The organism is Sphingomonas oligophenolica (assembly GCF_006438955.1).
GTDB lineage: Bacteria > Pseudomonadota > Alphaproteobacteria > Sphingomonadales > Sphingomonadaceae > Sphingomonas > Sphingomonas oligophenolica_A.
Window position 1 is genome coordinate 1 of record NZ_RCZK01000010.1, and the last position, 57,158, is coordinate 57,158.

Here is a 57,158-nt window from a genome sequence, read left to right on the forward strand (position 1 = left end):
CGCCATCAGTATGGACGGCAAGGGCTGCTGGCGCGACAACGTGTTCGTTGAGCGCCTTTGGCGCTCGGTGAAATACGAGGAGGTATATCTGCACGCCTACGCATCGGTCCCCGAGGCCCGCGCCGGCATCGGCCGATACTTCGCATTTTATAATGGCATCCGGCCGCACTCAGCTCTTGGCGGCCGCACGCCCGACCAGATATACTTCGACCAGCCGCTTCTCGCAGCGGCATGATCAACCAGCGGCGATCCACTTATCCAAGCCGCGAGCCTGTGCAGACGACCGGAGCCACCTCTTGGTCAGCCATGTGACCAAGACATACGGCGCCCGAGTAGCACTGGACGACGTCAGCTTTTCGGTAGCGCGCGGTGACATCGTCGGCATCCTCGGGCGCAACGGTGCGGGCAAGTCGACACTGCTGCGTCTGCTGCTGCGGCTCAGCACCCCGACGGCGGGGGTGTTGCAGGTGGCGGGGCAGGGGGACCGCGCACGGACCTCCGATGTCGCGCAACGCACCGGTTACGTGGCGCAAGACAGCATGTTCGATTACCGTGCGACCCCGCGCAGCGAGTTGCAGTTCCAGGCCCGGCTGTTCGGCATGTCGCGGCGGGTCGCGTCGACGCGGGCGGGCGAACTCCTGGCGCTCGTGGGCCTTGCCGATTCCGCCGACGTGCGGATCGTGACGCTGTCCGGCGGCAACCGCCGCCGCCTGGATATCGCGATGGCGCAGCTCCACTATCCCGATCTCATCATCCTCGACGAGCCCACCCAAGGCCTCGACGTGCAGAGTCGCGCCGATGTCTGGGTCGCGCTCGAGCGGTTGAACCGCGACGGAGTGACAATCGTTTTCACGACGCACGACATGGCGGAGGCCGAACAACACGCGCGGCGGTTGCTGATGATGCAGGGCGGCCGCATATTGGCGGACGATACGACCGCGGCGATCTGCGCGGCGCACCGCGCCGACGTGCTCATCCTCGCGCTGGAAGGCGTGCTGGACGAGGGGGCGCTGCTCGACACCGCCCGGCGCTTCACCACCGCGGAGCCGTGGATCGCCGACCGGCGGCTGTTCCTGCCGATGGGCGATGCGCAGAAGAACGGGCTGGTGGTGGCCGAGGCGCTGCGCAGTGGCGGCGCGACCATCACCGAATTCCAGATCAAGCGTCGATCGCTCGAAGCGGCCTATCTCGCAATCGCGCGGGGTCCGCTCGAGATCAAGCCGGTACCGCTCCGCCGGGCGGCCTGACCCAAGAGAAATTCGTGGAGACACATTATGCGATCCGCAGCATTGATCACCGCCCGCGCACTACATTTTTCGATCAAATCGCCCTTTTATCTGATCTTCGCGCTCACCCAGCCGCTCATCTGGCTGCTGTTGTTCGGCAGCCTGTTCGCGCCGGTCATGAGCCGCTTGGCGGGCACGGGCGGCTATGGTTATATCGCGTATATCGCCCCTGGTATCGCGATCATGTCGGCGGCGATGAGCGCCAGCTATGCGGGCATTCAGGTGTTGTCCGACCTGCAACGCGGCGCGATGAACCGGCTGTTCTTTTCGCCCGCGTCGGACGTCGCGATCGCGTGTTCGCCGCTGATCCATGCCGGGATCATCTCTTCGGTCCAAGCGGCGGTGCTGCTCGTCGTCGGGCGGATCGCGGGGGCGGGCGACATGTCGGTGCTGGCGGTGATCGTCACCGCGGTGGTGGGCTTTCTGGTCGGGGTCGGGTTTTCCGGTCTGTCGGTCGCGGTCGCGCTGCACTTTCGCCAGATCCAAGTGATTATCGGTACGATGAACTTCCTGACGCTGCCGCTGACCTTCCTGTCGAGCGTCCTCGTCGCCCATCGCACCATGCCGTGGTGGATGACGATCATCGCCTATGCGAACCCGATCGATTGGGGGGCGTCGCTCGCGCGATATTCGATGGGGGCCGCGATGACCGAGGCGTCGGTCGTGCGCAACGTCGCGCTGGTGGTCGGCTTCGCCGCGGCGTCCTGCGCGCTGAGCGTGCTGACGCTGCGCCGCTATCGGCAATCCTTCTGATCCACGTCGGAGGTCAGAAGTTCAGCGAAATCCCGGCGGTCAGGACGCGCCCGGGATAGCTGCGCAAGCGGAGCGACGACGGGTCCGTGGAGAGAATCTGCGACGAGGCGTTGCGCCGATCGAGTAGGTTGTTGATCGACAGGAAAGCCAGCGGCCTGACGCTGGCCGACAGCGCCAGTGGCCGCGCGATGCTGGTATCCACGCTGAAATAGGGCGGCAGGCGCTCGCCGTTGATCGGGCCGGTGACGGGGACGGGTCCGTCGCGCGGGTCGTCGGCGATCGACGTCACCCGCGTGAAGGCCGCGCCGTCGCGCGCGGTCGCGGCCAAGTTCAGGCCCCACCCCGCGATCTGATACCGTACCGCCCCGCGCGCGATATACGCAAAGTCGTTGCTGCCGTCGAAGGTCTGACCGCCGATGGCGGTGTGCTGGCCAATCCTGCTGAGCGACAGCTTGGCTTCCATCCCCGAGACTGGCGACACGTCGGCATAGAGTTCGACGCCGGTTGTGACGGTGCGTCGCCCCACGCCCGTTAGCGTGTCGTCGAAGACGTAGAAGCGCCCTTCCGCCAACGCGGAGCGAGTCCGATCGGCGGTCTCCTCGCTGTGGTAGACCGACAGGCCCAACCGCAATCGGGGTGCGGTGAATGAATAATCCGCCTCGATCTGACGGCTGACCGATCGCGCGAGCCCGCCATCATAGGCGTATTGCGGCAGCTCGACGCCGAAATATCGACCCAACGAAACGATCAGCTTGTGTTTTTTGTCGGCGCTGGACGCGGTGGCGCTCATCTGCAGGCCATAGTCGGCGCCGAGGCTGCTCGCCACGGTGCGCCGACCACCCACGCTGATTAGCGTATTCGCACCGACTCGGTAGGAGGCGAATCCATAGGCGGCCATGTCGTCGTTGCGGTTCGCGACTCTGGTCGGCGCGGTCGCGCCGATCGGCGCCAGCGACGCGTCGAAGGCTTGCCTGCTCGATTGCGACACGGCGTCGCTGTCGATGCCCAGGCGATAGGTGAGGCGGGACTCCAGCGCGTCGCCGCCGAGATCGATTGACCAGAACAGATAGCGATTGTCGCTCGCGGACGACCAGCCAGCATAGGCCTGATTGCTATGCGCATGCGTGTAGGATCCGTTGGCCGTCAGTGCCATCGCGCCGAGCGTCGTCGCGTAGGAGGAGAGCAGGCGTTCGCGATCGGTGTCCTGCCGAAATTCACCACGCGCGCCCAGTATCTCGACCGGGTAGCGGCCAGCCTCAGTCTCGGCCTGCGCGAACACGCTCAGCGCAGACTGTCGGTCCAGCGCCGCCCGACCGATCAAGCCCACACTGCGCAGGCGCAATCGCGAGATCAATTCGGTCAACCGGTCATTGAGCGCGAGCTGCGGCTGGAGGTCGGAATACAGGCCGGTCAGCGTCGCGAACGATCCGCCGTCGCCGGGCGCTACCGTGCCGGCGAGCCCAATCGCGGCGGTGTTGAGCGCCAGATTGCCGCCCGGGTTGGCGGTGGTGGGCGGCAATGCCCTGAGCGCGCCACCCGACGAACCCGCCAGGTACAACGGCGGGTTGCTCGGGTACGCTTCGACATCCTTGGTGTTGCCGAGGTTCAGGATCGATCCGGCTTGGGTCGCATTGTCCAGGCTGCCGCCGCGACCGAATTCGAACACCGGGACGTCGTCGAGATAGAGCCGACTGATCGTGGGGCGCGTCGCGCGCAGGCTCAGGGTGGCGTTCCCCGCGACGTTGGTGCTCGACGGCAGGTCGTTCGCCGCCAGTACCGGGTCGGCATTCGCGCGTGCGTCGGTCACGATGTCGAGCAATCCCAGCGTGCTGGGGCTGAAGGGGCGGGACATGCGCTTGGCGACGATGACGATGCTGTTGTCACCGTCCGCCGCTTCGAGCCGGACCGCGAGGTCGTGTTCCATGCCTGGCGCCACGTGAACGCGCGCATCGCGATATCCCATCGCGCTCACCGTCACGGCCGCGCCCCGATCGGGATCGATCATCGGCGCATCGAGCAGCACGTCACCGTCAGTATTCGATAGCAACGCGTCCGGCGCGTCGGTTCCGTCGGCGGGGTCCGTGACCTGCACCTCGGCAGCCTCAATCGGTCGCCCATCGGCGTCGGTGACGTGGATGCGGAACCCTGCCTGCGTCTGCGCCGCCGCTAGTGCCGGGCACAGCAGGGCGAGCGCGCCGATGCCGCACAGCGCGGTGCGGATCACGGCTGTTTCGGCGCCGCCGCCGCCACGTGGAGCGAGGCGCTATCGGGATATTCGCCGGCGAAGCGCGTCAGGATCGATTGCGCTTCGTCGTCGCGGCCACCCGCGCGCAGGATCTTCACGAGCAACGCGGCGCTGTCGTCGCGCCCCCAGCCGGGCTTGAGCGCGCGCGTCGATTCGCGCGGCTGCGCGATCGCGCCGCGCGCGTATTTTTCGGCGACGCGCCCAACGCCATATTGTTTCGGTGTCGTGTAATCCGCCAGCGCGCGGGCGTAGAGGACGCGGACGTTGGTGGCATCGAGCGCAACGGCTTTCTCCAACGCGTCGCGGGCCTGGCCGATCGCCTCGCCGATCTGTTCGGGGGTCGTCACCGCGATCCGCAGGCCTGCGACCAAGCTCAATAGCGCATCGGTCTCGACATCGCTGGTGGGGGCCGCCGTCAAGACGGCGACGGCTTCGCTCAGCGCCTGCATTGCCTCTCCCTTGCGAGCCGCTTTCAAGAGGGTTCCGGCCGCCAGATAATCGGTGTAGGCGAGCCAATAAGGGACGTAATAGGCCATCGGCCCCGAACGCGCGGTGTTCGCCGCGCGCAGGCTGGCCGCGATGTCTGCCAGCCCCGATACGTCGCCCGAAGTCGCGGCGACCAATCGCGCTCGATCGATTCGCTGCTGGATATCGGCCAGCACCTGGGTCGGCGCGGGGCGCCCTTGAGTCGGTGGAGACTGGGTAACGGCTGCAACAGGGGTTGCGATCCCACCCAGTACCATGAGCGCCATCGCGCATCGTCGAACCATCTACGCCTCCTCTTCCACACGGCCGCGCGTCACAGCCACCCGCTGCCGCGCGCGATCCGACACGCTTCTATTCGGTTGCCGGCCCCCAGCTTCGATCCGGCGTCGGACAGGTAATTGCGAACGGTGCCCGCCGCGAGGCCGAGCGTGTCGCCGATATCGCGGTTCGACAGCCCGCTCTCCGCCAGCCGGAGGACGTCGCGTTCGCGGGGGTTGAGCGGGTCCGGGGGTGCCTGTTCGCTGGCCGCGATCAACGCAGGCGAGATCGCCCTGCCGCCCGATGCGACGGTGCGGATGGCGGCCAGCAGCTCGTCGATCGGGGCGTCCTTCAGAAGGTAGCCGCGCACCCCGGCGCGGCGGGCTCGCGCGAAATACCCCATGCGTCCGAAGGTGGTGAGCATGATTGTTCGCGTCGGCAGCGCTTCGTCGGCAATTGCGTCCGCCACGTCGATTCCCGATCGGCCGGGCATTTCGATGTCGGTTACCAGGATATCCGGGACCAGGCGACGGACGGTCACCAACGCAGCATCGCCGTCGCGAGCCTGGCCGACGATGTCGATGTCGTCCTCCAGCGCGAGCAGCGCCGCGATCGCGCCAAGGACGAGTTGCTGATCCTCCGCCACCAGCACGCGGATCGGGCGCATCGTCATGCCGGCACCAACGCTTCGAGACGCAGGCCAGGGTTGTTGGGCGTGAGCGCGAGCGAACCGCCCGCCGCAGCGAGTCGCTGGCGCATCCCGCGCAGCCCGCTGCCGTCGGTGACCGACCCGTCGTCGCCGATCCCGTCGTCGGCCACCGCGAGGCGGGCGTAGAGGTCGTCGAACGAAATCGCGATCTCGCAGGATCGCGCCTGGGCGTGGCGGATCGTGTTCGTCACCGCTTCGCGAAGCGCCATCGCAAGGATCGCGCCGGTATCGCCGGGAATCGCGCACGCGCCGCCCGACACCTGGACGTCGATGCCCGCGGCGCTCAACGCCTCGACCGAGGCTTGCAGTTCGTGCGTCAGGCTGCCGCCCAGCTGCCCCGCCAGCGCGGCCCTGATGTCGGCGAGGCCGTCGCGCGCGGTGCGGCCGATCGCCAGCGTCTCGTGCACCGCTGCGGTGGGGTCGCGCGGCACGAGCTTGCCCGCGAGATCTGACTTGATCGCGATGAGGGTCAGCGTGCGGCCGATGACATCGTGGAGATCGCGCGCCATGCGTTCGCGCTCCGCGGTTCCCGCCAGTCGGCGCACCTCCTCCTGGGTCAACAGCAGCGCCACGGTGCGGTCGAAGAACGCCTCCCGCGATACCGACCCCATCCCGGTCATGACGACCAGCAGTGCCGCGATCGCCAGCGTCAGCGCCGAATCGTGGAACAGCAGCCCCCATCCGGTTGTCGCCACCGCGACCAGCACGACGCCGACCGTCGCGGACGTCGCGGGGCGGAGGCGACCGAGCAGCAGCGCCGCATAGATCGACAGCGTCGTCCAGCCGCCCCCGAGCGGGGACAACAGGAAACCCAGGCCCGCGATCAGGATCGAGAGCATGATCAACCGATGATCTTGGGATCGGAACGCGCGCAGATAGAGCGGTATGAAAACGGCGAGACCGATGATCGACCACATGACGACCCCGAAGGTGGGCGCGCGCCAGATCCACGGGAACGGATAGAAGAAGAGATAGGCGAGCCACGGCCACGGGCCATCCCACCAGCCCCGCCGCTCTAGCGACATGATCCACCGATCGACGCTATAGTTACCGATCGATGATCGGTACTTGTGCCGATAACAATATCAAGTGCGAGTCGACTCGTCATGGGCCGACTATGCTCTCATCGTACAGCGCTACGGAAGTGACGAATGTCATGATCCGATCCAAGGCCGTTCGGATCTGGAGCTAACGGGTCTTGCTATCCTGCCAGGGGATCGATCGCGTCGATTTACGGGCGATGCTTCGCCCAATATTCGTCGCGCAGCAGGCGTTTGTAGAGCTTGCCGGTCTCGGTCCGTGGCAGTTCGTCGCGGAAGTCGATCCGGCGCGGGGCCTTGACGTGGCTGAGGTTGGCCCGCGCGAAGGCGTGGAGTTCGGCGGCGAGCGCCGCGCGGTCGGCATTCGGATCGGCTGGCTGGATCACGGCGACGACCTGCTCCCCCATCTCCTCGTGCGGCGCGCCGATCACCGCGACGTCGGCGACCTTGGGGTGGGTGACGAGCAAATTCTCGATCTCGGCGGGGTAGATGTTGACGCCGCCCGAGATGATCATGAAGCTCTTGCGGTCGGTGAGGTAGACATAGCCGTCCTCGTCGATCCAGCCGACGTCGCCCAGCGTCGTCCAGCCTTGCGGATGCGTTGCCTCGGCGGTCTTGGCGGGGTCGTTATGATAGGCGAATTCGGTGCCGCCCGCGAAGAAGATCGTCCCCTCCGTTCGCGCGGGCAGCTCGGTGCCGTCCTCGCCGCAGATCTTGGTAACCGAGGTGAGGTTGCGCCCCACCGAGCCGCGATGCTCCAGCCATTCGGCGCTCGATATCGCGCAAAAGCCGTTACCCTCGGTCCCGGCATAATATTCGTGGACGATCGGCCCCCACCAATCGATCATCGCCTGTTTGGTCGGGATCGGACAGGGGGCGGCGGCATGCCACGTCGCCTGCAGGCTCGCCATGTCGTAGCGCGCGCGGATCGCGTCGGGCAGCTTGAGCATCCGGATGAAATGCGTCGGCACGAACTGCGCATGGGTGACGTGATAGCGTTCGATGTCGGCAAGCGCCTGTTCGGCGTCGAACCGTTCCATCACCACGACCGTCCCCCCCAGCTGCTGCACCGCCATCGACCAGCGCAGCGGCGCGGCGTGATAGAGCGGTGCGGGGCTGAGATAGACCATGTCGGGGGTGAAGCCGTAGAGCGCCTGGCCGAGCATCACGAGCGCGGAGACGTTGGTCCCGAACGGTTCCTCGCTCAGCGCGTGGCGAACGCCCTTGGGCTGGCCGGTGGTCCCCGACGAATAGAGCATGATGCCGCCGCTGACCGGATCGTCGATCGGCGCGGATGACTGCGCGTCGCGCGCGGCTTCATACGCGTCGTAGCCGACGATCGTGCCGTCGACCATGTAACGCCGGACATTTCCGGTCAGCGGCACCAGCTGTTCGGCGACCGCACCGATCCCCTTGCTCGCGATCAGCACGCGGCAGTTGCCGTCGCGGATGATATAGTTTGCCTCGGCGGCGGTGAGCTTCGAGGACAGGCAGGTGCAATAGACCCCTATCCGTTCGGCGGCCCACATCACCTCGAGAAAGCGCGGCGAATTGTCCATCATCACCGCGACGCCATCGCCCCTGCCGAGTCCGAGCGAACGGAGCAGCCGCGCGCCCTGGTTCGCGCGCGCGTCGAGCTCGGCATAGGTAACGGTCTCCCCGCTCGCGGCCATGATGTAGGCGGGCCGATCGGGGGTGTCGGTCGCGTGGCGGACGGGGTGTAGCATCGGACCGCGCGCCGCTCAGACGCGTTCGATGATGATCGCAGGCGCCATCCCACCTGCCGCGCACATCGTCACGAGGCCGTAGCGCCCGCCGGTCCGCTCAAGCTCGTCGAGGATCGTGCCGATCAGGATCGACCCGGTCGCGCCGATCGGGTGGCCGAGCGCGATCGCGCCGCCGTTGACGTTCACCTTCTCGCGATCGAGATCGAGATCGCGGATGAATTTTTCCGCGACCACCGCGAACGCCTCGTTGATTTCCCACAGGTCGATGTCGTCGACCGTCAGCCCTGCCTTCTTGAGCACCTTCCGGGCGGCGGGGACGGGGGCATTGAGCATCAGCGTGGGATCGTCGCCGATGTTCGCGGTCGCGACGATCCGCGCGCGGGGTTTCAGGCCGTGCGCGTCGGCATATTCCTTCGACGCGAGCAGCACCGCGGCGGCACCGTCGACGACGCCCGACGAGTTGCCGGCGTGGTGGAAATGCTTGATCTCCAGATCGGGGTATTTGCGGTTGATCAGCGATTTGAAGGTCGTGCCGTCCTGGTCGAGCGGCATGTCGCCCATGCCCGCGAAACTCGGTTTCAGCGCGGCGAGACCCTCCGCGGTGGTCTGCGGCCGCGGGAATTCCTCCTGGTCGAGCACGACGTTGCCCTCGTCGTCGGTGACGGGAACGAGGCTTTTGTCGAACCGCCCCTCGGCGATCGCACGCGCCGCGCGTTGCTGGCTGACGAGGCCGAGCGCGTCGAGCGCCTCGCGGTCGATCCCCTCCATGCTCGCGATCGCGTCGCCGCAGATTCCCTGATGCGATTGCGGATGCGTTTCCTGGAGCCGCGCATTGCCCGATCCCATCCCGAGCGGGCGTTTGCCCTCGGCCATTTCCTCCTGCATCATCGACGAGGTCAGCGACATCATCTCGGTCCCGCCCGCGATGACGAGGTCTTCCATCCCGCTCATGATCTGCGCCGCCGCCAGGCTGACGCTGGTGATGCCGCCGCCGCAGAAGCGATCGAGCGTCGTGCCGCTCGCCTTCTGGTCATAGCCCGCATCGAGCGCCGCCATCCGGCCGAGGTCGCCGCCCTGTTTGCCGCGCTGGGTCGAGGTCGACCAGATGATGTCGTCGACATCGGCGGTGTCGAGATGATTGCGGTCTTTGATGGCCTTCAACACCGTCGCCGCGAGATGCTGCGGATGCATGTGCGCCAGCGCGCCCTTACCCGTCTTGCCGATCCCGCGCGGGGTGCGGACGGCATCGATGATATAGGCGTCGGGCATGGGATAGCTCTCCTGAATTCGGGTGGAGGCCTGCGCTTGCTGAGCGGTGCCGCCGGGCTTCCGTAACATTCGTTATGGAGCTCGTCGGTGTCAAGATGCCGCTGCTGGGGTCGCAATCACATTTGCGGGCATCTGGTGGTGTTAGAAATCCTCCCCCTGGCGGGGGAGGATTTTGAGGCCCGCTCGCCCCGTGTCGTCAGGCCCTAGTGCTCATACGCCTTGGGCAGCGCGCCTTCGGATGGGGTCATGTAGCGGTCGCGCAATTGGGTCTGGCGCGAGGTCATGGGGTGCGCGCGGCCGTCGATATAGACCGCGACCGGGGCCGACGACAGTTCGAGCGGGTCGCCGTCCCAGATCACGACATCGGCGCGGCGGCCCGCGCGCAGCGAGCCGATGTCGCCGTCCATCCCGATCGCTTGCGCGGGTCCCGAGGTGATCGCCGCGAACGCGTGGCCCCAATCGAGTCCGCTCGATCCCGGAACCTTGGCGATCCCGACCAGATTCCCGGCATATTGCCTGACGACATGGTCGCCGGGCGCGGTGTTCGCGCCCACGGTCGACAGCGCGACGGTGACCCCGGCGGCTTCCATCCGCCCGACGTTCGATTCGGTCGCGGCGAGCGATTCGAACTTCGCGGGCAGATCGGCGAGCGCGCCCGCGATCACTGGTACCCTTGCCGCGGCGATATCGCGCGCGACCATCCACCCCTCCGCGGCACCGACCAGCACCAAGTCGAGTTTGGGAAAGTCCTGTTTGAGCGCGAGCACCGAGCGGATGTCGCTCGCGCGTTCGACATGGACGAGCAGCCTGGTCTTGCCGTCAAGCACATCGCCCAGCGCGATCGCATCGCCGCGTTTCAGCAGCGAATCCTTCTCGCGCCCGCCGAACCCGGCGGGGTTGCGGCGATAGTCCTGCGCCTGCGCGAACGCATCACGCAGCATCGCATAGGCGGCAGGGCGGCTGCCGCCCGCGTCGCTCGCGCCGTTTTCGCCCAGTTCGACGAACTGGAATGCGCGGGCGCGGGTGATCGGATCGGCATCGGCGCCCAGATCGATCACCGCGCCTTGCCCCGCGAAGATCGATCCCGCGCTTGATGGCGTCACGATCGCGCGGGTGATGCCGCCCAATCGCTCGTTGTCGATCATCACCGCCTGGGGATTGATTGCGGGTGCGATGTCGATCGCTGCGGCGAAGGGCGATGTCCGCGCCGCGCTGTCGTTGCTCTCCTCGACCCCGTTGACGTCGAGTAGCCCGAGGTCGCTGAACCCCGCGACCATGCCCGCCGCGACCCATTTGCCCGCGGCGTCGATCACGGTGGCGCCCGCGGGCACCGCGATGCCTTGGCCCGCCGCGACGATGCGCCCGTCACGGAAGACGACGGTGCCGTTCTGGATCGGCGCCGACCCGTCGCCGATCGCGACGGTGCCGCCGGTGATCGCAAAAGTGCCACCCCGCAAAGTGCTACTTTGCGGGGACCCCGGAGTCTGGGCCGTAACGGGGGTGGCGACCAGCGCCGCGAAGCCGAGCAGCAGCGCCTTCATTTCACGTCTCCCGCACCCGGCAGTCCCAGTTCGAAATCGGACACCGGGCGCAATTTCGGATTGTTTGCATCGTAGAGCAGCGCGCCATCGATCCACACCTTTTCCGGGCGGGTATAGACGCTGAACGGATAGCCGTTCCACAGCACGACATCGGCCATCTTGCCGGGCTTCAGGCTGCCGGTCCGGTCGGCGATACCGAGCGCCTTGGCAGGGTTGTAGCTCAACCATTCCCACGCAGTCGCGTCCGAAATGTCGATCCCCGCATGCCGCGCGGAAGACAGCACCTTGGCGACTTCCTGGTTGAGCCGTTGGATGCCGTTCTCGTCGTCGGAATGGATCATCGCGCAGGTGCCCGCATTCTGGAGCAGCGCCAGGTTCGCGCCGATCCCGTCGAAGCTTTCCATCTTGAAGCCGTACCAATCCGCCCAGACCGCGGCGCAGACGCCGTTTGCCTTGAGCAGGTCGGCGATCTTGTAGGCCTCGACCGCGTGGTGGAACGCGGTGACGTGATAGCCGAACTCCTTAGCCATATCGATGACGTTGGCCATCTCGTCGGCGCGATAGCAGTGGTTGTGGACCAGGATCTCGCCATCGAGCACGCCGCGCAGCGTATCCATCCCGATGTCGCGGTCGGGCGGATCGCCGCCTTCCTTTTCGTATTTGGTCCACTTGCGATCATAGGCGCGCGCCTTCGCCCAGGTCTGGCGATCGACCGCGATATTGCCCATCCGGGTCGACGGCTCGCGACCCTTCGCGCCATAGACGCGCTTGGGGTTCTCGCCGCACGCCATCTTCAGGCCATAGGGCGCACCGGGGAATTTCATGCCCTGCGTCGTGCGCGCGTAGACGTTCTTGAGCACCACCGATCGTCCGCCGAACAGGTTGGCGGAGCCGGGCAGGATCTGCAGCGTCGTGACCCCGCCGTTGGCCAGCGCGCGCCCGAAACCGGGGTCCTGCGGCCAGACGCTGTGTTCGGCCCACACGTCGGCGGTGACCGGGCTCGTCGCCTCGTTGCCGTCGGAATTGGCGCGCACCGCAGGCGAGGGATAGTCCCCCAGATGGCTGTGGATGTCGATGATCCCGGGGGTCAGGTATCTGCCGGTGCCGTCGATCACCGTGGCCCCCGCGGGCGCATCGACGCGCTGCCCGACCGCGACGATCTTGCCGTCGGCGAACAGCGCCTCGCCATTGTCGATCCGCGCGCCCTCGCCATCGAAGATCGTGACGTTGCGCACCACCGTCGGCACGCCGGGATAGGCATGGTAGGTCGACGGATACGGATCGCGCGCATAGCGCCGCGCGGCGACCGCCGTGGCGCTTGTATCCTTCGAACTCGCCGATTCCGGACGATCGTTCGCCGCGCCGCAGGCGGCGAGTGCCAATCCCATAGCCAAGGCCGTGCTCAGCCGAATGCCTTTCAGCCGGGTCCTCCGGTCGGTCATCGTGCGTCGTTCCCCTATATAATGATGTTAGCGCGCGCGATCAGCGTACCCGCTTGATGAGAATCGATCTGCCACCGTCGATCATCGCGCGAAAGCCGCCGAGCGGGGCTCGCCGGATCGTGATGTCGGCGCCAGTGCGCGGTTCGAATGCGACCGGATCGATCGTCTCCCACACCGTGTCGTTCGCAAGCGCGAGGCGATAGCGGCCATAGCCGAACTGGCTGACGCCCGACACCTTGGTGTCGACCTTGGTGACCGCGATCTCGCGGTCGACCGATCCGCCCCCCAACGGTTTGTCGGTCTGCCCGCCCAGCCCAAACGCACGGCGCTTGTTCTCGACCACCTTCTGCCGATCGAGCGCCAATAAGTCGCCGGATGCGCGGGCTGCCAGGATGCGCTCGCTCACTCGATCGAAACAGGCAAGCCGCGCGGCGTCTGTGGTGATCGCCTTGCAGGTCCCGAGTTCGTCCAACGTCTTCGACCCGAGGCGAACGTTCTGGGCATGCGCTGTTCCAATCGGCAGCACCAGCCCAAGCCCCGCACCCACTATCCACCAGCGCATTATCAAACCCCCGGGAATCACTCGTCCCGATTACCTTAGCGTGATCGTGCGACTGGGGAATGTGGCGTTTTTGTCACGTTGCCGTAGCAATCAGTGGGCGGAAGGGGCCGATTCGAAGATATCCGTTGCGACCCTTTGGCGCGGTTCGCTACAGCCACGCCAGAACCGGTAATGATCCGGCCAGGCATGACCCGAACATACGGGTCGGCAATAAAGGGGCTTCAAATGACTTCTCCACGCGCACGTTTGCTGGCTTCGACGCTGATCGCCGGCATGGCGACAATCGCTACGCCGGCTCTCGCTCAGACCCAAACGCAGACGACTACCAGCACCCAGAGCACGACTGCGACAGGCGACCAGGTTGGCGTTCAGCCGGTCGAAGCAGCACCCGCCGCGACTTCGCAGCAGGGCGACATCATCGTGACCGGCACGTTGGTCCGCGACCCCAACCTCGTTTCGAGCGCGCCTGTCGCGACGATCGGTCAAGGCGAGCTACAGCTGCGCCAGACCAACGTCGCCGAGGAAGTGCTGCGCACGATCCCGGGTATCGTTCCCAGCATCGGCAGCAACGTCAATAATGGCAACGGCGGTGCGGCGTTCGTCAACCTTCGCGGCCTCGGTTCGAACCGTAACCTTGTCCTGCTCGACGGGGCGCGTATCGCGCCGGCAGGCTTGGGCGGCCAGGTCGATCTCAACAACATTCCGCTCGCGTTGCTTGAGCGCGTCGATGTTCTGACCGGTGGTGCCAGTTCGACCTATGGTGCGGACGCAGTGTCGGGCGTGGTCAACTTCATCACCAAGCAGGATTTTGCTGGGATGGAGGCCAACGTCTCCGAGCAGATCACCCAGCGTGGAGACGGCAATCATCTCCGTGCCGACCTGACTCTGGGCGCTAATTTCGATGACGGTCGTGGCAACGCGGTACTGAGCCTCGGATATCAGGAGTCGGATCCCGTGTACTTCGGGGGACCGGATCGTCCTGCGTCGGACGTGACGCTCGAATCTTACGATCGCTTCTACGTGGCTGGTCAGGGTTCATCGACCACGACGCCGGCGGCGCTCGACATTGGCGGCGGTCGCAAGCGTCAACAGATTTCTGCGGACGGGACAGACATCACGCCATTCTACTCGGCGTTCAACTTCAATCCCTACAACGTGTTTCAGGTGCCCTTCACGCGTTACAACATGTATGGCGCGGCGCATTACGATGTTGCCGATCATGTGACCGTCTATGCGCGGGGCTTGTTCTCGGACAATACGGTGAAGACGATCATCGCGCCATCGGGGGTGTTTGGTTCGTCGGTCACGGTGCCGGTCAGCAACCCATTCATCTCGCCGGCGCAACGCACCTACCTGTGCGCGAACGCCGACACGAACACCGCGGTGGCAGGCAATCAGACGTTGACGGCGGCACAATGCTCGGCGGCGGCGTTGGCGACCAGCCCGACCAGTCCCGACTATCGTACCTTCACCTTCGGTTTACGTCGTCGTACGACGGAAGTCGGGCCGCGGATCAGCGACTACAACACGCAGATTTTCGATTTCCGCGCTGGCGTCCGTGGCGACATCACGAGCAACATCGGGTTCGACGTGTCAGGTTCCTACGGTCGTTCCAGGAACACGCAGGCAATTCAGAATTATGTGCTGACATCGCGCGTTCGTCAGGCACTGCTCGCGACCAACACGACCACCTGCCTCACCAACTCCAATGGGTGCGTCCCCCTCAACATTTTTGGGGCGAACAACTCGATCACTCCCGCGATGGTCGACTATATCTCGGATGACGCCACGACCTTTGTCGAAACGACGCTGGGCCAGGCGCGCGGCGTGATCAATGGCGACCTCGGCTTCGGTTCGCCGTTCGCGTCGCAGAACATCAATTTTGCGGTTGGTACGGAATATCGCAAATACACCGCGAAGCAGCGGTCGGACGTCTTGGCGAAGACTCCCGGTGAACTGGGCGGCGCAGGAGGCGCAGCGCCCGACATCACCGGTGGTTTCGATGTCGTCGAAGGGTTTGGCGAGCTGGTTGTCCCACTGATCACCGATCGGCCATTTTTCCAGTCGTTGACGGCGGAAGGCGGGATTCGCCAGTCGCACTACAAGATCGATACGGCCGGCAATCCGACGTTTAACACCACGACGTGGAAGGCCGGCGGCAGCTGGCAGCCGGTGAACGACATCAAGTTCCGCGGCAATTACCAGCGTGCGGTTCGCGCACCTAACGTCGGCGAGCTGTTTTCGCCGGTGTCGACGGGGCTGACCAATTTGGGCACCGATCCGTGCGCGGGCGCCGCGCCGGTAAGCAACCCCAACCTGCGCGCAGTGTGTATTGCGCAGGGCGCACCGGTGGCGACGATCGGCACCATTCAGAACCCGACCGCGGGTCAGGCGAATGTAACCGGCGGCGGCAATCCGCTGCTCAAGCCCGAAGTGTCGAATTCATATACCTTCGGCGCGGTGGTGACCCCGTCGTTCTTCCGTGGGTTCACGGCGACGGTCGATTACTATCATATCAAGGTGAACGGTGCTGTCAGTTCGCCGACGCCTGCCGATCTGATCGCGGCGTGTTTCGGTTCAAGCCCGACATCGCCGCCGGCTTCGGCTGCGACCAGCAAGGATTGTACCGTCATTCGGCGCAATCCGAACACCGGCGCACTTGATGGCGATCCGGCAACGACCCAGGGTCTGTTCGGTCCTTCGTCGAACCTCGGCACGATCGAAACCGCGGGTATCGATCTGACCGCGGCATACAAGATGCGTCTGGGATCGCTGTTCGGTGAAGAGGCTGGCCTCAACCTGTCGTTCACCGGCAACTGGACCGAGAAGTCAAAGTTCCAGGCGACACCGACCTCGATCAACCGTGATTGCGTCGGCTTCTACAGCGTCAACTGCGGTTCCATCCAGCCGAAGTTCTCGTTCAATCAGCGCACCACGCTGACGATGGGCAAGGTCGATGTGTCGCTCCTGTGGCGCTACATTCATCCGGTCGATTTCGAACCGCTGCAGTATGCGGCAGATGTTGCGGCAGCACAGGCATCGCCTGCCAACTGCCCCAATTATCAAACCGACTCTGGCGATCAGATTTCCAACGGTGGTGGCGGTTGCATCGTCGACAGCCCGTTCCGCCATATCGGTGCGAAGCATTATTTCGATCTGTCGACTCGCTTCGCTGCGACCGAGAATTTCGAAATGACGATCACGGTGCAGAACCTGTTCGATCTGCAGCCTCCCACGGTGGGCGGCGATGTGGGTGCGACAACCTATAATGGGGGCAACACCTATCCCTCGACGTACGATGCGCTGGGTCGTCGCTTTGCGGTTGGAGCGCGCCTGAAGTTCTGATCGTCTGATCAGCGCACGATCGAAGGGGGCGTTCCTGCGGGAGCGCCCCTTTTGCGTTGATCGCGACAACCGACGCCCGGTCGGCCATCGCCAACGAATAGATCAGCCGAGCGCTAGCTCGGCAGGTGGAACGACGGCGACCCCCGCGGTGTCGGCGACGGCCGTCGCCCACACCAGAACCTTGTCGATTTCGTCGGCATGCAGCGACTCCCCCGCTTCCCGATTGGTCTGTCGCTGGCCGGGAGGGAAGGCCGTGCCGGTCTTGGCGTCGCGCCCAAAATCCCGCTTCACGCTCGCCTCGATCGTCGCATCATCGAGGATCAAATCGAACAGCCCGGCAACCGCGCGGAGCGTTGCTGCTGGCGCATTAACGAGCGTCTCGCTGTCGAGCATTCGCGCGCGATCGGGAATCGCCGCGGCAAGTTGGGTGAACAGGGCCTGTTGCGCCAGCCATCCGACCGCCGCTGCCTGTAGGTCGGTCAGCAGGAAATAATCGCGGCTCTCGAATCCCAGGTGGACAATACCGTCCATCAACTGCTTCGATAGCAGTTCGCGCACCCAGAGGCGTCCCCACATTCCCTTGCGTGCGATCGACGCTATGAACGACCGCAACGGCGCATATAACAGGATGGCGCGCGCCGCGGGACGCAGGCCCAACGCGGGCTCGATCAACCCGTTAAAGACGTTGGATGGCTTGACGACAACGGTCTCGTTGCGCTCGAACGGGCGTGCGAGCAGGTCCAAGGCCGATCCGATCACCGGCGCGATAGCGGCAGGTTTGCCGCCGCGATGTCGCCACCCGACCAGGTCGTTCAACATCTGCGGTTCCCTGAGCGTGCTCGCCACCCCTGGGATGTCGAGCGCGCGCGCGAGGAGCGTGGAACAGCAATAGGCCGAATGGAAAATAAAATGAATCGGTGCGGCCGGCGCGGCTGCCACGATGGCATCGGCGCGGGCGATGATCCGTGGTGCATCAGCGGGCAGTTCGGCATCGATCAGAAAGGTCGCGGCCGCGCGCGCGCGCCGGTCGGCGCGAAGGAAATGAACCGCGTCATGCTCGGGGTCGTAGCGGTGGGCAAGCCAGGCGGGGTCTCCCAGCGTCCGATCGGCGATGCTGGCATCGGTCATTCGGACGCATCATGGCACAGCCACGTACGGGATCAAGCGCGCCGCGCCGTCGCAACGCTACTGCGTCGGCCCGCTTCCGTTCGCATAGCAATTTCATGGCGCACCAGCCGACGATAGACGCGCACATCGCCGCCCTTCTTCAGGAGGCAGGACAAGAGCGGCAGGGCGGCGAGTTGACGCGAGCGCAAACCCTGTACCACAGTATCTTGGCCATGGATTCGGCGCAGGCCGTGGCGTTGAATGCATTGGGGATGATGGCGCTCGATGCGCAAGATCCGGCGACCGCAGCGGGTTGGTTTACCCGTGCGACCGAAGCCGACCCCTCCGCGCCTCCGCTATGGCTCAACCTGGCCACGGCAACCCGGGCGCAACGCGATGAGCGCGGGGAACGCTACGCGCTTGAACAGGCTCTTGCGATAGATCGGCGGCACGTGATGGCGAATTATCGCATTGCCGAGCTGTTCGAGCGGATTGGTGAAGAGCATCGTGCCTTCGAGCATTGGCAGGGGCTCGCGACCATGCTGGCAGCGGTGCGGAATGAATCGCCCCAGCTCGCCGACATTCTGGCCCAAGCGCGCGCACGAAGCGCGGCGTATGCCACGATGATGACGCGGGAACTCGACGGCGCACTGGCTAGTGGGTGCGCGACGCATTCCGATGTCGATCGCCGCCGGGTCGAGGCGTGTGTCGACGCGATGGTCGGGCGACGCCGGATTTATGCCAATGAATGTCATGGCGTTCACTTCCCGTTCCTTCCAGCCGATGAATTTTTCGCGCGGGAACATTTTCCCTGGCTCGCCGCGATCGAGGCCGAGACGGACGCAATTCGAGCTGAATGCCAGGGGCTGCTTGCTTCCCCTGACGAAGGATTCCAACCCTATGTAACGCTTGCTCCCGGTAGCCCCGAGAACCTCTGGACCCCCCTCGATGGTTCCACTCAGTGGCGATCGCGACATCTTTGGCGCCACGGAAAGCGTATCGACGACGTGTGCGAGCGATGCCCGCGGACCGCGGCGGCGATCGATGCGATCCCGCGCGCGCATCTCGCGGGACGGATGCCGACCGCGTTTTTCTCTATCCTCAGCCCCCGCACTCGCCTGCCGGCTCATACCGGTGTCAGCAACGTGCGCGCGATCGTCCATCTGCCGCTGATCGTGCCGCGGGGCTGTGGTTTTCGAGTCGGCGGCGAAACCCGCGCGTGGCGCGTCGGGGAAGCGTTCGTGTTCGATGACACTATCGAGCATGAGGCGTGGAACGACAGCGATGCGGTCCGCGCGGTGTTGATCTTCGATGTCTGGAATCCTCATCTGACCGTGCCCGAACAGACGATGCTGCAAGAGTTGTTCGCGACGATGCGGTCGTTGGGCGTGGGCGCCTCCAATCTCGTCGACTAAAATGCCCCGTGACGTTGCTGGATCGTTGTCGACGGCTTAGGTTGACCGGATCGCGGAGTCACTCGGGGAGTCGTAGAAGATGCGTCGTTGGGTCATAGCAATCGAGGCAATCGCACTGGCAACAGGGATGGCGACGGCGGCTTCGGCGCAGGGCGAAGACGCAACGGCGGTACGCCGCACATCCGATCAGATCAGGTTCGCGAACTATCCCCCTGAATCGATGCGGCGCGGCGAGGAGGGCGTGGTCGGCGTCCGCGTCACGACCGATCGCAAGGGTGCGATGACGGACTGCAAGGTAACCAAGACTAGCGGGTATATCGGGTTGGACACCGCCAGTTGCGACATGCTGCTGGCCTATGGCCGAACCCAGCCGTTCCTGGGTCCCGATGGCAGGAAAGTGATCCGCGAACAAGATGGCCAGGTCTATTGGCAATTGCCGCCCGAAAAGCGGCCTGCGATTCCACCGCCCCAAACTGTTTCGGCATCGTTCCTCGCATCGAACCGGTCGGATTCTGAGAAGGTAATCTGCCATACCCAGACCCGAACGGGATCGCTGGCGGAACGGCAGAAGATTTGCATGACCGCATCGCAGTGGGAACGTCAGCGGCGAGGTGCACAGGACGATTTGACGTCGATGACGCCGAAATATCAATCCGGACAATAGCGTCGCGGTTTCTCATCCCGCGTCGATCGCGACCCCCTGATAACGGTCGATCGCTTCGAACAGGTCGGTGAGCGCGGCGCGTTCGGTGGCAGTCAGTTCGGGACGCCAGATTTCGAACAACAGGACGACGCGGGCCTCGGTGCCGCGATTCCATGCTTCGTGTTCGAACGAATCGTCGAAGATCAGCGTCTCGCCCGGTCGCCACGTCCGGGTCTCCGCGCCGACCCGCAGCCCGCAGCCAGCGGGCGCGATCAGCGGGACATGGCAGATCAGCCGGGTGTTGAGCAGCCCGTGGTGCGGCTGGATATGGGTTCCCGGCGTCAGCAGCGAATAGATCGCCATCGGGGATCGCCCCGCGATGACCGGGATCGGCGCATGGTCCAGCGCAGCCATCGTCGCGGGGCATCGCGCGGCGTTGTCGGCGACGGGCAGGCCGCCCTGCCACAGATGGAACGCGCTCCAATTCGGATCGTCGCGGAGCGGGTTGGCGGGGGGCGGGCGATCGGGCGACGAGCGGACATAGGGTTCGAAGCCGGTGTGCGCCGCCATCGCCGCCGACGCTTCCGCGCGCATCGCGGGGACCGCGGCCTCGATCGACGCGAGCCAGGCGAATTCGTCACGTTCGAAGAACGAGCGCTGCGCCAGGCCGGGAAAATAGAACATCGAGGGTTGCTGGACGAAGAGGTCGCTGCGCCCGAGCAGCAGGTCGATCGCCTGGCGGATGCGCGCGCCCGCCACCCCGTCGGCCAGTCCCGTCGCATCGACCGCAGCCTCCAGATGCGCCGAGAAACGTGTGGTCGAGGCGGCCAGAAACGCCTCGCCCGCGCGCAGCATCGGCACGAGCACCGGGGCGATCGTCGCCCCCGGCTGGGTCGCCGCCCCCAGCGCGGTGCGATAGAAGGTCTGCGCCGCGCGCTCGTCGCCCCCGCGGACCTTGAGCGCCGCCATCATCAGCAGCGCGCCAAGGTGGCGCGGCTCGTCCTTCAGATAGTGCGCCAACGCGACCTCGGCCTCTGCGTCGTCGCCCAGCCGCTCGGCGGCTTGCGCGATCAGCAGCCACGGCGCGGGGATGCCCGGTGCGCCCTCCTTCAGCAGCGACAAGCGGGCAAAAGCGGTGCCAGCGTCCCCCGCGCGCAGCGCCGCCATCCCCTCGCGCGCCAGCCGTTCGCCCTCGGCGTGAGTCAGCGGCATGCGCAGGCCATGGTCGGCATTCCCGCGCCCGGCATGGCTAGAATTTGAACTCGGTCAGCACCGTGAACGATCGCCCGCGCGGATCCGCGACGCGGGGTTCCCACGAACTGCCGCTGCCATTGTTGCTGTCGTACGAGATCGCGAACGGCGGGTCGGTGTCGAACAGGTTCTTCACGCCGAACGCCAGCTTGAAATTGGGCGCCAACGTATAGCCCGCCGAGACATTGTAGAGGATGTAGTTGGCGACGCGGTCGACATCGTTGGGCGGGTTGAAGGTGCCTGCGGCGATGCCCGGCAGCACCTGGTTCTTGTACCCGTCGCGGAACACCTGGGTCAGCGCCAGCGTCCAGGGGCCGTTCGAATAGCCGACATAGGCGTTGTACTTCCACCGCAGGCCCAGGTCGGCGGCGAGCGAATAGACCCCCAGTTCGTCGATCACCGTCGCGGCGGCGTTCACCTGTTCGTCCTTCTTGGTCAGGTACGTCCCGTCGATCCCCGCCGCGATCTGGCCGCGACCCAGATCGAAATTGACGCGCGCGGTGAAATCGATCCCGCGGGTCCGCGTCGTGCCCGCGTTCGAATAGCTCTGGTCGACGGTCTGGAGCACGCCGCCGGCGTCACGGATGAAGCGATCGGCGAACAGCGTGTAGTTGGCGAACAGCGTCTGCAGCGCGAGCACCTGGATCGTGTTCTCGCGGTGGATCGACCAATAGTCGACCGAGGCGCTGAAGTGGCGCGACGGTTCGAACACCCCGCCGACGCTGAATTCCTTCGCGGTTTCGGGGCCGAGGTTGGGATTGCCGCCGCTGCGGATATTGATCGCGCGGCTGAGCGAGGGACACCCCGATGCCTCGTTGATCTTGCCGCCCGGGCAATTCTTGGGATCGGCGAAATCGGCGCCGGTATAGACCGAATCGACCACCGGATTGAAGATCTGGTTGAAGGTCGGCACCCGGAACGCGGTGTTGTACGACCCGCGGAACATGATCGGTTTGAAGGGGCGGAATTTTACCGACACCTTGGGGTTCGTGGTCGTCCCGAATCCGGTGTAATCGTCGATCCGCCCCGCCGCGGAGACCTCGAGCCCCGGCAACACCGGGATCAGGATTTCGGCATAGGCGGCCTTGATGTCGCGATGGATGCCGTCGAGCACATTGCCGTTGTCGAACGGCGCGGCGATGATGACCCGCTGGGTCGCGCGCTGATCGCCGGTGAAGCTATATTCCTCGCGCCGGAAATCGACCCCCGCCGCGATCTTCACTTCGCCCGCGGGCAGCCGGAACAGCGATCCCGCGACCGATCCGTCGACCTGTTTGACCGAATATTTGCCGCCATACAGCCGGACGCCCTGCGCCGATGCGGCCTGCAGCGCGGCGAGACCCGCTGCACTCTGGGTCTGGCCCGCGAACAGGAACGGGTTGATCGCGCCGCTGTTGAGCGCGGGGATCAGCCCCGGGCTGCCGTCGAGCGTGCCGTTGTCGTTGGTGCCGCGAAAATAATAGCCGGTGCCGAGCAGCGACGACGACTGGCTCTGTGCATAGGAGACACCGGTGCGGTAATCCCAATCGCCGAACAGCGGCCCTTCCGCGTTGAGCGCGCCGCGGAACGTCGTCGTCCGGGTGGTGAGTTCGCGTTCGCCGCATTCGACGCACCGCCACCGGTACGCAAAGCTCGAATTCTGGTTGAGCAGTCCGGGATAGACCGAATTGACCCGCGCGATCAGGTTATCGAACGCCGCATCGTTGACGCCGACGATCCGCTTGTAGCGATAATTCTGCGTCGAGGTGTTGGGGGTGATCTGCACCGGGGAAAACCGCTTGGCGGAATCCGCGCGCGACCCGGTCACTTCGAGGACGATGTCGTGGTGCCCGAACCGCTTCACCGCGCGGCCCAGATACGTCAGCGTCTCGAGCTTTTGCTGGAGGTACACGTTCTTGCCGGTGTCGAAGGTGCAGGCGAGTCCGTTGCCCGGCGCGGCCCAGACCTGGGTGTCGTAGTCACCCTGGTCGAGGATCGATGCGCACCCCGGTTGTCCGGGCAAGCGCAGGATGTTGAGCCCCCCGGTCGCGCGCTGCGTCGTGCCCGGGATGAGCGGGAACGATCCACTCGTCGGAAACGAGGTGCCCGCCAGATTGACGATCGTCGCGAACGGCGTGCCGCGGGTATCGACCCCGAGGCCCCGATCATGCTGGAACGTGTCGACGAAATCGCGGGTCTTGGCCTGCAACGGCGCGATCCAGCTATAGCCGACCGTCCCCATGACGTTGAAGCCCTGGTCGTCGAGGTCGCCATAGCCCGCGATCGCCGACAGCCGATAGATCGGCGAATCGCCGCGTTCGGTGATGTCGGTATAGGCCGACGCGCCGAACCCCTTGTAATCCTTCTTGGTAATGAAGTTGATCACGCCCGCCAGCGCATCGGTGCCGTAGATCGCCGACGCGCCGTCCTTCAGCACCTCGACGCGGTCGATCGCCTGGAACGGGATCTGGTTGACGTCGACCGCGCTGCCCGTGGTGCCCTGCGCCGCGACCCGCCGGCCGTTGAGCAGCACCAGCGTCGCCGCCGGACCTTGCCCGCGCAGGTTCGCGAACGACGCGCCGTTGTTGCCGCGGCGTTCGGCGGTGACGACATCGGAATTGCTCGCGAGATTATCCGCGCCCGACCCGTTGCTGGTCAGGAAGGAGATCAGCTGTTCGGGGCTGACGATGCCGTTGCGCTGGAGCTCCTGCGTCGTGATGATCTGGAGCGGCAGCGCGCTGTCGTTGGGATCCTGCTTGATCCGCGATCCGGTGACCAGGATATCGCGGCCGTTGTCGCTTTCCGCCGCGGTGTCGCCGCTGAGCGAAGCACCGCTCGTAGGGGTCGCCGCGCCGGTCTGGGTCGCGGCCTCGCGCGTCGTCTGCGCCTGCGCCATCGCGAGATGCGGCATCGCGCACGCCAGCGCGGTTCCGCTCACCAGAATCAGCTTCAGCGTCGTCCTACCAGCCATGATCATACCCCCCGGCCGCAGGTCCCCCCGGCGGCAACACACGATCAACGTAACCGGAATGTCATGTTGCGCCAGTGATTTTTTGGATCGCCGAAGCCCCAACGACCAATGCCCCGATCGACTATGTCGACCGGGGCATCGTCGCCGACCGGATCGCGCCGTTCAGCCCGCGCCGGTGTGCGCCGCCAGCGCCGCGAGCAGCAGCAGCGCGACGATGTTGGTGATCTTGATCATCGGGTTCACCGCGGGACCCGCGGTGTCCTTGTATGGATCGCCGACGGTGTCGCCGGTCACCGCGGCCTTGTGCGCCTCGCTGCCCTTGCCGCCGTAATTGCCGTCCTCGATATACTTCTTGGCGTTGTCCCACGCGCCGCCGCCGCTGGTCATCGAGATCGCGACAAACAGCCCCGAGACGATCACGCCGAGCAGCAACGCGCCGAGGCAGGCGAAGGCGCTCGCCTGATCCGACACCGCGAGGATCACGAAGAACACCACGATCGGGGTCAGCACCGGGAGCAGGCTGGGGACGATCATTTCCTTGATCGCGGCCTTGGTGACCAGATCGACGGTGCGCGCGTAATTGGGGCGGCTGGTGCCCGCCATGATGCCCGGATCGTCACGGAACTGGGCGCGGACGTCCTCGACCACCGCACCCGCGGCGCGGCCCACCGCGGTCATCCCGAACGCGCCGAAGCTGAACGGCAGCAGCGCGCCGAGCAGCAGCCCGACGATGACGTAAGGGTTGGAGAGGCTGAAGTTCACCGTGATATTGGGGAAGTAGATACCGAGATCGGTGGTGTACGCGCCGAACAGCACCAGCGCGGCGAGCGCGGCGGAACCGATCGCATAGCCCTTGGTCACCGCCTTGGTGGTGTTGCCGACCGCATCGAGCGCGTCGGTGCGCTGGCGGACGTCGTCGGGCAGCCCCGCCATCTCGGCGATGCCGCCCGCGTTGTCGGTGACCGGACCATAGGCGTCGAGCGCGACGACCATGCCGGCGAGCGCGAGCATGCTGGTGGCACCGAACGCGATGCCGATGATCCCGGCGAGCTGGTAGGTCGCGATCACCGCGATCGAGATGACGATCGTGGGGAGCGCGGGGCTTTCGAGGCTGATCGCGAGACCCTGGATGACGTTGGTGCCGTGGCCGGTGACACTGGCCTTGGCGATCGATTTGACCGGGCGGTAGTTGGTGCCGGTGTAGTATTCGGTGATCCACACCAGCGCGCCGGTGAGCGCGAGGCCGATCATCATGCACCAGAACAGCCCCATCCCGGTGAAGCTGGTCGCGGTGCTGCCCGCGACCGCGTCGGGGGTGAGGTTTCCAAGCGCGACCGAGCCGCCGAGGACGGCGTGCATGTCGCCCAGGACATACTGGGTCGCGAAGTAGATCGCGGGGATCGACAGGATGACGGTGGTCCAGAACCCCTTGTAGAGCGCGCCCATGATGCTGCCGCCGCCGAGGCGGACGAAATAGGTGCCGATGATCGAGGTGATGATGCACACGCCGCCGACGATCAGCGGGAGCGTCATCAGCGCGAACAGATCGTCCGCGTTGGGGAGCAGCAGCGCCATCGACGCCATCGTGACGCCGATCGTGACGACATAGGTTTCGAACAGATCGGCGGCCATCCCGGCGCAATCGCCGACGTTGTCGCCGACATTGTCCGCGATGGTGGCGGGGTTGCGGGGGTCGTCCTCGGGGATCCCCGCCTCGACCTTGCCGACCAGATCGGCACCGACGTCGGCGGCCTTGGTGAAGATGCCGCCGCCGAGGCGCGCGAAGATGGAGATCAGCGACGCGCCGAACGCGAGCGCCACAAGGGTGTCGACGATGACGCGGCGATCGGCGCCGACCGCGAGGTCATAATGGCCGAGGGTGAGGAGCGCCCAGAACATGCCGCTGATCGCGAGCAGGCCCAGGCCGGCGACGAGCATGCCGGTGACCGCGCCCGAGCGGAACGCCATCGTGAGCCCGCCCTGGAGCGAGGTGCGCGCGGCCTCTGCAGTGCGGACGTTGGCCTTGACCGAGACGTTCATGCCGATGAAGCCGGTGATCCCCGACAGGATCGCGCCGATCGCAAAGCCGGCAGCCGAGATCGGCCCGAGGAACAGCCCGACGATGATCGCGACGACGACGCCGACGATTGCGATGGTGCGATACTGGCGACCGAGATAGGCCTTGGCCCCCTCCGCGATGGCGGCGGCGATGTCCTGCATCTTGGCGTCGCCCGCGGGAGCGCGGAGCACCTGCTGGCTGGTAATGATGCCATAGACGACGGCGATCAGGCCGCAGACGATGGCGATGTAGACCGTGGTCATGAACATCCTTCCCCTTATGTGGCGAAGCCGCCGGTTTTGCCCGGTCGTGCTCCTGTCGATGCGCGGGGGTATAAAGGGCGAGCCGGGGCTGGCAAGCGCGACTTAGGGGGCGGCGGTCCCGTGGTCGAAGCCCAGGCGCGCGGGCAGGGGGGTCGGCGCGCCGTCATTCGTCAGCGTCAACCCGGCGCCGTCGCTGAACCTGCCGATCATGGTCGCGCGCATCGTGGGGACGAAGGCGGGGGCGGCGGCGAACAGCAATTCGTAATCGTCCCCCGCGGTCGCCGCCGCGATCGGGTCGCCCGACCAGGCGAGATAGTCCGCCGACAGCGGCACGCGCGCGAGGTCGATGGTGACCGCCACGCCGCTCGCCGCCGCCATCCGTTGCGCATCGATGAGCAACCCGTCCGACACGTCCATCATCGCATGCGCGGAGCGCGCGATCCGCCTGCCCTCGGCGAGCCGCGGGGTCGGCCGCCGATAGCGCGCGAGCAGGGTGGCGGGGCCAGCCTCTCCGCGCGCGATCGCGAGCCCCGCGCCGGCATCGCCGATCGTGCCCGTCACCCACAGCCGGTCGCCCGCCAGCGCGCCCGATCGCGGCGGCGCCGGGCTCAACTGGCCGAACGCGGTGACCGTCAGGACGCGCGGCGCGCCTGCGGGCAGCGACACCGTATCGCCGCCGATCAGCGGGCAATCATGCGCGGCCAGGACATCGCCGAGTCCCTTCAGGAAGCCGCGGTCCCACGCCGCGTCCGACAGCGGGTAGTTGAGCAACACGCCGATCGGGGTCGAACCCTTGGCGGCGAGATCGGACAGGTTGGTCGCGACCAGTTTCCACGCGACATCGGCGGCGGGATCGTCCGGCAGGAAGTGGATTCCCTCGACCAGCGTGTCGGTGGTCACGATCATCCCGCCGAGCAGCGCGACATCGTCGGCCAGCGCGCGCGCGGCGGGATGGAGCGGCAGGGTGCGCAGCGCGGCGATGAAATCGGCTTCGGTCATGGTGCGACGTGTAGCCGGACCGGGGCGCGCGTGTCTGCTGTTGTGAACCCGAAAGGGGCAATGGAGCGATCGACCCAGCGGCTGGAAAAGCGCGCCAGAATGCCCATATGACGGTAACTACTTGAAGGGATAAGCAAAATGGCTGGCGGTTGGGCGCGTGACGGCGCGATTCAGGATCAGATCGACGATACGGTCACCGACGCCGTGCTGCTCGCGCGTTCGCGGATGCCGACCGGCGACAGCGAACCCTATTGCGCCACCTGTGGCGACGACATTCCCGAGGCGCGGCGTCGCGCGTTGCCCGGTGTCCGCACGTGCGTTGCGTGCCAGACCGAGCGTGACCGCACCGCCAAGACCGCGGGGATCAACCGCCGCGGCAGCAAGGACAGCCAGCTGCGCTAAAGCGCGACGTGGGTGGCGGTGCCCGCGACCATGTACCAGGTGACGAACAACGTACCGATCAGCGCCCCCGCCAGCACGCTGCCGGTCCTCTCCCGGGCGTGCGCGGCCAGCAGCGCCAGCCCCGCGAGCAGCGGCACGAACTGGATCGCGACGATCGCGTTCAGGGCCTCGAACGCGATCGGCAACCGCCCGGTCGCGAACAGGAACAGATATTGCGCGCCGGTCAACACCAGGAAGCCGCCTGCGAACGCTGCCATCGCGACCCAGCGCCGCGCATTCTTGGTTTGCACCGGCGCCAGCAGCGCATCGAGCCCGCGGCACGCGACGATCAGGAATGCCGCGAACGGCAACAGATAGACCAGCCAGGCGGGGACCAGCCGGATCGCCAGTGGTCGCAGCGCGACGACCCAGAAGCGGAAATCGAGCGGGATCAGCGCGGCCGCGGCGACGATCGCGTAGAGGATGCCGACGACGATCACCGCCAGCAGCGTGGGCAGGAGCGGTCGTCCGAGCCCGTTGCTGGGTAGCGATCGGCGCAGCAGCCAGCCCAAGGCGACGCCGATCGCCGCGTTGAGCAGCGCCCAGATCGTGAGCCAGTCGGTGATCGCCTGCGGCAACAGCCGCGATGGCCCGAGCGGGGGCGGCAGACCGAGCGGCGCCAGATAATAGGTGATCGCGGGGACGAAGGCGGTGGCGAGCAACAGCGTCCACCACGCCCGCCCGCGTGGTGCGATCGACCCGGTCGACGCGGCGCGCAACGCCGCGAACGCGGGGAGCGCCAACACCAGATCGAACAGCGCGAACGCCAGGATCGCGAGCCCGATCAGCGCGAGCCCGGTGCCGATTTCCTTGCCCCACCAGATTTGGTCGAGCGGCGCCAGTTCCGAGCGCGGCGCCCCGAGCGTGCGGTCGAACCACGCGACCGCATCGCCCACCGCCGCGCGCGACAGGTGATCGCCGGGATGGGTCGCGATGGGCTGGTGCAACAGCCGGGCGGTGCCCGCGGCGATGCTGCCATAGACGCGATCCGGCACCACGGTGTCGTTGGTCCCGAACAGCGCCTTCAGCTTCGCGCTCGTGCCCACGTCGACCGCGCGTGGCATGCTCCACATCAGCGGTGCGAATTCGTCGTAGCGGCTGTAGACCACCGCCAGGTTGCGCGGCCAATCGGGCGTCCCCTCGCGCGCGAACGGTGCGCCGGTCGACGATCCCTCGAGCACCATCGACCGATAACCTTCGGGCAGGGCGGCGGCGGCGGCGAGCACCGTCCACCCGCCCATGCTGTGCCCCTCCAGCCCGATCCGGGTCGGATCGACGAACCGCAAGCCCCGCAAATAGGCCAGGCCTTCGGGGCCGCCGAAGCCGTCGCGGGTCGCCGCCCCACCGCTGCCGCCATGGCCGCGCTGGTCGAGCGCCAACACCACATAGCCGCGCCGCGCAAATTCGATCGCAAACGGCGATTGGGTTTCACGGGTGTTTATATAGCCATGGACCGCGAGGATGCCCGGCGCGGGGGTTTGCGGGGTCGCGGTCGCGGGGCGGTAGAGCAGGCCGGCCATGATCGTGCCATCGGACGCGCGAAACCTGGTCTCGCTGACCGATACCTGCCCGCGGGTCTGGGTCCAGGCCGCCAGCCCAAGCCCCGCCAGCATGAGCGTGATCGCCAGCGCAAAGCGGCCAGCGGCGCTCATGCCTCCGCCAGCCACGCTTGTGCGCTCGCCATGTCGCCGAACACCCGGACCCGGTCGATCGCCAGGCTGCGCCGTGCCTGCATCCCCGCGAGCGCGCTGGTCATCACGATCGCAGTGCGCCGCGCCGATCCTTGTTCCGCCAATTGTCGAAACCGGTCGGCGACGTCGGCGGTCTGCACCGCGAATTCGCGCGCATCGCTCAACACATCGAAACTGTCGTGCCGTGTCATCGCGGCGGCGCTTTCGGCGCGAACTTCATCGGCGAAGCGCGCGGTCGTCGCGGCGTCCCAGAAGCCGGTCAGCCGCAGCCGCATCACCCTCTTCGCCTCATCGAAGACGATTTCGAACATCAACTCCCCCGGTGCTCACGCCGCGATCATCGTGTCGCGTATGACCGCAGCGTTCGCGGTTTTTACCGCCGATGTCCACGGGTTTTGCGGTTCGGCCCCGCCGCCGCGGTGGGGCGGGACGCCGCGATCACTCCGCAAATCCGACGAATACTGCGGCCTCGTCGACCGATTTGCGGTCCGATACCACCGCGTTGGCCGGGAAGCTCTCGTCGGGCCAGCCGAGCGCGATGCTCTTCATGATGACCTGGTCGTCCGCGATCCCCGCGTGTTCGCGCACCACCGGCGACTGCATGATCCCCTGGCTGTTGATCACCGTCCCCAGCCCGCGCGACCAGGCGGCGGTGACCAGCGCGGTCGCCACCGCGCCGCAGTCGAACGGGGTGTCGTCGCTGCCATCGAGCACGCGATCATAGGTCACGATGACGCACACCGGCGCGTCGAACTGGCGAAAGCCGCGCAGCACCCAATCCTGGCGCTGGTCCTTGTCGTCGCGCGCGATCCCCATCGCGGAGAACAATTGCTTGGCGACCCCGATCTGGCGATCGCGATGATGCCCCGCAAACGCCTGGCCGGTGCGGAATTCGCGCGATTGCGGCACTCCAGCCACCATCCGGTCGGTGTTGCCCGCGCGGATCCGGTCCAGTGGCTCGCCGGTGATGACGTAGAAATTCCACGGCTGAGTGTTCATCGACGAGGGCGCGCGCATCGCCAGCGCGAGGATTTCCTCGATCAGCGCGCGCGGCACCGGATCGGGCTTGTAGCCGCGGATGCTCCGTCGGCCGAGGACAACGTCGTCGAATTGCATGGGATATCCTTGGGTACAGTGCGATCGCTCAGTCGGCGGTACCGAGCCAGGCGGCGCGGAAGCGGTGCTGTGCAGGGGTGAGGGGGGTGCCGAGCGTCTCGGTGCGGACGATCTCGAGCCGCGGGTCCGAAAGCGGGGTCAGCATCACGCGGTGATCGCCGGTGCGATCGCGATAGGCCAGCGGTACGGGCTTGCCGACGCTCGCGGTCGCGAGCGCTGCGGTCCATTCCTCGGGCGTCGCGAGCGGCTGACCACCCAGGCTGACCAGCGTGTCGCCGCGATCGACCCCGGCGCGGTACAACGGCGTGTCGGGTGCGGGAATCTCGTCGAGCGTCAGCGCGCCATCGACCGTTTTGACGCGGGTCGCGCCAAGCCATGGCTGAGCGGGCGCCGCGTGCCGCAGCGTCAATCCGGCGGGCGCGAGCAACGGTGCGAAATCGGGTAGCGCACTGCCGCGGACATGCGCCGCGAAGAATTCGTGCGCGAACGCGGGGTCCTTGGTCAGTTCGGCGAGCCCCGCCTCCAAATCCTCGGGCGTATAGGGTTTGGCGGGTGCGTAATCGACCTGCTCGACGCCATTGCGCGCCCACATGTGCCGCATATACGCATCGAGCGAGAGCCCCGGATAGCGTTCGCGCAGCGACAGATCGAGCGCCAGCGCGACGACCGCCCCATAGGGGTAATAGGACACGAAGATCGTGCCATTGACCGGATCGATCGATTGCGCGGCATCGACGAACGGCGCGCGCAGGCTCATCTCCTGCGGTGAGCCATAGCGGCGCGCGGGTGCATTGACGACGCCGCTGAGCGTCCCGCCGAGCCCCTTGAGATACGCGTCGAGCGACTTTTCGCCCGCGCGATGGATCAGCAGCGGCCCGTAATATTGCGTGAACCCTTCGGCGAACCAAAGCGACGGGGTCGGGTTGGCGCGGGTGAAGTCGAACGGTTCGAGCCCGCGCGGGCGCAACCGTTCGACGTTCCAGCCATGGACGAATTCGTGGCTCAGAGTGTCGATCTGCGCGAAATCGGCATCCTTGAGCGATCGCGGCTGGCTGATCATCGTCGAATTGCGATGCTCCATCCCGTCGCCGCTGATCTGCGGCATGTAATCGGCGATGAAGGTATAGGTGCCGAAATCATAGACGGGCGGGCCGCCGAACAGCGCAAAATGCTGCGCGATCACGCGCTTGGCTTCGGCGGCGAACCGGTCGACATCCGCGGGGGTGTCCTGGCTGTGGACCGCGAGGCGGATCGTATACGTCCTGCCGTTCGCTGCGAGCGGCCACGTCCGCAGCTGGAAGTCCGACAGTTCGGTCGGGCTGTCCATCAGATATTGCAGGTTGGGTGCCCAGAAGGTGTCGGCGCTGCCCGTGCTCGGCGGCAATTGGGTCGCGATCTTCCAGCTCTTGTCGAGCGGGTGGAAGGTGACGCGGATCGCGCGATCGTCATAGCCGCGCGCCCACATCATCGTCGCGGGCATGTTGAGATGCGCGTGGGTCGGATCGATCTGCGCATAGGTGCCGTCGCCATGATCGCCATAGAGCGTGTAGCGCAGCGTCACGGTGCCGCGATGCGCGGGGACGGTCCAGCTATACGGATCGGCGCGCCGGACCGCGAGCGGCTGGCCGGCGGCGTCGGTCGCGGTGACCGAATAGACGTTCTTGGCGAATTCGTGGAGCGCGTACCGCCCCGGCGACGACCGCGCCATCCGGAACTCGACCGGCCCCGGCTTCAGGTCGCGATACGTCACCGCGATCTGCGCCTCGTGATGCACCGCGTTGTCGAAGCGCACGTCGTAGCTGACGTCGGCATCGCGCCCGGGATCGCGCGCCTGCGCCTCCGCTATGCCGGTGCCCGCAAACGCCATCACCGCGCCCGCCACGATCCGTTGCATCATCCGCCATCCCCCTTCAAGAACCCGCGAACCGATGGCTGGCATTACCATCGGCGCGCGTCCTCCCCTCGCAAGGGAGAATTGCCAGCGCGAGCCGACGTCACGCAATGCTATCCCCGCTAGCGGAAATTGTCCGCGTAGGCCTGCAGCTTCAGCGTCTTGCTCGGCGTGGGGACGAGCGAATAGCCCCAGCCCTGCCGCTCGCAATAGGCGATCGCGGCCTCCTGCGTCGGAAAGCCCAGCCGGACCTGGTCGCGGGTATCCCCACTGCCCGCCCAGCCGGTGAGCGGGTCGGGCTGTTTGGCCTCGGTCGGTTCGAATTCGAGCTGCCAGCGATCGGTACGATAGCGACCGGACTGCATCGCGTTCTTGGGGCGCTGAAAGATTCGGGCGGTGGGCATGGTACCCTCCTATCGCTTCGCAGGCGCGGGCGCATCAGCATTTTTCATCGCGCGCGCATCGGCGTTCTTGGTGCGCAGCGTCGCCGACGCCGCGGCGGGATCGTCGGGCCAGGGATGGCGCGGATAGCGTCCGCGCATGTCCTTGGCGACCGCACGCCAGCTTCCCGCCCAGAACCCGGGCAGATCGCGCGTCGTCTGGATCGGGCGGCCCGCCGGGCTGGTGAGACTCAATACCAGCGGGGTGCGCGCATCGCCGATCGTCGGATGCTCGGCGAGCCCGAACAGCGCCTGCGGCCGGAGTTCGACCGTCGGACCAGCCTCCGCCGCATAGTCGATCCGGTGCGTGCTGCCCGCGGGACTGGTGAAGTCGGCGGGCACGAGGCGATCGATCGTGCGGAGCGAATCCCAACCGAGCAGCGTGCGCAGCGCGTCGTTCAGCGCGGGCGGCGGAATCGCATCGAGCCGACGCTTGCCCGCCGCCAGCGCCGGGAGCCATTCGTCGAGCCGCGCGACCAGTGTGGCGTCATCGAGCGCGACCCCTGCATAGGCGGCGCGATGGCGCAGAACGGTCGCCGCATCGTTCCACGGCAACAGCGCGACGCCGTGCGCGCGGACCCCCTCGACCAGCGCCGCCGCGATTGCCGCCGGATCGGCGTGGCTGTCGGGGCCGCTCGACAGGCGGAGCGCACCCAACCGCCGTTCGCGCAGCGCGACGACCCCGCCGCTCGCCGGGTCGAAATCGGCGGTGCGGCGGGTTTCAATCCGGTCGGCGAAGAGCATTTCGATCGTGGCAAGGCCGATCGCCGCACCCGACAGGATCCGCGCGCCCGACGCCGCACCCTGGGTATCCGCCACCGCGAGCCATTCGTGCCGGGTTAGCGACGCGGTCGGATCGAGCCGGAAACCGCGGCCCCCGACCGACGCCCAGTGCTCGCCCGACGCATCGCGACGCCGCGCGATCCGATCGGGGAAGGCGAGCGCGATGCACGTGGCGATGGCGACCGCAGGATCATCACCACCCGCTCCGTTCGTTTCGAGCGGGGGTTGGGGCCGAGCCGTCAGCTTCTCCCACCGCGTCGCCAACAAGCGCGCCGCGTCCGCCTTCCGGCCGCGATCACCGCGCCATCGCCGCCAGCGCGCCTCCAGATCGGGATCGTCGCCGCCCAGCCCGCGCTCGCTGAGCAGCACCGCGACCTCCGCCGCGACGCGCGCCAGCCCCAGCGGCCCGGCGCAGCGCAGCATGTGTGCGAGCCGCGGTGGCATCGGCATCCCTGCAATCGCCTTTCCATGCGCGGTCGGCCGCCCGTCGGCATCGAGCGCGCCCAGCGTCGTCAGTCGCGCGCGCGACTCGACCGCCGCGGCTTCGGGCGGGGGATCGAGCCAGCGCAGCGCGCGCGGATCGGCCACCCCCCAGAGCGCGGTGGCGAGGACGAGGCTCGACAGGTCGGCCTCGAGGATTTCGGGCGGGTCGAACCGCGGCAGCCCCGCGGTCGCGGCCTCTTCCCACAGCCGATAGGCGATCCCCGGCCCGAGCCGCGCGGCGCGGCCCGCGCGCTGGGTGACCGCGGCCTGGCTGGCGCGTTCGGTGACGAGCCGGGTCATCCCCGCCGCGCGATCGTAGCGCGGGCGCCGCGCCAGCCCCGAATCGACGACGATCGACACCCCCGCCAGCGTCAGGCTGGTTTCGGCGATGCTGGTCGCGAGCACCAGCTTCCGCCGCCCGTCCGGCTCGGGCAAAATCGCGGCGCGCTGGTCACGCGGATCGAGGCTGCCGTGCAGCTGGTGGAGCGCGATCGTGTCGGGCAAATCGTCGAGCCGTTCGGCAACCCGCTCGATTTCCGCGACGCCGGGCAGGAAGGCCAGAATCCCCCCATCGCCGTCGCGCAGCGCGGTACGGATCGCGCTCGCCATTGCAACCTCGATCCGCACCTCTGCGCGGCGCCCGAGATAGCGGAGATCGAGCGGATAGCGCCGTCCGTCGCTCTCGATCACCGGTGCCGAACCCATGATCCCCGAAAACCGCGCGCCGTCGAGCGTCGCCGACATCGCGACCAGCCGCAGGTCGGGTCGGAACGCCGCCTGCGCATCGAGCGCGAAGGCGAGCCCGGTATCGCCGTCGAGGCTGCGTTCGTGGACCTCGTCGAACAACACCGCGGAGACGCCCGCGAGTTCGGGGTCGGACTGGATCCGCGCGACGAAGATGCCCTCGGTCACGACGGTGACGCGCGTCGCCGCCGACCGTTTCGAATCCATCCGCGTCGCATAGCCGAACGTCTTGCCGACCGGTTCGCTCGCCAGCGCGGCCATCCGCTCCGCCGCCGCACGCGCCGCCAACCGGCGCGGCGACAGCAGCAGTATCTCGCCGGTGCACCACGGCTCGGCCAGCAACGCGGGCGCGACCGCGGTGGTCTTGCCCGCCCCCGGCGGCGCGACGAGCACCGCGTTGGCCGCATCGCGCAACGCCGCGACGAGATCGGGCAGCACCGCGTCGATCGGCAGCGTCGTCACGGAGTTGTCGGCGGGCGGCATGCGGTCGCCATGCCATGATCCTCCGCTACGGAACAGGCAGCCGCGCAACCGGGTTGGCGGCGATACGGCGGCAGCCCGTGGCGAAACCACGGTCGCTTTCCTTTGCGCGCGTTGTCGGCTAAGGGGCGGCGCAAGATTTCCCCTATATTGTCAGAGGTTTTGTTTGGCCAAGGAAGAACTACTCGAAATGCGCGGCCAGGTGGTGGAATTGCTCCCCAACGCCATGTTCCGCGTCCGGCTCGAGAACGACCATGAGGTCCTCGGTCACACCGCGGGCAAGATGCGCAAGAATCGCATCCGCGTCCTCGTCGGTGACGAAGTGCTCGTCGAGATGACGCCCTATGACCTGACCAAGGGGCGAATTACCTATCGCTTCATGCCGGGACGCGGCGGCCCCGGCCCGCAGTAATCCGCGGACGATCGCGCCTTCCTTGGCGTGACGGCGCGCGCATCAGGCTTCCCTTGCCGCGCGAATGATGCTTCCGACAGCGCGATGACCAACCCCGTCGATTCCCCGCCCCGGCTCGTGCTCGCCTCCTCCTCGCCGCGGCGGCGCGACCTGCTCGCGCGGTTGGGGGTCGAGCCCGATCGAATCGCCGCGCCCGACGTCGACGAAACGCCGCTGAAGGCAGAACCGCCGCGCGATTATGCCGTCCGCATCGCGCTCGCCAAGGCGGCGACGGTCGCGCGCGGCCCCGACGAGATCGTGCTGGCAGGCGACACCATTATCGCGGTCGGCCGCCGGATCCTCGGCAAGCCCGCCGACGATGTCGAGCTTGCGCGGATGCTCGCGCTGCTGTCAGGGCGCCGCCACCATTGTCTATCGGCGGTTGCAGTGGTGGCGCGCGACGGCTTCGTGCGCCACCGGCTGTCGGACACGATCGTCGCATTCCGTCCGCTCGATGCCGCCGAAATCACGGCCTATGTCGCGAGCGGAGAGGGCCGCGGCAAAGCGGGGGGCTATGCGATCCAGGGCCGCGCCGAGGCGTTCGTCCGCTTCCTCCACGGCAGCCATTCGGGGGTCGTCGGGCTGCCGCTGATGGAAACGCGCGCGCTGCTGCGCACCGCGGGACTGCCACTTGCCTGAGTGGCTCTGGGAGCGCGGCATCGGCGAAGCCCGCGCCGCGCTGGTCGAGGACGATCGGATCGTCGAGGCCACGATCGAGCTCGACGATGGACTGCGCGTCGGCGCGATCCTGTCGGCGCGGCGCACCGCGGTCGACCGCGTGGCGCTGGCGGACGGCGGGGAGCTCCAACTTGTCTCGCCACCACCCGGCGTGCCGCAGGGTGCCACGCTGACGGTCGAGATCGTGCGCGAGGCGATTCCCGAGGCAGGGCGTGCCAAGCTGCCACGCTGCGCGCCGACCGACGCCGACCCGCGCGCCGCGCCCGATCTCCACGACCGCATCGCCGCCACCGGCCACCCGATCCGCGAATTGCGCGCGCACGAACCCGATGCGTTGGAGGCGGCGGGATGGTCCGAATTGCTCGACGAAGCGACCAGTGGTGAGATCGTCTTCGCGAGCGGCGCGCTCCGGATGTCGCCCACGCCAGCGATGACGCTGTTCGATGTCGATGGCGCCGCGCCGCTCGACGCGCTCGCAATCGCCGCCGCGCGCGCGGTCGCACAGGCGATCCGCCGCCACGGCATCGGCGGATCGATCGGGATCGATTTTCCGACGCTTGCGGGCAAGGCCGCGCGCCAGGCGGTCGCCGCGGCGATCGACGCGCAGCTGCCCGCGCCGTTCGAGCGCACCGCGATGAACGGGTTCGGGTTCCTCCAGATCGTCCGCCCGCGCCCGCGCGCCTCGATCCCCGAGCTGCTGCGCAGCGACCCGGTCGCCGCCGCCGCGCGCGCCGCGCTGCGCACGCTGGAGCGGACCCCGCCGGGCAGCCCGCGGACGCTGCGCGTGGTGCCGCCGGTCCTTGCCTATCTCACCGCACGCCCCACATGGCTGGCCGAGCTCGCGCGCCGCACCGGTGTCGCGCTCCGCCTGGAGAGCGCATGACCAGCCCGACCTGCCCGATCTGCGACAAGCCTGCGAGCGACCAGGACGCGCCATTCTGCTCGCGCGGCTGCGCCAGCCGCGACCTGTTGCAATGGCTCGGCGACGGCTATCGCATCCCCGGCCCGCCCGCCCATGACGACGGGGTGGACAGCGCCCAGACCGCCGACTAAAGCCCCGCTTCCGATCGCATCGCGGTCTGGCCCGGGTAGCTCAGTTGGTAGAGCATGCGACTGAAAATCGCAGTGTCGGCGGTTCGAACCCGTCCCCGGGCACCATTGGTTACATTCACAAGCGGCCAAGAGCCAAAAACTCCGGGAAGCCTAGCTGCTGCCGGGTTCCCGTTACGGTCACGTGGATTTCTTGCACCGCGTCCTCAGCCACCGCGGGTTCGACGAGGATACGTAGGCAGAGGCCGAATAGTTTTGCCGTGGTACACTGATAGATCGCCGGGAACGCGGAATGTGGCCAAGCGTCACCCGATCCATCGCTCTTGCGAGCTAACCCGCATCGTCGGGCTTGGAGGAATTGGGGACATCCGGCGTGGCAGGAACGACGCGCGATCGTCCCGGTGAGTCCAATGCCCGATCCGCACGGTAGCGCTGCGCCACTGCGGGTGCGCCGCTTTCACGAGCGCAGTTGGCTCACGCTCGAAAGGTGGTTCCCGACGGAGGTCCAGGTCAAGCCGGGGTATCGGTCATTATCGAGGTGGGCAAGGCGAACGACGCCGCTGAACTGGTCGCGCATGTACTGCATGCCCTGCCAGGCCGGGAACGCAGTATCGGGCTGCGGAGCCACAAGTTTGGCGACGCGGATCATCACACCAAGCGAGCCGAGCGTTCCCGCCCACAACGGTCGGTATCGCTGTTCCGAGACGCCGGTCATCGTCATCGCGATATCACGCGCACTCACGCTCTCACCGGCGATCCTTAAAATACGTGGCGCCGTGTCATCGAGCGCGGCTTCGGCGGTGTACGCTGCGGTGTTGTCCTTGGTGGTGAAGTCGAGGACCTGATCGGCGTCATGCCAGTAGAGTACGCGGTGGATGCGCGGCTGGATGATTGGCATCTCCGCGCCCAGCATGTCGAGGAATGCGCCGTTGAGGATCGAAGTCGCCTCGATCGGCGCGGCATCGATCCGCGCCATGAATTCGCGGCGGAGGTCGAAATTGCGGTTGCGGCCTGGCTTTGTCTTGGTGAAGTCGGCAGAATAATCCGACGGGATGAACCGCGGCACGCCCGCCTTGATCGCTCCATCGAGCAACACGCCTTGGCGGTCTATCATCACCTCGCGGACCCCGTTAAGTGCCGAGACTACGCATCCCGCTTGGCCTATCGCGTGCGCCATGTCGTCAATGCTTGCTGGATCGGCCGCCACGGCGGTGACGCCAAGTGCTTCGATCCGCGCACGCTCCTTATTCGTAAGGCCCGGACGGATCAGCGCGCGTACGTTTGCGCCGCGCGCGGCGAGAGCCGTTGCGATCCGACTGCCAAGATCACCGCCGGCGCCGGCGATCGCGATGACCGGTCGATCGATCATGACCCGTTCCCGGTAGCGTTCGTATCGACCGCGATGAGGCATTCGATCACGCGACACTCCGTCGCGTCGGGACGATCAGCGGACAACGCGTTGCCAGGCAAACCGCCCTGTGGCCGACATCTGCCAACGCCCGGCCAACCTTCCCCAAGGTTCGCTGCTGCAAAATCCCGGCGATCATGACGGCTCTCCTTGTTGAATATCGGGCGCGAGCGGCGTCGCACCGGGCGTGTTGTCCATACCGTAGCGGCGGTGGTGTTCTGGGGAGAGATTCGGCGGCGGTGTCGCATCCTTGGGCGGTCTCGTGCGCGTTGGCGCTACCATCGCGTTCCCGATCACGGCAAGTTCCAGCCCGGCAGGCGTATAGCCGTTGAGGAATACCGCGGTGTCGCTATCGACTCGGAAGGCATGGCGGGTGTTGCGCGGCACGAAGATGAGGCCGCCTTTGCGCCCCACTGTTGATAGGCGTCGAAGTGGGACCCAATCAGATTGCAGTATAACTATCTGAAAACGGATAATAATATGGATGTTTTAGGGGTTCCGATCGGCGCCGATCGGGACCCCTATAACCTCATATTCTTTTTCCTTTACAAGTTGTTACCGGGAGTCTGGCGAGGGTCCCGCTTCGACGCTTATTCACAGTCAAGACGTCGCTGAAGCAAACCTCGAGCAACAGGCGGGCGGGGAGCTTCGCGATGTCGAATTCACCGAGCGGCTGTTCGACGAGGATCGCGGGCGTCACATATGGGAATGTCGTCCTCGCCAACTCCTACGACTGGAAGCCGCTCAGGGCGTCGTCGCCCATGAGTGGCGCGACCGGATCGACATCGCCCGTGGCGACCTCGGGCTTAGGCATGGGATCATCCCGCAGCGTAGACGATCCGCCAGCACGAAAGGGCTGCGGCGCTCGCGATCAGACCCAGAATTATTGCGGCCCAGTTCGCGAGACTTGCCGCGAACACGAGCACTAGTGCCAGTGCTCCAAACAGGATTCCGATTAGGAACGCCAACGCTCTCAAGCTGCGGAGCGTTTCGGAGATCAACAGCTGCAGCACGGAAGAGCCGAGCACCGCGGGAAAATACGTGGCGATTGCCGTTCGCAGCGCCACCGCCGTCCCGGGTTCGGGACCGATGCCGACGCAGAGCTTGAAGAACTCCAGCCACACACCGACAGCGGCGAACATCAAGAAGCTGCCGATGAAAAACAATCCGAAGGTCGGATGTCCGCTCGGTTCCTTCCAACGTCGCTTCAGTTCGGCAAATAGCCGAGCATAGCCATCTTATTGAGCGATCGTCTAATCCACCATAACTTCCCCGTCCCGGCGCTCTTTGCCCCTGGCTGCCGCCAACCCCAGCCTCCGCTGCCGGTTTCGCGCGCGTTCCGACAACGGGTCGCTCAAATCGACCCAAAATCAAGCAGGTTACGCGTCAGTTCGGATGGGTTTGCGTCGTCTGCCCTTCCCGCGTCACATGTTGCGCCCCACTAGGCGAGAAGCGGAGAGGACGGATCGGACGGTTGTTCCTCTTGACGATCATCGCGTTTGACATCGAAGCTCCAGGTAAGCCGGTCAGCCGGTCCCCGTGTGGATCGCTCACGCCTGATCGGCGTCCGGCTGGCGGCTCGGGTGCGCGGCGGCGAAGGCGGGTAGCGCGCGCGCCTTTTCCCCCGCCGCGACCAGCCGCGGATAGGGTGTCAGGTCGAGCGAGAAACGCTCCGCCGAATAGAGTTGCGGCACCAGGAAACAGTCGGCGAGCGTCGGGGTGTCGGCATAGGCGAAGCCGTTGCCGTACTGCGCGATCAGCGGTTCGAGCGCCGCGAAGCCGTCACCGATCCACCGCGCGGCCCAGCGCTGTACCGCAATCGGGTCCGCGTTGAGGTCGCTGGCCAGCGCCTTGAGGACGCGCAAATTGTGGAGCGGATGCGTATCCGCGCCGATGATCGCGACCATCGCGCGTACGATCGCGCGCGCCGTCGCGTCGGCGGGAAGCAGGGGAGGCGCGGGATGGGTCTCTTCGAGCCATTCGAGGATCGCGCTCGATTGCGTCAACACCGTGTCGTCTGCAACCAGCGTCGGCACGAGATGCTGCGTGTTGAGCGCCGTGTAGCCCGCCGCGGCCTGCGCCCCGGTGCGCAGGTCGTGGTTGACCTGATCATAGGCGAGGCCCTTCAGCCCGAGCGCGATCCGCACCCGGTACGCCGCACCCGATCGCCAGTAACCGTGCAGGATCACGGCAATTTTGCCTTGGGAAAGTCGTTCCACACCGCGTCGTAATCGAACTGCGCGCGGTCGAGCGCGTAGCGGGTCGGTTTGTACGGCCAGCAGCTTTCGAGCATGAACGCCATCGTCCCCTCGATCTTCTGCGGCTGGAGGTCGGCGGCGCTCGCGCCCTGCCAGCTTGCGACATCGGGGCCGTGCCCGGACATGAGGTTGTGAAGGCTGATCCCGCCGGGCTGGAACCCTTCCGCCTTTGCATCATAGGCGCCGGTGATGAGACCCATCCCCTCGCTCATCACGTTGCGGTGGAACCACGGCGGACGGAACGTGCCCTCCGCGACCATCCAGCGCGGCGGGAAGATCACGAAATCGGCGTTGGCGCGGCCCGGCACGTCCGACGGGCTGGTCAGCACGGTGAAGATCGAGGGGTCGGGGTGGTCGAAGCTCACCGTGTTGATCGTGTTGAACCGCGACAAATCGTAGCGCCATGGCGCGAGGTTGCCGTGCCACGCGACGACATCGAGCGGCGAGTGATCGAGCGTCATCGACCAGAGCGAGCCCATGAACTTCTGGATCACCTCGGTCGGCTCGTCGCGATCCTCGAACCACGCGACCGGGGTTTCGAAATCGCGCGGGTTGGCAAGGCCGTTGGCGCCGATTGGGCCGAGGTCTGGCAGCCGGAACAACGCGCCGTGATTCTCGGCGACATAGCCTTTGGCGGTGCCATCGGGGAGCAGGGCGCGGAATTTCACGCCGCGCGGGATCAGCGCGACCTGGCCGGGTGAAATTGCGATCCGGCCGAGTTCGGTCAGCAGGTCGAGCCGCCCCTCCTGCGGAATGAACAGCAATTCGCCGTCGGCATCGACGAAGACGCGGGTCGTCATGTCCTGGTTGGCGGCATAGACGTGGAGCGCGACGCCCTCCAGATCGGCGGGATCGCGGTTGGCGAGCATCGTCGTCATACTGTCGATCAGGTCGACTGGTGCGTCGGGTGACGCGATCGGGTCCCAGCGCAGACGGTTGGGCGCTAGCGGATCGTCCGTGGTGCCGGGAGCGAACCGATCGGCGCCCTTGTAGCGCTCATACGGCGGATGCTCTGCGGTCGGGCGCATCCGGTAGAGCCACGAGCGGCGATTTTCGTGCCGCGGGGCGGTGAAGGCAGTACCCGACAGCTGCTCGGCGTAGAGGCCGAACGCGGGTTTCTGCGGCGAATTGCGCCCGATGGGGAGCGCGCCGGGGACCGCCTCGGTCGAGACGTGATTGCCGAAGCCGGGGATGTAATCGGTCATAACGTCCTTTCGTCATGCCGGACTTGTTCCGGCATCCATCGTGCCGCTTATCCATCGGCGGTTGCGTTTGCGGAAGCATGGACCCCGGGACGAGCCTGGGGTGACGATGGTTTACGCGTCGACGGTGATGACGCCGCGGCGGATCTGGTCGAGTTCGATGCTCTCGTACAGCGCCTGGAAATTGCCGTTGCCGAAGCCTTCGTTACCTTTGCGCTGGATGATTTCGAAGAAGATCGGGCCGACCATATTCTCGGTGAAGATCTGGAGCAGGATGCCCTCGTTTTCGACGTCGCCGTCGATCAGGATACGGTTCTTCTTGAGCCGCGCCAGATCTTCGCCATGGCCCGGGACGCGCTTGTCGACGAGTTCAAAATAGGTCTCGATCGTGTCCTGCAGCTTGACGCCGCGGTCGCGCAGTTGCTCGACCGTTTCGAAGATGTCGCCGGTCGTCAGCGCGAGGTGCTGGATGCCCTCACCATTGTAATCCTTGATGAATTCCTCGATCTGGCTCTTGTCGTCCTGGCTTTCGTTCAGGGGAATGCGGATCGCCTTGTCGGGGGCGATCATCGCCTGGCTGAACAACCCCGTAGCCTTGCCCTTGATGTCGAAATATTTCTGCTCTTCGAAGCCGAAAATCTGGCCGTAGAATTCCGACCATACGCGCATCTGCCCGCGACGGACGTTGTGGGTGAGGTGATCGAGGATATCGAGCCCGACGTTGTTCTTCGCTTCCGCTTCGGCGGCGCCGGGCACCTGATCCCAGCTGTCGTAGATCGTCCCCTTCGCGCCATGCCGGTCGACGAGGTAGAGCAGCGATCCGCCGATGCCTTCGAGCACCGGAATGTCGCCGAGCGCCGCGCCCGCAGGGCCGGGCTTCGCGCCGCGTTCGATCGCGGCGTCATAGGCAGCCTTGGCATCCTCGACGCGGAACGCCATCGCGCTCGCCGAGGGGCCGTGTTCCTTGCGGAAATCGGCGGCGTGGCCGCTATCTTCGCGGTTGAGGAGCAGGTTGATCCGCCCCTGTTTGTAGCGCGTCACCGCCTTGGTCGGGTGGGTCGAGGCGGGGACGAACCCCATCGCCTCGAACTGCGCGGCGAGCTGCTCGGGATCGGGCGAGGTGAATTCGCAGAATTCGAAGCCGTTGAGGCCCATCGGATTGACGTCGATATGGTCCATGTCGCGACTCCTGATACGGTGAATTAGTATCTGTTGATACCATATCGACCCTGATCTGCCAAATCGGGATCTGCCAAACCGGGTTTTGCCAAACCGGTTGCATCGGATACGATCGGGCAGATGGCCCGGCTCGTTCTCGACGATTTCATTCCGTACCGGTTGTCGGTCGTGTCCAACCTGGTGTCCGACGGTATCGCCAAGACGTACGAGGCGCTGTTCGGGCTCAACATTCCCGAATGGCGGCTTGTCGCGGTGATCGCGGAGAGCGATGGCATCACGCAGCAGGCGATCGGACAGCGGACGCGGATGGACAAGGTCACCGTCAGCCGCGCCGCGATCGCGTTGGTCGAACGCGAACTTCTGACCCGGACCGCGAACCCCGACGATCGCCGCTCGCATTTGTTGCGGTTGAGCGCGGCGGGGGAGGAGCTTTACGCCGCGGTCGCGCCCAAGGCGCTCGACCTGGAGGCGCGGCTGTTCGCGCATTTCGAGCCCGTGGAGGTCGCGCAATTCATGACGATGCTGCGCCGGATCGAGACGCTGGCACGCGATGCCTGACCTGAAACCGTCATCGCACTGGCACGCGACTGTCACCAGGGTGAGACACGCGGGACTTATTCGTATGGCATAGGCTTCGAACGACAGCCGGGAGCCTGCCGATGCCGCCGTTAGAAAATGTCGCCGATATCGCCGATTTCCTGCATTCGACGCCCGCGATTCCCGAACGGATTGTCGAGCGCCGCCGCTATCGCACGATCTGGATCAGCGATGTCCATCTCGGTACGCGCGGCTGCAACGCCGACCTGCTCATCGATTTCCTCGACCATGTCGACAGCGATACGATGTATCTGGTCGGCGACATGATCGACGGGTGGCGGCTGAAGAAGAAGTTCTACTGGCCGGTCGCGCATAACGACGTCGTCTGGCGGCTGCTGAAACGCGCCAAGCGCGGCACCCGCGTCGTCTATATCCCCGGAAACCACGACGAGGTGTTCCGCCAGTTTTCGGGACTCGATTTCGGTGGCGTCTCGATCCGGCGCAAGGCGATCCACGAGACCGCCGACGGCCGCCGCCTGCTGGTGCTCCACGGCGATGAATTCGACGCGATCACGCTCGCGCATCGCTGGCTCGCGTATCTGGGCGACACCGCCTACACCGCGCTGATGGCGGTCAACCGCTGGGTCAATGCCGCACGCCGCCGGATGGGGATGCCCTATTGGTCGCTGTCGAAACACGCCAAGGCCAAGGTCAAGAACGCGGTCGCGTTCATCTCGCAGTTCGAGGAGGTCGTCGCGCATGCCGCGGGCAGCCGCGGGGTCGACGGCGTCGTGTGCGGGCATATCCACACCGCCGAGGCGCGCGAGATCGGTGGCATCCAGTATTTCAACGATGGCGACTGGGTCGAGGGCTGCACCGCGCTGGTCGAGCATCACGACGGGCGGATGGAGTTGCTCCACTGGGCCGACGAGATCGCCGCCCGCACGACCGACGCCGCCATTATCGCCATCGCCGCCTGACCCGGACCGAGAGGACATACGCATGCGCATCGCCATCGTCACCGACGCCTGGACCCCGCAGGTCAACGGCGTCGTTCGCACGCTCGAGGCGGTGCGCCGCGAGCTCGAGGCGCTGGGGCACGAGGTGCTGGTCATCGCGCCCGACAGCTTCGTGTCGATGCCGTGCCCGACCTATCCCGAAATTCGCCTGGCGCTCGCGCGCTCGGCCGTCGTGGGGCGGCGGATCGAGCACTTCGGGGCGGAGGCGATCCATCTCGCGACCGAGGGGCCGATCTGCCTTGCCGCGCGGAAATATTGCCTGCGCCAGGGACTGCCCTTCACCAGCGCCTACCACACCCAATTCCCCGACTATGTCGCGGCACGGACGGGCGCGAACCCGGCGTGGATCTGGCGCTACATCCGCTGGTTCCATGCGCCGGCGCAGGCGGTGCTCGCTTCGACCCCATCGGTGGCGGCGCTGCTGGGCGAGCACGGGATCGACCATATCCGCCCCTGGGGCCGCGGCGTCGATTTCGCGACCTTCGGCACCGACGGCGCGCGCGATCCCGCGGTCATGGCGCTGGGGGGGCCAATCCAGCTTTATGTCGGGCGTGTCGCGGTCGAGAAGAACGTCGAGTCCTTCCTCGCCTGTGCGCATCCCGGCACCAAGGTCGTCGTCGGCGACGGCCCCGCGCGCGCCGACCTCGAGCGGCGGTTTCCCGAGGCGCATTTTCTCGGTGCGCGCCGCGGCGCCGAACTCGCCGCGGCGTATCGCAGCGCGGACGTGCTCGTCTTCCCGAGCCGCACCGACACCTTTGGTCTGGTGATGGCGGAGGCATTGGCGTGCGGCACGCCGGTGGCGGCGTATCCGGTCGCAGGGCCGCTCGACGTCATCGACCACCGGGTCGGCGCGATGGCGGAGAATCTCGATGATGCGATCGCCGATGCGCTGACGCGCCCACGGGCGATCTGTTCGGCGTTTGCCGCACGGTTCAGCTGGCCCGCGAGCGCGCGGCAATTTCTCGACGCGCTGGTGCCGATCGAGCGGGGCGTGCATCTGCTCGCCGCCTGACCGGCACAATTCTGCGACAATTGGGTTTTAGTCGCCGCGCTCCCCAAGTCGAGGCGGCCTGTCCATGCGTATCTTTCTGTTCCTGATCGCCGCGAGCGCTCCCGCCATGGCAAGCGCGCAGCAAGCGCCGCCAACCCAGCAGCCATCCGCCGCAGCGGCGGCCGAGCCCGTGATCTCCGACGAACCCGACATCATCGTCGAGGGGCAGCGCAACCTGCCCGGCGCGGTGATCGGCGACATCCCGCCCGAACAGCAATTGGGTCCATCGGACATCCGCAGCTATGGCGTCAGCTCGGTCGCCGATCTGCTCACCGAACTCGCGCCGCAGACGCAGAGCGGCGTCGGCGGACCGCCGGTGGTGCTGCTCAACGGTAAGCGGATCGCGGGGTTTCGCGAAATCCGCGACATCCCGACCGAGGCGATCGCGCGGGTCGACATCCTGGCCGAAGAGGTCGCACTGAAATACGGCTTTCGCGCCGACCAGAAGGTCGTGAACATCGTCCTGCGTCGTCGCTTTGGCGCGGTGACGGGCGAATTGACCGATCGGATCGCGACCGAGGGCGGGCGCAATGCGCCGCAGGCCGAGCTCGACCTGCTCAAAATCCGCAATAGCGGGCGTTTCCAGCTGCATAGCGAATATAAGTCGTCGTCGGCGCTGACCGAGAGCGAACGCGCCATCGCGGCGCCGGTCGCCGGCGGTACGGCGTCAGCGTTCGACCAGCGCCCGTTTCGGACGCTGCTGCCCTTTTCGCGCGAGCTTCAGACCAACGCGGTCTATGCGCGCAATTTCGGCAATGTGTCGGCGACGTTCAACGGTGCGATCGAATCGAGCGAGAGCAAGGGCTTGAACGGACTTCCCGGCGCGACCTTCCTCGTCCCCGCGACAAGCCCGTTCGCGACCGGCGGCGCGGCGACCAGCGTGTCGGGGGTGTTCGACGGCAGCAGCTTCGTGCCGCTGGCGCAGAATAGCCGGTCGATCACGGGGCATCTGGGCACCACGCTGAACGGCGCGATCGACGGCTGGCAATGGTCGCTGACGGGCGCGTACGATCACGTCGATACGCGCAATTTCAGCGATACCGGCTTCGACGCCACGGCGTATCAGGCGCGAGTCGCCGCGGGCGATCCGATCGCCAACCCGGCGGGGCCGTTCGCGCGGAGCGATCTTGCCGCGCGGTTCTACAACAGCGGCTCGTCGGTCTCGAACGCGGGCAAGGTCGACGCGCTGATCAACGGCTCGCCCTTCTCGCTGCCCGCGGGCGCGGTATCGACCAGCCTGCGGCTGACTGGCGAGACGACCGACCTGTCGAGCCGATCCTATCGTAGCGGGCTGATCCAATCGGGCGATATTTCTCGCCAGCGCGGCAATGCGCAGATCAACATCGACCTGCCGATCACCAGCCGATCGAAGGGGGTGTTGGCGGCGATCGGCGACCTTTCGCTCAACGGCAACGCCGCGATCGAGCAGGTGTCGGATTTCGGTACGCTGACGACCTATGGCTATGGCGCGAACTGGTCGCCGGTGAAGGGCGTCCGCCTGATCGGTTCGGTCAGCGATCAGGACGAAGCGCCGAGCGCGCAGCAACTCGGCAATCCAGTGATCACGACGCCCAATGTGCGCGTGTTCGACTATGTCGCGGGGACGACCGCAACGGCGACGACGATCAGTGGCGGCAATCCTTTTCTCACCGCCGACAACCGCCATGTCGACAAGATCGGGCTGACGCTGAAGCCGTTCGACCAGACCGACCTGACGCTGACCGCCAATTACACGCGCCAGCACACCGATAATCCGATCGCGGGCTTCCCGACCCCGACCGCGGCGATCGAGGCTGCGTTTCCGACGCGGTTCACGCGCGACGAGGCGGGCAATCTGCTGAGGATTGATACGCGCTCGATCAATTATGCGCGCACCGAGAGTTCGAATTTACGCTGGGGCATCAACTTCTCGAAGCGGCTGACGTCGAAGATCCAGAAGGAAATCGAGGCGTATCGCGCCGGAACCGGTCCCAATCCGTTCGCAGGCATGAGTTTTCCCGGACAGCGACGCCGGCGCGACGGCGCGGACGACCAGACGCCGCCGGGCGGCACCACGCCATCGGGGGCAAGATCGGCGAATGCCGGGCAGGCGGGTGCCCCGACGCAGGCCGGCCAGGGTGCGTCGGCTACACCTCAGGCGGGCGAAGGACCGCCGTCGGAAGAGGCCCGCGGTGGCGGGCGCGGTGGTCTTCGCGGCTTTGGCGGACGCGGCGGGGGCGGGCGTGGCGGCGGCGGCGGACGGCTGCAGTTTGCGGTCTATCACACGCTGCACCTGACCGATACGGTGCTCGTCGCGGCTGGCGGGCCACGGCTCGACCTGCTTCATGGCGATGCGATCGGCCAGAATGGCGGGCAGGCGCGCAACGAGGTCGAGGTGCAGGCGGGCTATACCAACAACGGACTCGGCGCGCGGCTATCGGGCAATTACATGCAGGGGACGCGGGTGAACGGCGGCACGCCCGCGAACCCGACCGCGCTCGATTTCGGATCGCTCACGACCTTCAACCTGCGGCTGTTCGGCGATCTGGGCGGGCGGCTCGAATGGGTGAAGGCGCATCCGTTTTTGCGCGGCACGCGGGTGACGCTGTCGTTCGATAATCTGCTCAACTCGCGTCAGCGGGTGACCGATGCGATGGGGGCGACGCCGGTGAGCTTCCAGCCTGATTATCTCGATCCGCTCGGACGGTCGATCCGGTTGAGCATCCGCAAATTGTTCTTCTGAGCTAAAGCCCGATCGCGTTCTCGAGCCACTTCGCCGCCTGTTCGGGCGAGCGTTTGTCGGCGTCGCGATCGACCTGATAGTTGGCGGTGCGCATCGCGTCGACGCCGACGCGCCCGACCAGCGGCTTGAGCGCGGCCAGAAACCGTGCGTCGGCGCGGCGTTTGGGGGCGACGAGCAGGATCGCGTCGTAGCCCGGGATGGCGTGGCGCGGGTCGGTCAACACGGTGAGGTGATCGGCCGCGATCCGTCCGTCGGACGAGAAGGCGGAGATCACGTCGACCCTGCCGCTGGCGAGCGCGCGGTACATGAAGGTGGGGCTGAACGGCGTCGCGCTCGCGAAGCGGAGCGGATAGGCCTTTTTCACCGCGGCCCATTCGGGGCGTTCGAGGAATTCGAGATCGCTGCCCAGCGCGAGGCGCGGCGCGGCAGGAATCAGGTCGGCGAGGCTTGTGATGCCGCGCCGCTTCGCCGCGTCGGTCTTCATCGCGAAGGCATAGGCATTCTCGAACCCCAGCGCGCCGACCAGCCCGACATGGTGCGTCGCGGCGGCCCAGGCCCCGATCGCGGGGACCATCTCGGCGGGCGGCGGAATGTCGTGCCGCTTCATCTCGTTGGTCCAGATCGTGCCCGCGTAATCGACATAGACATCGATATCGCCGCCGGTGACCGCGCCGAAAATCACCGCCGACCCCAGGCCGTCGCGGTACTCCACCCGGTAGCCCGCGTGTTCGAGCTGATCGCCGATGACGCGCGCGAGGATATATTGTTCCGCAAAATTCTTGGCGCCGACGACCACGGTACGCTTGTCCGACCCCTGCGCCCACAGCGGCGCGGTCGCAGCGAGGACGCCCGCCAGCAGCAGCGCCGCGCCGGTGATCCACAGCCCACGGCGGCGGGTCCGCAGCCCGCGCTCGATCAGCCCGATCAGCGCATCGACGCACAGCGCCAACGCCGCAGCCGACACGCAGCCCGCGAGCACCAGCGCCCAGTTCTGCGTCTGGAGGCCCGCGAAGATCAGATCGCCTAGGCTGGGCTGACCGACCGTCGTCGACAGCGTCGCGGCGCCGATCGTCCACACGGCGGCAGTGCGGATGCCCGCGATCAGCACTGGCGCGACGAGTGGGGCCTCGACGAGGCGGAGCTTCTGCGCGGGGGTCATGCCCACCGCGTCGGCGGCCTGGCGCACCGCGGGATCGATCCCCTCGAGCCCCGCGACCCCGTTCCTGAGAATCGGCAGCAGCGCGTACAGCGTCAGCGCGATCAGCGAGGGCAGGAAGCCGAGTGCCGGAATGCCGCCACCGACGACGCCCGACAGCCACAGCAGCAGCGGATAGAAGAGCGCGAGCAGCGCGAGGCTGGGGATTGTCTGGACGAGGCTCGCGAAGCCGAGCGCAAGGCGCGACACGCCTTCGTTGCGCGACGACCAGACCGCGAGCGGCAGGCTGATCGCGATTCCGATCAGCAGCGCCGCGCCCGCGAGCAGGACGTGCTGGGCCAGCAGCGGGGGTACGCGGGTAAGGGCATCGAGGAAGGGGGTCATCGTAGCGGCCCTCTCCCCGTTCGTGCTGAGCCTGTCGAAGCACGGTGAGACACGAAACCGCTGTCGCGCGACTGCCCTTCGACAGGCTCAGGGCGAACGGTTGATGCCCTCACTCTGCCAACGCCCTGAGCCGCTCGGCCTGTTCGCGCGGGACCGCGACCAGCGCCTGTGCCTCCTCGCCGCCGCCGCCGCTTGCGAGCTGCGCGGGGGTCGCGTCTGCCACGATCCGCCCGTTGCTCATGACCAGCACCCGGTCCGCGAGCAGCAGCGCCTCCGCCATGTCGTGCGTCACCAACACGGTCGTCAGGCCGAGATCGGCGTGCAGCCGCCGGATTTCGGTTCCCAAGGCGTCGCGGGTGACGGGATCGAGCGCGCCGAATGCCTCGTCGAGGAGCAGAAGCTTGGCGCCCGGCGCGAGCGCGCGGGCGATGCCGACGCGCTGGCGCTGGCCGCCCGACAGTTCGTCGGGCATGCGGTCGGCGACATCGCGCGGCAATTCGACCTGATCGAGCGCTGCACCGATATCGACGGTGTCGCCCGCGATCCGCGCGCCGATCGCGATGTTTTCCGCCACCGTCATGTGCGGGAACAGCCCGACGCCCTGGAAGACATAACCGATCCGCCGCCTGAGCGTGGGGGCGGGGCCGTCCGCGACATCCCGGCCATCGATCGTCACGCGGCCCTCGGTCGGTTCGATCAGCCGGTTGATCATCTTGAGCAAGGTCGATTTGCCCGATCCCGATGCGCCGACGAGCGCGACGAAGCTGCCGCCGGCGATGGCGAGCGACACCGCATCGACCGCCACGGTCTGCCCGAACCGTTTGGTTAGGTTGTCGAACGCAATCGAATTGGCTGGCATCGGTAAGAACGATGGGCGATGCAGCGCCACCCGTCAAACGATACGCAGGAGCGACGCATGAGCGAGGTCAAGGCGATTTTCATCACCGGTGGCGGATCGGGGATTGGGCGCGCGACCGCGCGGCTGTTCGCGCAGCGCGGCTGGCGGGTCGGGATCGCGGACGTCAACGCCGCAGGACTTGCGGAGACGATCGCGCTGATGGGCGGCGGCATGGCGCAAAGCTATGTCATGGACGTCCGCGACCGCGAGGCATGGGTGGCGCACCTCGACAGCTTCACGACCGTGAGCGGGGGGCGGCTCGACGTGTTGTTCAACAACGCTGGGATCGGCACCGGCGGGCCGCTCGCCGAGGCGGATTTCGACGAACTCGACCGGACCGTCGCGATCAACCTGATGGGCGTGATCAACGGCGCGCGGATCGGGTACGCCTATCTGGCGAAGTCGCGCGGGTGCCTGCTCAACACCGCGTCTGCCTCTGCGATCTACGGCTCGTCGGGGCTCGCGACCTATTCGGCGACCAAGTTCGGGGTGCGTGCGCTAACCGAGGCGCTCGACGGCGAATGGCATGGGGCGGGCGTCAGGGTGCGCGACATTATTCCGGGCTTCATCGAAACCCCGCTGCTCGACGGGATTGCGGGTCGGACCAACCGGTCGATCCGTGAAAGCGTAATCGCGGCCGGGCTGGAACTGACGAGCGCCGACACGGTCGCTGAAGCCGCGTGGGATGCAGTGCACGGGACCAAGGTCCACACCTATGTCGGCAAGACCGCACACCGGCTGGCTTTTGCGGCGCGGTGGATGCCTGGATCGCTGCGCAAGCGGATGCAGCGCGGGCTCGGCAGCGAAGGCTAATCCTCGCCGAGCACGCCGTCGATCGCCTCGGCCAATTCGATGTCGCGTTCCGACAGGCCGCCCGCGTCGTGCGTCGTCAGCAGTATGTCGACGCGATTATAGACGTTTTTCCATTCGGGATGATGATCCGCCTTCTCGGCGAGCATCGCGACCTGGGTCATGAAGCCGAACGCTTCGACGAAATCGGAGAAGACGATCGTCCGGGTGATTGCGTCGCGCGAGTCGTCGTAATCCCATTCGGCCAGGCCATCGAGTGCCTCGGCGCGTTCGGTGTCGTTGAGGGGTTCGATCGCCGCCATCGCTCATTCCTTGCCGCTGTGAAGCAACCACGGGTATGGCTAGCGCCATGACCCGGCAAGCCCCCATCGGTGAAGCGCCCGACGCCGATGCGATGGAGGCGATCGCGCGCGCCACCATCGCGCGGCTGCCGGACGCATTCCGCGCGCATCTCGGCGATGTCGTGCTGATCGTCGAAGAGTATGCCGATGACGAGACGCTGAAAGCATTGGGGATCGACCATCCGCTCGAGCTCAGCGGGCTTTATCACGGACGCCCGGTGGGGGATAAATCGTCGATGGAATCGGGCGCGCTGCCCGATCGCATCCATCTCTATCGCCAGGCGATCCTTGCCGAATGGTGCGAAACCGGGGTGCGGTTCGACGATCTGGTCGCGCATGTGACGATCCACGAGATCGGGCATCATTTCGGGCTGAGCGACGCCGACATGCACGCGCTTGAAGAGTCGGTCGCGGATTGACCGCGCTCCGCTTCGAGCAGGTGGCGGGCGCGCGCGGGGGGCGGGCGTTGTTCGCCGACGTCTCGTTCGACCTGGCGCCGGGCGATGCCGCGCTGGTCAGCGGCCCCAACGGCGTCGGCAAATCGACGCTGGTGCGGATCGCGGCGGGGCTGCTTGCGGGGGCGGCGGGGGCGGTGACGCGCGTGGGGGACGTCGCGCTGCTGACCGAGGCACATGCGCTCGACCCGGAACGGCGGCTCGGCGAGGCGCTCGGCTTCTGGGTCGGCAACCACCGCGCGTTGCCCGCGCTCGATGCGCTGGGGCTGGGCGAGATGGCCGACGCGCCGGTCCGCATCCTGTCGACCGGGCAGCGGCGCCGGGCGGCGATCGCGCGCATCCTGGCAAGCGACGCGTCGATCTGGCTGCTCGACGAACCCGCCAATGGTCTCGACACCGGCGCGGTCGAAGTGGTCGAGACGCTGATCGCGGGACATCGTGCGGCGGGAGGGATCGCGCTGGTCGCGACGCACCAGCCGATTACGATGATCGGCGCAACGTCGATCGCGCTCGGCGGTCGGCCATGATCCCCGCGCTGATCCTGCGCGATGCGCGCCGGGCCTATACGGGCGGGGGCGCGACGCTGGTCGTCGCGTTCTTCCTGTTGGTGACCACCTTGTTCCCGTTCGCGATCGGGCCGGATACCGCGTTGCTGGCGCGGGTCGGTGGCGGGGTGATCTGGGCGGCGGCGCTGCTTGCGGCATTGTTGCCGGTCGAGCGACTGGTCGGTCCCGATCTCGATGCGGGGGTGCTCGATCAACTGGCGGTGCGCGGGGTGTCGATGGCAGCGACCGCGGCGGCGAAGATGGTCGCGCACTGGCTCGCCTTCGCGCCACCGCTGATGCTCGCGACGATCGTCGCCGCCGCGCTGCTCGACCTGCCCGTCGCGACGCTGATGACGGTCGAGGCGGGGCTGGCGATCGGCACGCCGGGGCTTGCCGCGCTCGCGGTGGCGACGGGCGCACTGGTCGCGGGGCTGCGCGGTGCGGGCGCGATCGCGGGGCTGGTGATGCTGCCGCTCGCGATCCCGCTGCTGATTTTCGGCGCGGGTGCGATCGAGGGCGGTCCCAGCGCGTTGAAATTGCTCGCCGCGGTCAGCCTGATGCTGGCCGCGGGCGCGCCGTTCGTCGCGGGCGCGGCGATCCGCGCAGGAATGGACTAAGCCGCGAACGCCTCGGGTTCGAGCGCGTAGAGCACGTCGGCGCTTGCACTCGCCGCCGCGTCGAGACCCAGCGCTTCGGGGACGATCTGATCGAGGTAGAAGCGCACCGACGCCGCCTTCATCCGCCCGAATTCGCTGTCGGGCACCGCGCGCCCTTCGCGCTCCATCAGCCAGCCGCAGGTCGCGACCGACAGCATCGTCAAGAACGGATAGCTCGCCGCAAGCCGGTCGTCGGCATCGGCGGTCTGGAGCCGTCGCCCGATCGCGTCGCAAGCATCAATAAGGGTGATCAGGCGTTCATGCTTGGCCTCGCTGCGCATGTCGGCGATCAGCGCGGCGAACGCGCCGTCCCCGTCTTGATTGTGCCCGAGTCCGAGCTTGCGGCCGACCAGATCGGCGGCCTGGATGCCGTTGGTGCCTTCGTAGATCGGGGTGATCCGCGCCTCGCGGAAATATTGCGCCGCGCCGGTTTCCTCGATGAAACCCATGCCGCCATGGACTTGGATGCCGAGGCTGGCGACCTCGTTGCCGAGATCGGTACCGTGCGCCTTGGCGAGCGGGGTCACGACCTCGAGCCGGTTCATCGCGCCGTCTTCGCCCAGCGTCGCGCGATCGACCTGCCCCGCGGCGTAATAGACCAGCGCGCGCGCCGCCTGGGTCTGCGCCTTCATCCGCATCAGCATGCGGCGAACGTCGGGATGGTCGATGATCGCGACAGGCGATTTGTCGGGCGATCCGGCGCGGGCGCTCTGGATCCGCTCGCGCGCATAGGCGACCGCTGCCTGCGTAGCACCTTCCGCGATCTGGACGCCCTGAAGCCCGACGTTGAGGCGCGCGTTGTTCATCATCGTGAACATCGCGCGCATCCCGCCATGTTCCGCGCCGATCAGTTCGCCGATGCAATCGTCGTGGTCGCCGAAGCTCAGCACGCACGTTGGAGACGCATGGAGCCCCATCTTGTGCTCGATCGACACCACGCGGACGTCGTTGAAATCGCCGGGCTTGCCGTCGGCGTCGAGCCGGTATTTGGGGACGAGGAACAGCGAAATCCCGCGCGTCCCTTCGGGGGCGCCGGGGGTCCGAGCGAGGACGAGGTGGACGATGTTCTTCGCCATGTCGTGGTCGCCGAACGAGATGTAGATCTTGGTGCCCTTGATCGACCATGTTCCGTCGCCGCGCGGGGTCGCCTGGGTACGCAGCGCGCCGACGTCGCTGCCCGCCTGCGGTTCGGTGAGGTTCATCGTGCCGGTCCACGCGCCGGTCGCGAGATGCGGGAGGTAGAGCGCCTGCTGCTCGGGCGACCCGTGATGGCTGAGCGCCTCGATCGCGCCGACGGTCAGCGTCGGGCACAGTGCGAACCCCATGTTCGCTGATCCCAGCGTGTCGAGCACCGCGGTCTGGAGTGCGAAGGGCAGGCCTTGGCCGCCGAATTCCTCGGGCACGCCGATCGTCCCCCAGCCGCCGTCGACGTAATCCTGATACGCCGCGACGAAGCCGTCGGGCATCACGACGCCATCGGGGGTCCATTTCGCGCCGATGGTATCGCCGATGCGGTTCAACGGCGCCCATTCGCCTGCCGCAAGTGCGCCAGCGCCTTCGAGCACCGCATCGATGACATCATCGCTCGCAGCCGCGAACCGGTCGGTCGCGCCGAGTTCGCCGATCGCGACGATCCGGTCGAGGACGAACCGTTGTTCGGTGATGGCGGGGGTGAAGGGCATTGTTTCTCTCCTGGTATCGGGGCGCTATAGCGGCCCGCGATGACTCCACAAATCCGCAGCTATGACGACGACGTGATCGCCGCCGCCGCCGCGATCATCGGGGGCGGCGGGATCGTCGCGGTGCCGACCGAGACGGTGTACGGCCTGGCCGCCGATGCGACCAACGCCGCTGCGGTCGCGCGGATCTATGCGGCGAAGGGGCGACCGGCGTTCAATCCGCTGATCGTCCACGTTGCCGATCTGGCAGCGGCGGAGCGGATTGCGGTGTTCGGCGATGACGCGCGCGCGCTGGCGGCGGCGTTCTGGCCGGGGCCACTGACGTTGGTGTTGCCGGTACGCGCGGAGGCAGGGGTCGCGGCGCTGGTCATCGCCGGGCTCGACACGATCGCGGTGCGGGTGCCGCGTCATCGCGCGATGCAGGCGCTGCTCGCGGCGACGGGGGTGCCGCTCGCGGCGCCTAGCTCGAATGCGAGCAATGGCATCAGCCCGACCCGCGCCGCGCATGTCGCGAGCAGTTTGGGGGGGCGGGTGCCGCTGATCATCGACGACGGCGCGTGCGCGGCAGGGCTCGAATCGACGATCGTCGCCGGACGGACGATCTTGCGGCCGGGGCCGATCACAGCGGAGCAACTGACACGTGCGTTCCCCCGCGGAGGCGGGGGGCCAGCTTCGACTTCCGAGCTGTACCCCCGCCTCCGCGGGGGAACGCTCATCGCGCCCGGCCAGCTTGCCAGTCACTACGCGCCGTCGAAACCGCTGCGGCTCGATGCCGCACTTGCGAACCCCGACGAATATCTGATCGGCTTCGGCGTGATCGAGGGTGACGAGAATCTGTCGCGCAGTGCCGATTTGGCCGAAGCCGCCACGCGGCTGTTCGATGCGCTCCATCGCGCGGACGCCGCGCCACAACCGCGAATTGCAACCGCCCCGATCCCGCATGACGGAATCGGGGCGGCGATCAACGATCGATTGAAGCGCGCGGCGACGCGTTAGCGGACCGCGGCGGCTTGGTTGGCGACGATTTCGTCCTTCTGGGCATTGCTCATCGCCTGCGCATTAATGTCGGCGGCATCAATCGCATCGGCGCGCTGTTCGCCGATGTCCCGCGTCCGATCGGCACGATCCTCCAAGTTGCTCGCCATTGCCTCCATCTGGTCGGCGCGGTTATCCGCTGCATCCTCGACGCGTCCGGCGAGTTTGTCGTCACCATTGCCGCCACAGGCCGCTAAAGGTGCGGTCAGCAAGGCAAGGCATGCC

General features: G+C 66.8%; 51 protein-coding genes and 1 tRNA gene (1 of these 52 running past the window's edge). 21 read left to right on the top strand and 31 right to left on the bottom strand.

The window, feature by feature from the left end:
- The 3 genes from EAH84_RS11930 to EAH84_RS11940 all read left to right on the top strand — a co-directional run.
- Positions 1-235 (top strand): integrase core domain-containing protein (locus EAH84_RS11930; protein ID WP_140867210.1); only part of this gene is annotated, 235 nt, incomplete at its 5' end.
- A 73-nt stretch (positions 236-308) separates the two neighbouring features.
- Entirely contained in the window at positions 309-1,247 is a 939-nt protein-coding gene (locus EAH84_RS11935) for an ABC transporter ATP-binding protein (protein WP_161978384.1), read from the top strand.
- Between the two features lie 27 nt (positions 1,248-1,274).
- Positions 1,275-2,039, top strand: a complete 765-nt coding sequence (locus tag EAH84_RS11940; protein ID WP_140872247.1) for an ABC transporter permease — start codon at positions 1,275-1,277, stop codon at positions 2,037-2,039.
- 13 nt (positions 2,040-2,052) lie between these two features.
- On the opposite strand, the gene EAH84_RS11945 is transcribed toward EAH84_RS11940, so the two are convergent.
- The 9 genes from EAH84_RS11945 to EAH84_RS11985 all read right to left on the bottom strand — a co-directional run bounded on the left by EAH84_RS11945 (position 2,053) and on the right by EAH84_RS11985 (position 13,318).
- Positions 2,053-4,263: a TonB-dependent receptor gene (locus EAH84_RS11945; RefSeq protein WP_140872248.1), complete on the bottom strand. Its 2,211-nt coding sequence runs from the start codon at positions 4,261-4,263 to the stop codon at positions 2,053-2,055.
- Positions 4,260-5,036 carry a hypothetical protein gene (locus tag EAH84_RS11950; RefSeq protein WP_140872249.1) on the bottom strand — a complete coding sequence of 259 codons (777 nt, stop codon included), beginning with the start codon at positions 5,034-5,036 and terminating at the stop codon, positions 4,260-4,262. Before EAH84_RS11950 ends, EAH84_RS11945 begins: the two co-directional genes overlap by 4 nt.
- Before the next feature lie 47 nt (positions 5,037-5,083).
- Positions 5,084-5,701: a response regulator transcription factor gene (locus tag EAH84_RS11955; protein WP_140872250.1), complete on the bottom strand. Its 618-nt coding sequence runs from the start codon at positions 5,699-5,701 to the stop codon at positions 5,084-5,086.
- Complete coding sequence (locus tag EAH84_RS11960) at positions 5,698-6,762, bottom strand: sensor histidine kinase (protein ID WP_206663963.1); 1,065 nt, start codon at positions 6,760-6,762, stop codon at positions 5,698-5,700. The genes EAH84_RS11955 and EAH84_RS11960 overlap by 4 nt, the downstream gene beginning before the upstream one ends.
- A 206-nt stretch (positions 6,763-6,968) precedes the next feature.
- Positions 6,969-8,504 (bottom strand): acyl-CoA synthetase, encoded by a 1,536-nt coding sequence (locus tag EAH84_RS11965; protein WP_140872251.1) that lies wholly within the window; start codon positions 8,502-8,504, stop codon positions 6,969-6,971.
- A 15-nt stretch (positions 8,505-8,519) separates the two neighbouring features.
- A complete protein-coding gene (locus tag EAH84_RS11970) occupies positions 8,520-9,773 on the bottom strand; it encodes an acetyl-CoA C-acetyltransferase (protein ID WP_140872252.1) in 1,254 nt (417 codons plus the stop codon).
- Positions 9,774-9,976: 203 nt separating this feature from the next.
- Positions 9,977-11,314 (bottom strand): amidohydrolase family protein, encoded by a 1,338-nt coding sequence (locus EAH84_RS11975; RefSeq protein ID WP_140872253.1) that lies wholly within the window; start codon positions 11,312-11,314, stop codon positions 9,977-9,979.
- On the bottom strand, positions 11,311-12,756 hold the full coding sequence (locus tag EAH84_RS11980; protein ID WP_194150402.1) for an amidohydrolase: 1,446 nt from the start codon (positions 12,754-12,756) through the stop codon (positions 11,311-11,313). Before EAH84_RS11980 ends, EAH84_RS11975 begins: the two co-directional genes overlap by 4 nt.
- 40 nt (positions 12,757-12,796) lie before the next feature.
- Entirely contained in the window at positions 12,797-13,318 is a 522-nt protein-coding gene (locus tag EAH84_RS11985) for a hypothetical protein (RefSeq protein WP_140872254.1), read from the bottom strand.
- A 171-nt stretch (positions 13,319-13,489) separates the two neighbouring features.
- On the opposite strand from EAH84_RS11985, the gene EAH84_RS11990 reads away from it, so the two are divergent.
- Positions 13,490-16,663 (top strand): TonB-dependent receptor domain-containing protein, encoded by a 3,174-nt coding sequence (locus tag EAH84_RS11990; RefSeq protein WP_241656581.1) that lies wholly within the window; start codon positions 13,490-13,492, stop codon positions 16,661-16,663.
- A 102-nt stretch (positions 16,664-16,765) separates the two neighbouring features.
- Here the strand turns inward: EAH84_RS11990 and EAH84_RS11995 are convergent, their stop codons facing one another.
- A complete protein-coding gene (locus EAH84_RS11995; RefSeq protein ID WP_140872255.1) occupies positions 16,766-17,791 on the bottom strand; it encodes a hypothetical protein in 1,026 nt (341 codons plus the stop codon).
- A gap of 95 nt (positions 17,792-17,886) precedes the next feature.
- Here EAH84_RS11995 and EAH84_RS12000 point away from each other — a divergent pair, with 95 nt between their 5' ends.
- Together EAH84_RS12000 and EAH84_RS12005 are read left to right on the top strand one after the other, a co-directional pair.
- Entirely contained in the window at positions 17,887-19,185 is a 1,299-nt protein-coding gene (locus EAH84_RS12000; protein ID WP_140872256.1) for an aspartyl/asparaginyl beta-hydroxylase domain-containing protein, read from the top strand.
- 127 nt (positions 19,186-19,312) lie between these two features.
- Positions 19,313-19,849 (top strand): energy transducer TonB, encoded by a 537-nt coding sequence (locus EAH84_RS12005; RefSeq protein ID WP_277753732.1) that lies wholly within the window; start codon positions 19,313-19,315, stop codon positions 19,847-19,849.
- A gap of 12 nt (positions 19,850-19,861) precedes the next feature.
- Here the strand turns inward: EAH84_RS12005 and EAH84_RS12010 are convergent, their stop codons facing one another.
- From EAH84_RS12010 to thiL, 4 genes are all read right to left on the bottom strand, one after another.
- Positions 19,862-21,040, bottom strand: coding sequence for an aspartyl/asparaginyl beta-hydroxylase domain-containing protein (locus tag EAH84_RS12010; RefSeq protein ID WP_194150403.1), 1,179 nt, complete (start codon positions 21,038-21,040; stop codon positions 19,862-19,864).
- 37 nt (positions 21,041-21,077) lie between these two features.
- Complete coding sequence (locus tag EAH84_RS12015) at positions 21,078-24,029, bottom strand: TonB-dependent receptor domain-containing protein (RefSeq protein ID WP_140872258.1); 2,952 nt, start codon at positions 24,027-24,029, stop codon at positions 21,078-21,080.
- Between the two features lie 162 nt (positions 24,030-24,191).
- Positions 24,192-26,351 (bottom strand): sodium-translocating pyrophosphatase, encoded by a 2,160-nt coding sequence (locus tag EAH84_RS12020; protein ID WP_140872259.1) that lies wholly within the window; start codon positions 26,349-26,351, stop codon positions 24,192-24,194.
- A gap of 102 nt (positions 26,352-26,453) precedes the next feature.
- Positions 26,454-27,350, bottom strand: coding sequence for a thiamine-phosphate kinase (thiL, locus tag EAH84_RS12025; RefSeq protein WP_140872260.1), 897 nt, complete (start codon positions 27,348-27,350; stop codon positions 26,454-26,456).
- 138 nt (positions 27,351-27,488) lie between these two features.
- On the opposite strand from thiL, the gene EAH84_RS12030 reads away from it, so the two are divergent.
- The gene (locus EAH84_RS12030; protein ID WP_140872261.1) at positions 27,489-27,752 is read left to right on the top strand and encodes a DksA/TraR family C4-type zinc finger protein; all 264 of its coding nucleotides are present in this window, start codon (positions 27,489-27,491) and stop codon (positions 27,750-27,752) included.
- On the opposite strand, the gene EAH84_RS12035 is transcribed toward EAH84_RS12030, so the two are convergent.
- From EAH84_RS12035 to hrpB, 6 genes are all read right to left on the bottom strand, one after another.
- Complete coding sequence (locus tag EAH84_RS12035) at positions 27,749-29,443, bottom strand: alpha/beta hydrolase family protein (protein ID WP_206663965.1); 1,695 nt, start codon at positions 29,441-29,443, stop codon at positions 27,749-27,751. The genes EAH84_RS12030 and EAH84_RS12035 overlap by 4 nt on opposite strands.
- Positions 29,440-29,793 (bottom strand): hypothetical protein, encoded by a 354-nt coding sequence (locus EAH84_RS12040; protein ID WP_140872262.1) that lies wholly within the window; start codon positions 29,791-29,793, stop codon positions 29,440-29,442. Before EAH84_RS12040 ends, EAH84_RS12035 begins: the two co-directional genes overlap by 4 nt.
- A gap of 127 nt (positions 29,794-29,920) precedes the next feature.
- On the bottom strand, positions 29,921-30,598 hold the full coding sequence (locus EAH84_RS12045) for a nitroreductase (protein ID WP_140872263.1): 678 nt from the start codon (positions 30,596-30,598) through the stop codon (positions 29,921-29,923).
- Positions 30,599-30,626: 28 nt separating this feature from the next.
- The gene (locus EAH84_RS12050) at positions 30,627-32,495 is read right to left on the bottom strand and encodes a M61 family metallopeptidase (RefSeq protein ID WP_241656582.1); all 1,869 of its coding nucleotides are present in this window, start codon (positions 32,493-32,495) and stop codon (positions 30,627-30,629) included.
- A 116-nt stretch (positions 32,496-32,611) separates the two neighbouring features.
- A complete protein-coding gene (locus tag EAH84_RS12055) occupies positions 32,612-32,893 on the bottom strand; it encodes an ETC complex I subunit (protein WP_140872264.1) in 282 nt (93 codons plus the stop codon).
- Positions 32,894-32,902: 9 nt separating this feature from the next.
- Positions 32,903-35,422 (bottom strand): ATP-dependent helicase HrpB, encoded by a 2,520-nt coding sequence (gene hrpB, locus EAH84_RS12060; protein WP_140872265.1) that lies wholly within the window; start codon positions 35,420-35,422, stop codon positions 32,903-32,905.
- A gap of 163 nt (positions 35,423-35,585) precedes the next feature.
- On the opposite strand from hrpB, the gene infA reads away from it, so the two are divergent.
- From infA to EAH84_RS12085, 5 genes are all read left to right on the top strand, one after another.
- A complete protein-coding gene (gene infA, locus EAH84_RS12065; RefSeq protein WP_140872266.1) occupies positions 35,586-35,831 on the top strand; it encodes a translation initiation factor IF-1 in 246 nt (81 codons plus the stop codon).
- An 84-nt stretch (positions 35,832-35,915) separates the two neighbouring features.
- Entirely contained in the window at positions 35,916-36,509 is a 594-nt protein-coding gene (locus EAH84_RS12070; RefSeq protein WP_140872267.1) for a Maf family protein, read from the top strand.
- Positions 36,502-37,431, top strand: a complete 930-nt coding sequence (locus EAH84_RS12075) for a ribonuclease (protein ID WP_140872268.1) — start codon at positions 36,502-36,504, stop codon at positions 37,429-37,431. The genes EAH84_RS12070 and EAH84_RS12075 overlap by 8 nt, the downstream gene beginning before the upstream one ends.
- Entirely contained in the window at positions 37,428-37,601 is a 174-nt protein-coding gene (locus EAH84_RS12080) for a DNA gyrase inhibitor YacG (RefSeq protein ID WP_140872269.1), read from the top strand. Before EAH84_RS12075 ends, EAH84_RS12080 begins: the two co-directional genes overlap by 4 nt.
- A 29-nt stretch (positions 37,602-37,630) precedes the next feature.
- Positions 37,631-37,706: transfer RNA gene (locus EAH84_RS12085), tRNA-Phe, on the top strand.
- A gap of 349 nt (positions 37,707-38,055) precedes the next feature.
- Here the strand turns inward: EAH84_RS12085 and EAH84_RS12090 are convergent.
- The 6 genes from EAH84_RS12090 to hppD all read right to left on the bottom strand — a co-directional run bounded on the left by EAH84_RS12090 (position 38,056) and on the right by hppD (position 43,645).
- On the bottom strand, positions 38,056-38,967 hold the full coding sequence (locus tag EAH84_RS12090) for an NmrA family NAD(P)-binding protein (RefSeq protein WP_140872270.1): 912 nt from the start codon (positions 38,965-38,967) through the stop codon (positions 38,056-38,058).
- A 174-nt stretch (positions 38,968-39,141) separates the two neighbouring features.
- Positions 39,142-39,393, bottom strand: a complete 252-nt coding sequence (locus EAH84_RS12095; protein ID WP_140872271.1) for a hypothetical protein — start codon at positions 39,391-39,393, stop codon at positions 39,142-39,144.
- A 431-nt stretch (positions 39,394-39,824) separates the two neighbouring features.
- The gene (locus EAH84_RS12100) at positions 39,825-40,172 is read right to left on the bottom strand and encodes a hypothetical protein (RefSeq protein ID WP_140872272.1); all 348 of its coding nucleotides are present in this window, start codon (positions 40,170-40,172) and stop codon (positions 39,825-39,827) included.
- 384 nt (positions 40,173-40,556) lie between these two features.
- Positions 40,557-41,195, bottom strand: coding sequence for a maleylacetoacetate isomerase (gene maiA, locus EAH84_RS12105; protein WP_140872273.1), 639 nt, complete (start codon positions 41,193-41,195; stop codon positions 40,557-40,559).
- Positions 41,192-42,469, bottom strand: a complete 1,278-nt coding sequence (gene hmgA / locus EAH84_RS12110; RefSeq protein WP_140872274.1) for a homogentisate 1,2-dioxygenase — start codon at positions 42,467-42,469, stop codon at positions 41,192-41,194. The genes maiA and hmgA overlap by 4 nt, the downstream gene beginning before the upstream one ends.
- 111 nt (positions 42,470-42,580) lie before the next feature.
- Positions 42,581-43,645, bottom strand: coding sequence for a 4-hydroxyphenylpyruvate dioxygenase (gene hppD / locus EAH84_RS12115; RefSeq protein WP_140872275.1), 1,065 nt, complete (start codon positions 43,643-43,645; stop codon positions 42,581-42,583).
- Between the two features lie 120 nt (positions 43,646-43,765).
- Here hppD and EAH84_RS12120 point away from each other — a divergent pair, with 120 nt between their 5' ends.
- From EAH84_RS12120 to EAH84_RS12135, 4 genes are all read left to right on the top strand, one after another.
- Positions 43,766-44,203, top strand: a complete 438-nt coding sequence (locus EAH84_RS12120) for a MarR family winged helix-turn-helix transcriptional regulator (RefSeq protein WP_140872276.1) — start codon at positions 43,766-43,768, stop codon at positions 44,201-44,203.
- A gap of 101 nt (positions 44,204-44,304) precedes the next feature.
- Positions 44,305-45,162, top strand: coding sequence for a UDP-2,3-diacylglucosamine diphosphatase (locus tag EAH84_RS12125; RefSeq protein ID WP_140872277.1), 858 nt, complete (start codon positions 44,305-44,307; stop codon positions 45,160-45,162).
- Between the two features lie 22 nt (positions 45,163-45,184).
- On the top strand, positions 45,185-46,213 hold the full coding sequence (locus tag EAH84_RS12130; protein ID WP_140872278.1) for a glycosyltransferase family 4 protein: 1,029 nt from the start codon (positions 45,185-45,187) through the stop codon (positions 46,211-46,213).
- A gap of 64 nt (positions 46,214-46,277) precedes the next feature.
- Positions 46,278-48,974 (top strand): TonB-dependent receptor, encoded by a 2,697-nt coding sequence (locus tag EAH84_RS12135; protein WP_140872279.1) that lies wholly within the window; start codon positions 46,278-46,280, stop codon positions 48,972-48,974.
- A 1-nt stretch (position 48,975) separates the two neighbouring features.
- On the opposite strand, the gene EAH84_RS12140 is transcribed toward EAH84_RS12135, so the two are convergent.
- Both EAH84_RS12140 and EAH84_RS12145 read right to left on the bottom strand, forming a co-directional pair.
- Positions 48,976-50,514, bottom strand: a complete 1,539-nt coding sequence (locus EAH84_RS12140; protein ID WP_140872280.1) for an ABC transporter permease/substrate-binding protein — start codon at positions 50,512-50,514, stop codon at positions 48,976-48,978.
- Positions 50,515-50,623: 109 nt separating this feature from the next.
- Complete coding sequence (locus EAH84_RS12145) at positions 50,624-51,373, bottom strand: ATP-binding cassette domain-containing protein (protein WP_140872281.1); 750 nt, start codon at positions 51,371-51,373, stop codon at positions 50,624-50,626.
- 57 nt (positions 51,374-51,430) lie between these two features.
- Between EAH84_RS12145 and EAH84_RS12150 the strand changes: the two genes are divergently transcribed.
- Positions 51,431-52,225 (top strand): SDR family oxidoreductase, encoded by a 795-nt coding sequence (locus EAH84_RS12150; protein WP_140872282.1) that lies wholly within the window; start codon positions 51,431-51,433, stop codon positions 52,223-52,225.
- Here the strand turns inward: EAH84_RS12150 and EAH84_RS12155 are convergent.
- Positions 52,222-52,524 (bottom strand): 4a-hydroxytetrahydrobiopterin dehydratase, encoded by a 303-nt coding sequence (locus tag EAH84_RS12155; RefSeq protein WP_140872283.1) that lies wholly within the window; start codon positions 52,522-52,524, stop codon positions 52,222-52,224. The two genes, EAH84_RS12150 and EAH84_RS12155, sit on opposite strands and share 4 nt — an antisense overlap.
- 47 nt (positions 52,525-52,571) lie before the next feature.
- On the opposite strand from EAH84_RS12155, the gene EAH84_RS12160 reads away from it, so the two are divergent.
- Genes EAH84_RS12160 through EAH84_RS12170 form a run of 3 tightly spaced genes read left to right on the top strand, consistent with a single transcriptional unit; the run spans position 52,572 to position 54,180 of the window.
- Positions 52,572-52,982: a metallopeptidase family protein gene (locus tag EAH84_RS12160; protein WP_241656583.1), complete on the top strand. Its 411-nt coding sequence runs from the start codon at positions 52,572-52,574 to the stop codon at positions 52,980-52,982.
- Positions 52,979-53,545, top strand: a complete 567-nt coding sequence (gene ccmA, locus EAH84_RS12165) for a heme ABC exporter ATP-binding protein CcmA (RefSeq protein ID WP_140872285.1) — start codon at positions 52,979-52,981, stop codon at positions 53,543-53,545. Before EAH84_RS12160 ends, ccmA begins: the two co-directional genes overlap by 4 nt.
- Positions 53,542-54,180 carry a heme exporter protein CcmB gene (locus EAH84_RS12170; RefSeq protein ID WP_140872286.1) on the top strand — a complete coding sequence of 213 codons (639 nt, stop codon included), beginning with the start codon at positions 53,542-53,544 and terminating at the stop codon, positions 54,178-54,180. Before ccmA ends, EAH84_RS12170 begins: the two co-directional genes overlap by 4 nt.
- Here the strand turns inward: EAH84_RS12170 and EAH84_RS12175 are convergent.
- Positions 54,177-55,901, bottom strand: coding sequence for an acyl-CoA dehydrogenase (locus tag EAH84_RS12175; protein ID WP_140872287.1), 1,725 nt, complete (start codon positions 55,899-55,901; stop codon positions 54,177-54,179). The two genes, EAH84_RS12170 and EAH84_RS12175, sit on opposite strands and share 4 nt — an antisense overlap.
- Before the next feature lie 39 nt (positions 55,902-55,940).
- Between EAH84_RS12175 and EAH84_RS12180 the strand changes: the two genes are divergently transcribed.
- Positions 55,941-56,894 (top strand): L-threonylcarbamoyladenylate synthase, encoded by a 954-nt coding sequence (locus tag EAH84_RS12180; protein ID WP_140872288.1) that lies wholly within the window; start codon positions 55,941-55,943, stop codon positions 56,892-56,894.
- Here EAH84_RS12180 and EAH84_RS12185 read toward each other — a convergent pair.
- Positions 56,891-57,158 carry the 3' portion of a hypothetical protein gene (locus EAH84_RS12185; RefSeq protein ID WP_140872289.1) on the bottom strand. It continues 20 nt past the right edge of the window, so the window shows 268 of its 288 coding nt (coding positions 21-288); its start codon lies off the right edge, out of view; it ends in the stop codon at positions 56,891-56,893. The genes EAH84_RS12180 and EAH84_RS12185 overlap by 4 nt on opposite strands.

Coding starts and splice junctions, on each gene's coding strand:
- EAH84_RS12050 (WP_241656582.1), bottom strand. CDS start 32,495: ATGATGCAACGGATCGTGGCGGGCGCGGTGATGGCGTTTGCGGGCACC.
- EAH84_RS12120 (WP_140872276.1), top strand. CDS start 43,766: ATGGCCCGGCTCGTTCTCGACGATTTCATTCCGTACCGGTTGTCGGTC.
- hppD (WP_140872275.1), bottom strand. CDS start 43,645: ATGGACCATATCGACGTCAATCCGATGGGCCTCAACGGCTTCGAATTC.
- EAH84_RS12155 (WP_140872283.1), bottom strand. CDS start 52,524: ATGGCGGCGATCGAACCCCTCAACGACACCGAACGCGCCGAGGCACTC.
- EAH84_RS12175 (WP_140872287.1), bottom strand. CDS start 55,901: ATGCCCTTCACCCCCGCCATCACCGAACAACGGTTCGTCCTCGACCGG.
- EAH84_RS11975 (WP_140872253.1), bottom strand. CDS start 11,314: ATGAAGGCGCTGCTGCTCGGCTTCGCGGCGCTGGTCGCCACCCCCGTT.
- EAH84_RS12160 (WP_241656583.1), top strand. CDS start 52,572: ATGACCCGGCAAGCCCCCATCGGTGAAGCGCCCGACGCCGATGCGATG.
- EAH84_RS11985 (WP_140872254.1), bottom strand. CDS start 13,318: ATGCGCTGGTGGATAGTGGGTGCGGGGCTTGGGCTGGTGCTGCCGATT.
- EAH84_RS11990 (WP_241656581.1), top strand. CDS start 13,490: ATGATCCGGCCAGGCATGACCCGAACATACGGGTCGGCAATAAAGGGG.
- EAH84_RS12170 (WP_140872286.1), top strand. CDS start 53,542: ATGATCCCCGCGCTGATCCTGCGCGATGCGCGCCGGGCCTATACGGGC.
- EAH84_RS11940 (WP_140872247.1), top strand. CDS start 1,275: ATGCGATCCGCAGCATTGATCACCGCCCGCGCACTACATTTTTCGATC.
- hrpB (WP_140872265.1), bottom strand. CDS start 35,422: ATGCCGCCCGCCGACAACTCCGTGACGACGCTGCCGATCGACGCGGTG.
- hmgA (WP_140872274.1), bottom strand. CDS start 42,469: ATGACCGATTACATCCCCGGCTTCGGCAATCACGTCTCGACCGAGGCG.
- EAH84_RS12070 (WP_140872267.1), top strand. CDS start 35,916: ATGACCAACCCCGTCGATTCCCCGCCCCGGCTCGTGCTCGCCTCCTCC.
- EAH84_RS12180 (WP_140872288.1), top strand. CDS start 55,941: ATGACTCCACAAATCCGCAGCTATGACGACGACGTGATCGCCGCCGCC.
- EAH84_RS12040 (WP_140872262.1), bottom strand. CDS start 29,793: ATGTTCGAAATCGTCTTCGATGAGGCGAAGAGGGTGATGCGGCTGCGG.
- EAH84_RS12035 (WP_206663965.1), bottom strand. CDS start 29,443: ATGAGCGCCGCTGGCCGCTTTGCGCTGGCGATCACGCTCATGCTGGCG.
- EAH84_RS11970 (WP_140872252.1), bottom strand. CDS start 9,773: ATGCCCGACGCCTATATCATCGATGCCGTCCGCACCCCGCGCGGGATC.
- EAH84_RS12145 (WP_140872281.1), bottom strand. CDS start 51,373: ATGCCAGCCAATTCGATTGCGTTCGACAACCTAACCAAACGGTTCGGG.
- EAH84_RS12150 (WP_140872282.1), top strand. CDS start 51,431: ATGAGCGAGGTCAAGGCGATTTTCATCACCGGTGGCGGATCGGGGATT.
- EAH84_RS11950 (WP_140872249.1), bottom strand. CDS start 5,036: ATGGCGCTCATGGTACTGGGTGGGATCGCAACCCCTGTTGCAGCCGTT.
- EAH84_RS12020 (WP_140872259.1), bottom strand. CDS start 26,351: ATGACCACGGTCTACATCGCCATCGTCTGCGGCCTGATCGCCGTCGTC.
- EAH84_RS12030 (WP_140872261.1), top strand. CDS start 27,489: ATGGCTGGCGGTTGGGCGCGTGACGGCGCGATTCAGGATCAGATCGAC.
- EAH84_RS11955 (WP_140872250.1), bottom strand. CDS start 5,701: ATGACGATGCGCCCGATCCGCGTGCTGGTGGCGGAGGATCAGCAACTC.
- EAH84_RS12045 (WP_140872263.1), bottom strand. CDS start 30,598: ATGCAATTCGACGACGTTGTCCTCGGCCGACGGAGCATCCGCGGCTAC.
- thiL (WP_140872260.1), bottom strand. CDS start 27,350: ATGACCGAAGCCGATTTCATCGCCGCGCTGCGCACCCTGCCGCTCCAT.
- EAH84_RS11980 (WP_194150402.1), bottom strand. CDS start 12,756: ATGACCGACCGGAGGACCCGGCTGAAAGGCATTCGGCTGAGCACGGCC.
- EAH84_RS11965 (WP_140872251.1), bottom strand. CDS start 8,504: ATGCTACACCCCGTCCGCCACGCGACCGACACCCCCGATCGGCCCGCC.
- EAH84_RS12010 (WP_194150403.1), bottom strand. CDS start 21,040: ATGCCGCTGACTCACGCCGAGGGCGAACGGCTGGCGCGCGAGGGGATG.
- EAH84_RS12055 (WP_140872264.1), bottom strand. CDS start 32,893: ATGCCCACCGCCCGAATCTTTCAGCGCCCCAAGAACGCGATGCAGTCC.
- EAH84_RS12125 (WP_140872277.1), top strand. CDS start 44,305: ATGCCGCCGTTAGAAAATGTCGCCGATATCGCCGATTTCCTGCATTCG.
- EAH84_RS12140 (WP_140872280.1), bottom strand. CDS start 50,514: ATGACCCCCTTCCTCGATGCCCTTACCCGCGTACCCCCGCTGCTGGCC.
- EAH84_RS11995 (WP_140872255.1), bottom strand. CDS start 17,791: ATGACCGATGCCAGCATCGCCGATCGGACGCTGGGAGACCCCGCCTGG.
- EAH84_RS12135 (WP_140872279.1), top strand. CDS start 46,278: ATGCGTATCTTTCTGTTCCTGATCGCCGCGAGCGCTCCCGCCATGGCA.
- EAH84_RS12080 (WP_140872269.1), top strand. CDS start 37,428: ATGACCAGCCCGACCTGCCCGATCTGCGACAAGCCTGCGAGCGACCAG.
- EAH84_RS12090 (WP_140872270.1), bottom strand. CDS start 38,967: ATGATCGATCGACCGGTCATCGCGATCGCCGGCGCCGGCGGTGATCTT.
- EAH84_RS12005 (WP_277753732.1), top strand. CDS start 19,313: ATGGCGACGGCGGCTTCGGCGCAGGGCGAAGACGCAACGGCGGTACGC.
- EAH84_RS11960 (WP_206663963.1), bottom strand. CDS start 6,762: ATGTCGCTAGAGCGGCGGGGCTGGTGGGATGGCCCGTGGCCGTGGCTC.
- EAH84_RS12000 (WP_140872256.1), top strand. CDS start 17,887: ATGGCGCACCAGCCGACGATAGACGCGCACATCGCCGCCCTTCTTCAG.
- EAH84_RS12015 (WP_140872258.1), bottom strand. CDS start 24,029: ATGGCTGGTAGGACGACGCTGAAGCTGATTCTGGTGAGCGGAACCGCG.
- EAH84_RS12130 (WP_140872278.1), top strand. CDS start 45,185: ATGCGCATCGCCATCGTCACCGACGCCTGGACCCCGCAGGTCAACGGC.